Below are 40,590 nucleotides of genomic sequence, written 5' to 3'. Positions count from 1 at the left end.
GCTGCCGCTTGGGCCGCGCCCTGGGCCGCTTCCGCCCGAGCGATGGCCGCCTCGGCCTCGGCCTGCGCGGCCCGGGCGGCGGCGATCGCGGCCTCCGCCCGGGCCTTCAGCTCGGATACCTGGTTTACGGGTTCGCTGGGGGTCATGGCCTGAATCCTAGCCCCGAGACGAGCGGCGCGGTCAGGTCATTTCGGGCCGAACCGTGCAGGAGCGGTCAGGTTCCCTCCGGCGCGGCGGGCGGCGCCGTCGCATCCGTCTCCGGCCGCACGAAGACGTAGTCGTTGGCGGCGTCCAGTTCGGGGCGGAGACCCTGGGCCAGGGCATCCGTGAAGAGCGCGCGGGACCGATCGCGAAGCCGGGCGGCCGCGGCCGGGTCGTCGGCCCGGAGCCGTTCGTAGTCGACGTCGAGCGGGAGCCGCAGGCGAGCCTCCCAACCCGGCCTCGGCGTGCCGGCGAGGGCTCCCCGCACCCGGGCCGACTCGAGCAGCCAGCGCACCTCGAAGCGGTCGCTCCGGTCGCTGCCGGTGATGACGTCGTCGAGGCGCCCGTAGAAGTCCGGCAGGAAACGCACCACCTCCGCGCCCAGCTTGACCAGGTTGAAGTGCGCGTTGCGGCGGATCAGGGGGTCGAAGGTCCAGCGCATCTCGACGATGCCGTGTTCGAGGCAGACCGCCCGCTGGAGCAGTTTGAGGGCGTAGCCGACGCCGCCGCTGCGCCGCCACGGCACCACGGCCGCCATGTGAGAGTGCAGGTGGATGCCGTCGGACCAGCCCAGGAAGCCCAGCGTCGCACCGACCGGTTTGGCACCTTCGCTGGCGACCAGCACGGTGTTCCCGGCGTAGTCGAGGGCGAGCAGCATCGAGCGGTCGGGGCTGCGACCGACGCCCCAGGTGCGCTCGAACAGCCCGATCACAGGGGTCATGTCGCCGGGTTCCGCCATCCGCACGGACACCCCTGCGGCCTCGGCGGCGGCATCCGCCAGCCGGTAGGCCTCAGCGACAATCTCGGGCTCAACGCTCATGCAACGAGTAGACCACATTCGCCCCCCGGGCATAACTCCTGCAATACGGGCGAATTCCCGCCGAACCGGCCTGTAGGGGGCTTTTTGGCACAATCTGCAGGAGTTATGCACGGGCCGAGCGGATGCCCAAGGCCGGGCTAGTGGCCGCGGCCCGAGACCACGTCGGCGATGCTCGCGATCGGCGAGGTGGTCTGCCGCCGGGTCAGCTCGGCGCGGTCGGCGAACGAGTAGGCCCGGTAGAGGGCGTGTACGGCGAGCCAGCGAAGCGGCTCCGGCTCCCAGTTGCGCACCCGGTGGTTCACCCAGGGCAGCCCGGTCAGACCGGTGTCACGCTCGAGGATCAGGTCGGTCAGGGTGCGCCCGGCCAGGTTCGTCGTGGCCACCCCGGTGCCCACGTAGCCGCCGGCCCAGGCCAGCCCGGTGACCGGGTCGAGCCCGACGGTCGCCGCCCAGTCACGCGGAACGCCCAGCACGCCTGACCAGGCATGGTCGATCGCGACGCCGGCCGTCGCCGGGAAGAACCGGGCCAGGATTCCGCGCAGCGCCGCGACCGTGCTCGCCGGGGTGTGCCCGTCGGAGTCGGTCTGCGAGCCGAAGCGGTAGGGCACGCCCCGGCCGCCGATCGCGATCCGGTCGTCTGCCGTGCGCTGCGCGTACATGTACGCGTGCGCCATGTCGCCGAGGGTCTCGCGGCCGTTCCAGCCGATGCTCTCCCACACGGCTTCGCCGAGCGGCGCGGTCGCGATCAGCGACGAGTTCATCGGCAGCCAGGCCCGGTGCAGGCCCTTCAGCCCGGCCGTGAAGCCCTCCGTGGCGCGCACGACGAACTCCGCCTCCACCGCGCCATGCTCGGTCATCGCCCGGTGCGGCGTGATCTCGCTGACGCGGGTGTTCTCGTAGATCTCCACGCCGAGCGCCAGGACCACCCGGGCGAGCCCGGCCGTGAGCCTGGCCGGGTGGATGCGCGCGCAGTGCGGGTGCCACATCGCCCCGGTGGCGCCGGCCACGTCGATGCGGGTGCGCGCCGCCGCCGGGGAGAGGAGTTCGACATCCGTCATGTCCCACCGCTGCTCGGCCCGGGCGGATGCCTCGAGCCGCCGCTGCTGCGGCTGGTCGTAGGCCACGGTGAACTCGCCGCCCTTGACGATGTCGGCGTCGATGCCCTCGGCCGCGGCGACCCGGATCACCTCGTCGACGGTCTCGTTCATGCTCGTCTGGAACCGGGCGGCGGCCTCTCGCCCATGGCTGGCGACGTACTGCTCGCGCCCGCCGGTGATCGAGTTGGTCAGCCAGCCGCCGTTCCGCCCGGACGCGCCGTAGCCGGCGAAGCGCTGCTCGAGGATGACGACGCGGAGCGCCGGGGCGGCCTTCTTCAGGTAGTAGGCGGTCCACAGCCCGGTGTACCCGGCGCCGACGATGCACACGTCGGCCGTGATCGGCCCGGGCAGCGGCGGGCGCGGGGCCGGCCGGCCGATCTGGTTCCACCAGAAGGAGACTTCACCGTTGATCACGGGCGCGACGCCAGCCGGTCTTCCATCCCCCACGCCTCGCCGTAGCCGCCCTCCTCGATCGGCGCGGCCATCAGGTCGAGGAACGGCTTGGCGTCGAAGGCCTCCGGGCCGAGCACGCCGATGCCGCCCCAGGTGCCCGCGGCGAGAAGTTCCAGCGCGATGACCGGGTTCAGCGCGGTCTGCCAGACCACGCACTGGGCGTCGTACTCCCGCATCGTCCACTCGTTGTCGCTCACGTGATAGAGGTAGACCTCGCGCGGCCTGCCATCCGGCCCCGTGCCGGTGATCCACACCCCGGCGCAGGTCTTGCCGGTCATCCGCGGCCCGATCGTGGCCGGGTCGGGCAGGCAGGCGGCGACGACGTCGCGCGGGGCGACCATCACCGGGTCGGCCGCGCTCCGCACGCGCACCGGTTCGACGCTGTCCAGGCCGAGCAGGTGAAGGGTCCTCAGCACGCCGATGAACTCCTCGCCGAGACCGTACTTGAACGTGACCCGCTTCGCGTCGAGCCAGCGCGGCATCAGAAGCACCTCCTCGTGCTCAACGTTGACGCACTCGACCGGGCCGATGCCCTCCGGGAAGTCGAACATCTCCGGCTCGCTGAACGGTTCGGTGGTGAACCAGCCCCTGTCCTTCTCGAAGATCACCGGCGGGTTCAGGCACTCCTCGATCGTGGTCCAGATGCTGAAGGAGGGCGCAAAGATCTCGTTGCCCGCCTCGTCACGCACCACCAGGTTGGCGCCGTCGCGGGTGCCGAGCTCGTCGATCTCGCGGAACAGATGGTCGGACGCGTAGCGGGCGAAGACATCCGACAGGCCCGGCTCGACGCCCATGCCCACGAGGGCGAGGCGACCGGCGGTCTCCCAGTCGGGGCCCTGGGCGAACTGGTCGTCACCGAGCTTGACGCCCGTCTCCGTGTACGGTTCGGTGGGGTGAGGCTCGGACAGGCTCGCGGCCATGTCCAGGTAGTCGCAGCCGGCGGCGAGCGCCCCGGCGAAGATGGTCGGCACGAACTTGGGTTCCACCGCGTTCATCACGTGGGTGGCCCGGTGTTCCCTCGCCACGGCCGCGACCCGGTCCGGGTCGCCCGCGTCGATCTGTGCCGCCGTGAACCGGCTCGCGACGCCGGGTCCATGCTTGGCCGCGACGGTGGCGACGGTGCGTTCCGCCCGGGCGAGGTCGTAGTCGCAGACGATGACGTGCTCGAAGAACGTGCGTCGGGCGATGATCTTCGCGAACGCGTCCCCGACGCCGCCCGCCCCGACAAGGAGGATTCTCATGGCACGACGCTACCCTGCGGCATCCGCCCCTGTCTGCCCCGCGGGCCGTCGAATTCGACGGAGATTCTGGGCAAAAGTGATGTTTTGGGGCGTTTCAGGCGTCATTTCCGGCAATTCTCCGTCGAATTCGACGGGGTGACGGATGCCGCGCTGCGAGGTGCCGTTCGCCGTCGAGTTTCGCGGCGACCGGCGCCCAGAGCAGCACGGACACCCCCACGCCGAGGAGCAGCCCGCCGATGGTGTCGGTGAGCCAGTGGGCGCCGAGGTAGGTGCGGCTGACCATCATCACCCCGGTGTAGAACGCTCCGGCCAGCCAGGCCCAGACCCGCGGGAAGAGGATGGCCAGGCAGACGGCCATGGTCGCGGCGTTGGCAACATGACCGGACGGGAATGAACCGAAGTCGCTGGTGACCAGCATGTCCTCCGGCCTGGCGCGCCCGAACAGGTTCTTCAGCACCTGCACGAGAGCGCTGCTCACGATCGTCGCCGCGAGGAAGTACCCGGCCGCCCATGGTCGCCGGAGCAGGAGGAACGCGGCGAGGATGAGCACGGGGATGACGATCACGCCGGCGATCCCGGCGCCGAGGAAGTTCATCGCGAGCGACAGGTACTCCCAGACGGGAGCGCGGTGCTCGATGATCTCGTCCATCCACGCGGCGTCGATCCGCAGCGGCTTACCGTTGTCCCGGTAGACGATCAGGGCTCCGAGCCCGAATGCCAGCGCCAGCGCTGCCAGCGCGCTCACGAGCGGCCAGCGCCGGGCGATGCGGCGTGCGGCGGGGGCGGCGGCGGTCTCCGGGGATCTCTCGCTGGTCATCCGTCAATGCTAGAACGTGTCGCGGGCAGATCGGCTCCGCCGGCTTGCCCCCCAAGGTCTGCACGCCGGACCGGAGATTTTCGCAACACGCCGTCTTCGCGGGCGGGACACCCCGCACTGTGCGAAAAACTCCATCGCGAACGTTCGCGCCGGCCGGCACTCCGGGCGGCCGGGCGGGGCCGGGCGGGGCCGGGCGGCCTCAGCGTTCCAGGGCGGGCACGGAGCGCGGGCGCACGACCGTCCACAGTACGACGATCGCGACGAGGGCGGTGGTTCCCATCACCGCGCCCATCGGGATGGAGTTGCCCACGCCGAGCACGCCGACGATCGGCGAGATCAGGCCGGCGACGCCGAAGTTCGCCGCGCCGAGCAGCGATGCGGCGGTGCCCGCCTCGTGCCCGTGCGCGCTCAGGGCGATCACCTGCACGCTCGGCAGGGTGAACCCGCAGGCGGCGATGAAGAACCAGAGCGGCACCAGGGTGCCCCAGAGCCCGGCGCCGGCCAGGTCGAGCAGCACGATGGCCGCCGACGTGATGACCAGCACCACCGTCGACACCGCCACGATCCACTGCGGGCCGACGTTGAACCGGTGCATCAGCCGGGAGCTCAGCTGCACCCCGGTGACGATGCCGAGCGAGTTGACGGCGAAGAGGATGCCGTACTGCTGCGCGCTGAAGCCGTAGACCTCCTGGAAGAGGAACGACGACGCCGAGAGGTAGGAGAACAGCCCGGTGAACGTCATGGCGCCGATGATCGCGACGCCGACGAAGATCCGGTCGCTGAGCACGGCCCGGTAGCGCTGGGCGAGCGTGCTGTGCCCGGCCGTGTGCCGTTCGGCCGCGGGCAAGGTCTCGACGATCCAGAACGCGACGGCGAGGATGACGACGGTGCCGTACGCGGCGAGCACCCAGAAGATCCCGCGCCAGCTCATCACGAGCAGCAGCTGGGAACCGATGACCGGGGCGAGCACGGGCGCGAGGCCGCTGATCAAGGCGAGGCGGGACAGCATCCGCACCAGCGGCTTGCCGCCGAACAGGTCGCGCACCATGGCGAGGGCGACGACGGCGCCGGCCGCGGCGCCGAAGCCCTGGAGCAGGCGGAAGACGCCGAGCCAGACGATGTCCTGGGAGAGCGCGGCGCCGACACTGGCCAGGATGTGGAACCCGGTCGCGAGCATCAGCGGCAGCCGGCGGCCGACCTTGTCGCTCCACGGGCCGACGATGAGCTGGCCGAAGCCGAAGCCGATCATCGTGCCGGTGAGGGTGAGCTGGATGGCCGCGGCCGAGACCCCGAGCTCGTTCTGCAGGGTCGGGAAGGCCGGCAGGTACAGGTCGATCGTGAACGGGCCGAGCGCGGTGAGCGCGCCGAGCACGAGGACGTAGACGAGGCGCTGGCGCCGGGTGAGGGCATCCCCGGGGTGCGGGGCGGTCGACCGGAGCTGGGCCTGGGTGATCACGGGAATGACGGCGGTAGTCACGTGGTGGAGTTCCTCGGTGTCGATGGGGAGTGTCTGGTGGGGCGTCGGCCGGGCGGGGCTGACAGGGGCTGGAGACGGCGTTCGCGCACCGAGTCACGGGCGACGCTACCGGCAGCGGAACACGGAGCCGCTGTCTGGAACAAGCGGGCCCGGGCCGTTCCTATTCCCCCGGCCGGGATCCGCGCCGAAGATTGCGCGAATCGGCCGGATCGCGCACCGTGCCGCCAGGCCGGACACGCGGCCTAACCAGGTCAGGAGGTCGGCACGCCGCTCGGGTCGTCGAGCAGCCCCTCGAAGGCGAGCTCGGCCGCGCCGATCATGAGCAGGTTGGAGCCCAGCTCGGCCGCGCTGACCCGCACGCTGCCGAACGAGGACACGAGCGTCATCGACGCCACGGCGGCGCGCAACCGGTCGGGGTCGACGGCGAACAGCGCGGCCAAGAACCCGCCGAGCACGACCAGCTGCGGGTTGAGGATGTTGATGGCGCCGGCCAGGGCCACCGCGAGGAAGTCCAGCTGACGGTTGACCTCGTCCCTGACCTGGGGAGAGTCGGAGGCGAGCAGGGCCTGTTCCAGTTCGTCGGCATCCGCGCTCTCGAGCCCGAGCACCCCGAGCAGTTCCTCCCGGGTCACCTCGGCCTCGAGGGTGCCCGTGATCCCGGCGGAGTCGGTGCGGGAGCCGCCGCTCACCCGGGTGTGGCCGAACTCGCCCGCGTACCCGGCGATGCCGCCGACGGGGTTGCCGCCGACGATCATTCCGCCGCCGATGCCGCTCGCTCCGCCGTTGAGGTAGATCAGGTCGGTGATGCCCTTGCCCGCCCCGAAATACTGTTCGGCGAGCGCGCCGAGGCTGGCGTCGTTGGCGGCGAAGACTGGGAACCCGGTGAGCTGTTCGAGCATCTCCTTGAGCGGTTCGTCGGTCCAGCCGAGGTGCGGGGCGAAGCGCACCAGGCCGTCGTGGGCGCGCACGAGGCCGGGCACGGCGACGCCGATCCCGACCACCCGGAACCGGGACTCCGGCTCCCCGCGCATCCCCTCGATCACCGCGCCGGCGATGTTCACGGCCTCGCTCGCGCTGGGCGAGCGTTCGGTCGCGTAGCGGATGCGCCGGTGCACTGTGCCGTCGAGGCCGACGATCCCGATCGTGACGGCGTCGATCTCGGGGTTCACGGCCAGCGCGACGACCTGCTCGGCGCAGAACACCACCGGGCTGGGCCGGCCGACCTGGTTGGTGGAATCCGGGTCGCGTTCGCCGGCGAGGCCGAGCTGGCCGAGCTCGCCGACGAGGGCCGCGATCGTGGACCGGTTCAGGCCGGTCAGCCGGGTCAGCTGCGCGCGGGAGGTCGGCCCGTTGCGGTGGACGATGCGAAGGATCGCCGACAGGTTGTGCCGGCGCACATCGTCATGGTTGCTGCCCTGCACCGTGTCTTCCAATCCACTCGTCGGCCCTCAGGCTATCGTTCCTCCCCTAGCCCTCCGGGATGATGCCGGTCGACACGAGGCTCCGGTACCAGAGCGCGCTGTCCTTGGGGATGCGCGCCTCGGTGTCATAGTCGATGTAGACGATGCCGAACCTCTTGGAGTAGCCGTAGGCCCATTCGAAGTTGTCCATGAACGACCAGACCTGGTAGCCGCGCAGGTCGACGCCGCGCTGGATCGCCCGGTGGGCGGCCGTGAAGTGCCGGCGCAGGTAGTCGGTGCGCTCCAGGTCGTGCACCGCCGGGCCGGCCGGTTCCTGCACGACGACGTCGGCGAAGGCCGCGCCGTTCTCGGTGATCATCAGCGGCTGGTCGGGGAACTCGTCGTGCAGCTTGACCAGCAGCTCCTCGAGGCCGGCGGGCTCGATGTTCCAGCCCATCTCGGTGTAGGGACCGGGCTGGGCGAGGAACTCGACCCGCTCGGCGCCGGGCCACGGCGAGGCGCCGACGTCCATGTGCCCGTCGGAGTGCTGGAACGGCGACACGCCGTCCCAGAGCCGCACGAGCGTCGTGGAGTAGTAGTTGACGCCGAGCACGTCGAGCGGCTGGTGGATGATCTCGGTGTCACCGGGCCGCACGAACGACCAGTCGGTGATGCCCGCGGTGTCGGCGAGGACATCAGCCGGGTATTCACCGGTCAGGAGCGGCCCGAGGAAGACCCGGTTGCCGAGGCCGTCGATCTGCCTCACCGCTTCGGGCCCGGTCTCGCCCTCGCCGCGGATGACGTGCAGGTTGAGCGTGATCGAGAAGTCGGGGTCGTTCGTGACGACCTTCTTGAGCTCCGTGATGGCCAGGCCGTGAGCGAGGATGAGGTGGTGCACCGCGGCGAGCGCCGCCGCGTCGTCGGTGCGGCCCGGCGCGTGCGCGCCGGAGGCGTAGCCGAGGTAGGCGGAGCACCACGGCTCGTTGAGGGTGGTCCAGGTGTCGATCCGGTCGCCGAGCGCCTCGCCCATGATGCGGGCGTAGTCGGCGAAGGCGTACGCGGTGTCCCGGTTGGTCCAGCCGCCCTCGTCCTCCAGCGCCTGTGGCAGGTCCCAGTGGTAGAGAGTCGCGATCGGGCGGATGCCGCGGGCCAGCAGCCCGTCGACGAGGCGCCCGTAGAACGCGAGACCCTTCTCGTTGGCGGGGCCGCGGCCGGTCGGCTGGATGCGCGACCAGGCGATCGAGAACCGGTACGCGTGCAGTCCGAGGGACTCCATCAGGTCGAGGTCTTCCTCGAGGTGGTGGTAGTGGTCGCTGGCCTGGTCACCGGTGTCGCCGTTCTCGACCCTGCCCGGCGTGTGGCTGAAGGTGTCCCAGATCGACGGACCCCGGCCGTCCTCGTCGAACGCCCCCTCGATCTGGTACGCGGCGGTGGCCGAACCGAAGATGAAGCCCTCCGGGAATTCGAGCCCGGAGTCGCGGTAGTCGGGGTTGCCCTGGCGGGAAACGGTCATGAGAGGGTTGCCTTTCCGTGGGCGGATTCCGTGGTGTCGCCTCCCGCGCGCCGAGCGCGGAATGCCGCGGTCGAGTCGCTGTGCACGGTGACACCGTCGCCGCTATCCACAATCGTAAAGGTCACGACGATGGTGCCGAGCGGATTCGACACCTGCACGGTGCGAGTCGGCGCTCCGCCCGGGTAGACGGTGAGCAGAACGTTCTCGGTGAAGTCGTAGTCCGGGACATCGTCCCTGGCCCCGGTCGCGAGCACGGCACCCTCCCGCACCCAGAGCGGAATGCTCGAGAACGCATGGGTCTCCCGGCGCCAGGCCGGGCCGGCCTGGGTCTCGCCGGTCAAATAGTTCGTCCAGATTCCGGCCGGCAGGTAGTAGGACACGTCGCCGGCCTCGCTGAACACCGGGGCGACGAGCAGATCGTGGCCGAGCAGGTACTGGCGGTCGAGGTAGTCCACCGCGGGGTCGCCGGCGAATTCGAGCTGCATCGGCCGCATGAACGGGATGCCGGTGCGGTGCGCCTCCAGGCCGACCTCGTAGAGGTACGGCATCAGCGAGAGCTTGAGTTTCGTGAACCGGCGGGTGACGTCGACGGCGCTCTCCCCCGGCGCCTCGGTGCCGTCGTCGAAGAGCCACGGCACCCGGTAGCTGGTGGAGCCGTGCAGCCGGGAGTGGCTGGACATGAGCCCGAAGGCGAGCCAGCGCTTGAGCACGGCCGCGTTGGGCATGCCCTCGAAGCCGCCGATGTCATGGCTCCAGAACCCGAAGCCGGAGAGGGCGAGGGAGAGCCCGCCGCGCAGGGTCTCGGCCATCGACTCGTAGCTGGAGGAGTTGTCCCCGCCCCAGTGCACAGGCTGCTTCTGGCCGCCGACGGTGGCCGAGCGGGCGAAGAGCACGGCGTCGCCCGTGCCGCGCTGCTCCTGCAGCACCTCGAACACGGCGGCGTTGTAGAGCTGGGTGTACCAGTTGTGCATCCGCTCGGGGCTTGAACCGTCGTGCCAGACCACGTCCAGCGGGATCCGCTCGCCGAAGTCGGTCTTGATCGCGTCGACGCCCTGGGCGAGCAGGCGGCGCAGCTTGCCCTGGAACCAGGTCACGGCATCCGGGTTGGTGAAGTCGACCAGGCCCATGCCGGCCTGCCAGAAGTCCCACTGCCAGACGTCGCCGTTGGCCTTCTTCACCAGGTAGCCCGCGGCCTTGGCCTCGGCGAAGATCGGGGCGCGCTGGGCGATGTACGGGTTGATCCACGCGCTCACGTGCAGGTTCCTGCCGTGCAGGCGGGCGAGCATTCCCTCGGGGTCGGGGAAGACGCGGGGGTCCCATTCGAAGTCGGTCCAGTTGAATTCGCGCATCCAGAAGCAGTCGAAGTGGAAGACGGAGAGCGGCAGGTCCCGTTCGGCTATGCCGTCGATGAAGGAGTTCACCGTGGCCTCGTCGTACTTCGTGGTGAACGAGGTCGACAGCCAGAGGCCGTACGACCAGGCCGGCACCTGGGCGGGGCGCCCGGTGAGCGCGGTGTAGCGGCTGAGGATCTCCTTGGGCGTCGGCCCGTAGATCACGAGGTATTCGAGGTGCTCGCCGGCGACCGAGAACTGCACCTGTTCGACCGATTCGCTGCCCACCTCGAACGAGACGTGCTCCGGGTGATTGACGAGCACGCCGTAGCCCCGGTTGGTGAGGTAGAACGGGATGTTCTTGTAGGACTGTTCGCTCGACGTGCCGCCGTCGGCGTTCCAGATATCGACGGTCTGGCCGTTCTTCACGAGCGGGCCGAACCGTTCGCCGAGCCCGTAGACGAGTTCGCCGACGCCCAGTCCGAGGCGGGCGTGCGTGTAGGCGGATGCCGGGGCGAGCCCGGTCGCTGTGACGCCGGAGACCCCGGTGGGTTCCGCGGCGATGGGGGCCCCGGCCGCGAGCGAGATGTGGCCGATCGACTTCGGGCCGCTCTGGGTGAGGGTCCTGCCGTCGGCCTCGAACCGGAGGTTCCAGGGGCTGCCGCGATCGATCCGGGCGGTCAGGGGGCCGCTGGTCACCGATCCGCCCGTCTCGTCGACGGAGACGATGCCGCTGCCGCGGGTCTGGCCGTCAAGCTCGAACCCGGGCTCGATGTGCCCGCCGGTGTCCTTGGCCACCCGCACCCGGATGATGCCGGGCAGCGGTGACGAGAGCGTCACCGAGAGCAGCGCCCGGTTGAGCACGTCGCCACGGTGGGCGATGACCCTGGTCGGCGCATCGATTCGCAGCGCGTCGCCGTCGGCGCCGGCATCCGTCACGGTTTCGAGGTCGTACGCCTCCTGGGCGTAGAGGGGGGTCACGCCGGGGCGGACATGCCAGAATCCATCGGTGAATTTCATGATTACTTGACTGCTCCCGCGGTGATGCCACGCGTCAGCGTGCGTTGGAAAATCAGGAAGAAAATGAGCGTCGGCAGCAGGCCAAGCAGTGCCGAAGCGCTCGTGGTGGTGACGTCCATCAGCCGGTCGCCCTGCAGCACGCTGATCGCCACCGGAACGGTCTGGTTCGCGTTGCTGACCAGGAAGGTCAGCGGGATGAGGAACTCGTTCCAGGTCCAAATGAAGAAGAAGATCAGAAGCACCGAGAGCGTCGGCCGGCTGATCGGGTAGACGACCCGCCAGAGGATCTGCCAGCGGCTCGCCCCGTCGAGCGACGCGGCCTCGAGCAGTTCCTTGGGGAAGGTGCCGTAGACCGAGGCGAGCAGGTAGGTGCCGAACGCGCTCTGGATGACCGTGAAGATGATGATCACGGCCCAGACGTTGTCGTACAGGCCGACCTGCTTGAACATGTAGTACAGCGGGTAGAGCAGGGCCTCCTGCGGCACCATGTTGGCCAGCAGCACGAGCACGACGATCCAGGTGCGTCCGCGCACCCGGCCGATGCCGATCGCGAAGGCGTTGAACATCGAGATGCCCACGGCGGCGACCGCCACGACGGTGGAGATCAGGATGCTGTTCCAGAGCTTCTCCGGGAAGTTCACCCTGGTCCAGAAGTTGACGATGCCGTCGAAGTAGAGGTTGGTCGGCAGGGTGAGCGGGCCTGAGCTGTTGTAGTCGGCGGGCGACTTGAACGAGTTGATCAGGATCATCAGGAACGGGACGGCGATGAAGAAGCCGATCAGGATCGCGACGACCAGGATGACCCAGTCGCCGGCCGACTTACGGGTGTGCACCGTCGGCAGTTTCGGGGGGCGGGGAGCCGCGGCGCGGACCGGGCGGAGTTTCTCGGTCAGGGTGGACATTTCTAGCGCTCCTCGTCCCGGCGCTCGAGCCGGGTCTGGAAAGTGATGAACACGATCGCGACGATCGCGACCACGACGGTGAGTGCCGTCGCGATCGTGGCGCCGTAGCCGACCTGCTGGTTCTGGAAGAACTCGCTGTACGAGTAGTAGCTGGGCACGATCGTGGACGTTCCGGGGCCGCCGCGGGTGAGCGCGTAGATCGGGCCGAACACCTTGAGGGCGGCGATCGTGCAGGTGAGGGTGACGACGAAGATCTCGGGCCGGATGATGCCGACCGTGATGGCCTGGAACCGCTGGAACCAGTTGGCCCCGTCGAGTTCGGCGGCTTCGTACAGCTCGGGGTCGACGCGTTGCAGCGCAGCCATGAAGATGACGATCGGGTAGCCGAGCTGCACCCAGACCATGATCACCATGATGCTCGCGAGGGCCGTGTCGGGGCTGCCGAGCCAGTTGTGCTGCAGCGACTCGAGGCCGACAGCGCCGAGCACCTGGTTGAGCGCGCCGTTCTCGGGGCGGAGGATCCAGCCGATCACGATCGCCGCGATGACCACGGGGAGGATCTGCGGCAGGTAGTAGGTGGCGCGGAGGAAGCTGGCGATCCTGCTGCCGAACTTCTTGCCGACCAGGTCGAAGAGCATGGCCGCGAGCACGAGGCCGAGCAGCGTCGGCACGATCACCATCGCGACGATCATCGCCACCGAGTTGCCGAACGAGGTCCAGAAGACGTCGTCACCGAACAGCTTCGTCCAGTTCTCGAAGTTGTTCCAGACCGGCGGGCGGATGCCGCGGTAGGAGGTGAAGGTCAGGTACAGGTTCCAGCCCAGCGGGATGAGAACGATGATGGTGAGCAGGAGCAGGCCCGGAAGAAGGTAGATCCAGAAGCCACGGCCGGTCGCCCCGGGGATGAGGCTGGTGATCGGGGCGGCGCCCGCGGGCGCCTTCCGCGAGGCGGTCTTCGTGCCGGCAAACGGGGCTGGTGTGGCCATCGTCGTGCCTTTCTTGAGTTCGGTGGTCGGGCTTCGCGCCCGGTGGTCGAGCTCCGCGCCCGGTGGTCGAGCGTGTCGAGACCCCACGAGGGCCTCGAGCCGCTCCGAGTTGCGGAGAAAACACCTTCACCCTCGAGTCAAGGGTGTTTTCTCCGCAACTCAGCGGCCGGAAGGACTACTTCTTGATGTCCTTGATGCCGTCTTCGTATTGGCCGCCGAGCTGGGTCAGCACGTCCTTGGACGACTTGGTGCCGTTGATGAGCTCCTGCAGGCCGGCGTTGAGCTGGTCGTAGAAGGTCGGGGTGGGCCAGTCGGGGTAGAACGCGATGCCGTCTTCACCGGTGAGGGTGTTGAAGTTGTCGATCAGTTCCTTGCTCTTCGGGTCGGTGATGTCTGCCGCGTTCGCCGCGACGGGCACTCCGCCGTTGTTGCCGATGAGGGCCTGGATCTCCGGTCGCATGGTGATGTCGATGAACTTCGCCGCGAGGTCCTTGTTCTTGGCGTTCTCCGGGACGACCCACATGTTGCCGGCGGAGCCGGGCGACATCTTCGCGCCGGGGTAGAGGAAGGTGCCCCAGTCGAAGCCCTTGACCTCGGTCGTGAAGCGGTTGTACCACCAGCTGCCGGAGAAGAAGATCGGGTTGGTGCCGGCGATGAAGGCGGTGCCGGCATCCTCTGCCTTGGTGCCGCTGGCGTCCTTGCTGATGTAGCCCTTGTCGGTCCAGTCCTTGATGGCCTCCGTGGCGTAGCTCAGTTCCTTGCCCTGCCAGTCGACCTTGCCCTTGTAGAGCTGGTAGTCGTCGACGAAGCTGCGGTCGGCCTTGGTGAGGGCGAGCTGGTACCAGAGCTGGCCCAGCGGGTACTCGGCGGCCGACTCGGCCAGCGGGGTGATCCCGGCATCGGCGAAGGTCTTGAGCGCCGCCTCGAATTCGGCCTGCGTGGTCGGGATCGCGATGTTGTACTTCGCGAACATGTCCTTGTTGTAATAGACCTCGACGAATTCGCCGTAGTTGGGCACGCCGTACCAGGAGCCGGAGCCCATGATGCCGTTCTCGTCATACTTCGCCGTGGTCTGCAGCGACGGTGCGAGTTTGTCGGCCCAGCCGTACTTCTTGACGGCGTCGTCGAGGTTGCTCAGCAGGCCCTGGCTGGCCAGGAGCCCGGCGGTCGCGTTGCCTTTGTTGTACTCGAGCACGTCGGGGGCCTTGTCCGAGTTGAGCACCTGGCTCGCGGTCGAGCGGATCTGCTCGAAGCTCTTGGCCTCGAACTTGACCTTCGCGCCGGTCTCCTTCTCGAAGGTCTTGATCGCCTGGTTCCAGGCGATGCCCATCGCGCTCGTGTCGCTCTCGAAGTCCCACAGGGTGAGGGTCTTGCTCGCGTCGTCCGCCGCGCCGCCGCCCCCGCCGCTTGCACAGCCCGACAACAGGGCCGCCGTTGCCGCCATCGCCACGACGGCGAGAGTGCGCTTTCCTAATCTCACGTTCTACCTCCTTGTAGTGGGCGACGCTGGCCGCCCCGAAACCCTGAGCGAAACGCAATCGAAACGCTTCGATAGTTGCAGTGCCTATCGCCTGCCGAAACGCTTCGACAGTGGGTCGCTTTGAAGCATAGAGGAGGGAGGGACTTCCACACAAGGGGTTTGTTGAGATTTACAACATATACGCGCAACGGGGCGGGGACGCCCGTGTGCCACCCTCGCCGGCACCGCGTCCGAGGGCTACCACGACCGTCAAACCGGGCGGGTCACGCCGCACTGCCCGGCACTCCAGCCGAGAAGGGTCCCGCTCATGTCGAACCCCCGAAATGAACCGAACCGGGCCCCGGTCCCACCTCCTCGAGGTCGTGGGATCACTGCCGTACCCCCGCAGACCGCCCTGGGCCGGTGGGCAATCGGCCTGTCCGTGATCGGGCTGGCCTCCTGGCTGATCCTGCCGGTGGTCACGACGATATTCCGCGAGACGTACCCCGTCACGGACACCTGGGTGATGCCGGCCATCGGAACCGTGCGCATCGACGCTGCGGCCGTGCTGAATGTTCTGTGCGTCTGGCTGTGGCGGGAGCGCTCAGTGCTCAACGTCATCGCCCTCGGGGTGACCGTTCCGCTGGCCCTGGTCTTCGTGGTCGGCGAAGGACTCGGCGACGCATAGCCGAGGTCGCCAATCCCCGGGGACAGGGGCGAGTCGACCCTCAGCGGCGGGGCGTGGGAGGCGCGATCGATCCGCGCTCGAGGAAGCGCGGCGGCACGAGCTCGACCCGGGGTGCGATCGGGACGGCGACCTGCTCGATCGCCAGCTCCACCGCCCGCGTGCAGGAGTCGGCCGCGACAAGCGGGATGGTGTCAAGGGCAGGCTCGAAGTGATCCGTCTCGAAGCTCGCGCACGCGGAAATGACCGACAGGTCCTGCGGCACGCGCAGACCGCGTTCGCGCAGGATGTCCATCACGGCCGCCTGCACCGTCTCCTCGCAGTGCAGCACGAGGGCGGTCATCCCCGGCAACGTCCGGTAGAGCTCGTCGAGGGCCGCTCGCACGCTCGGACCGTCGCGCTCGGGCATGGCGAACGCGGTCGCGACCCCCTCCGCCGCCGCGGCGCTGAAGAAGCCGTCCCGGAACCGGGGCGGAAAGTTGGAGCCGCGCGCATACACGCCGGGCGAGTGGCCGATGAGCCCGATCGACCGATGGCCGGCGTCGGTGAGTCGACTGATCGCCAGGGCTGCGGCGGCTTCGAAATCGAGGTCGACACAGACGAGACCCTCGGTGTCCCGCGGGATCCCGATGAAGACGGCCGGGGTGCCGAGTTCTCTGATCACCCCCACCCGGTCGTCTTCGGCCGCGACGTCGAGCACGATGATGCCGTCGACAAGCCGGCTGGAGGCGACTCTCCGCAGTCCGCTGGTGGCCTCATCCTGGGTGAGCAGCAGCACGTCGTAGTCGTGGGCGCGGGCGGCCTGCGCAACCGCGAGCACGAAGGCCATGTGCGCGGGCGCGTAGGTCTCCGCATGGAACGGCGCGGTCAGCGCGAAGATGTTGGTGCGCGTCCCGGCAAGCATGCGCGCTCCCGCGTTGGGCCGGTAGCCCAGCTGTTCCACGGCATTGTTGATGCGGAGCCGGGTCGACTCGGCGATGGAACGCTTGCCGGAGAGCGCGTACGACACCGTGCTGATCGACACGCCGGCCACCCGCGCCACGTCGTGAATGCTCGCCATGAACCCCTCGAATCCCTCGTGGCACAGTCTGCCGCATCAAGCCGTGCGCGGCATCCGGCCACGTCGTGCTCGTTACCGCGCGGGTGCGCCTGATTCCGACCGGTGCTGCCCGACGCGCTCGGCCTGGCCTGCCTGCCCCGTGCGCTCGGTCTGGTCTGCCTGCTCGGCCTCGGCGAGGGTGCGGACGACTCGTGCCGGGTTGCCGACGGCGATGACCCCCGGCGGCACATCCCTGGTGACGACGGAGCCGGCGCCGATGACGCTGCCGGCGCCGATCGTGACACCGGGGCAGACGACGACGTTCCCGCCGAGCCAGACGTCATCCCCGATCCGGATCGGCAGCACCCGCTCGTAGCCGGCCCGGCGTTCGCCGACGTCGAGCGCGTGGATCGGCGTGTACAGGCGTGCGCTCGGCCCGACGAGCACGTTCTTCCCGATCGTGATCTCCCCGCCGCCAAGGGCGAGGAAGTCGGCGTTGATGAAGGTGCCGGCCCCCACGTGCAGGCGAGAGCCGTAGTCCAGGTAGAGCGGCGGCCGGAAGTCGACGCCCTCGCCGGCCGTGCCGAGCATCCCGGTGAACAGTTTCTGGGCGGCATCCCTGTCCTCGTCGAAGAGGGCGGTGATCTGCCGGCAGGTGCGCTGGGTGCCGATGGTCAGCTCGGCGAGCTCGGGGCCGGAGCGGTACCGGTACCAGTCCCCCGCCACCATCTTGTCGAACTCCGAGCGACCGGGGTCCGGCGTCGGCCTATTTGTTTGAGACATGAACATATCCTATCGATGGCCGCCCGCCGAATCAGCGTCCGCCGCTGCGGCGCTTGTTGAAGATGTCGAAGGCGACCGCGAGCAGAAGCACAAGCCCCTTGATCGCCATCTGCCACGCCGCGTCGACCGAGAGGATCGAGAGGCCCATGTTGAGGACGCCCATCACCAGGCCGCCGACGATGGCCCCGACGACCGTGCCGATGCCTCCCTGCACCGCGGCACCGCCGATGAAGACGGCCGCGATGGCATCCAATTCGTAGTTCTGGCCGGCGGATGCCACGGCACCGCCCGCGCGGGCCGTGCTGACGACCCCTGCCAGGCCGGCGAGCACGCCCATGTTGACGAAGACGTAGAAGTTGACCCACTTCGTTTTCACGCCGCTCATCATGGCCGCGAACAGGTTGCCGCCGATGGCGTACACGTGCCGGCCGAACACTGTCTGGTTGAGCATGAACGTGTAGAGCAGGATCAGCACGGCAAGGATGATCAGGATGATCGGAGTGCCGCTGTAGCCCGACAGCAGCCAAGCCAGCCACATGATGGCGACGATCGCGATGCCGTTCTTCAGCCAGAGCTGGGTGAGCGTCTCGCGGGGCAACTCCAGCCGGCGGAGGGTCGCCCGGGTGCGCAGCTGCTGCAGCACGAGCGCCACGCAGGTGACCAGCCCGAGACCCAGGGTCAGCACGTCGCGTCCACCGAGTTCACCAAGGAAGCCCGGCAGCCAGCCGGCCCCGATCGCGGTGAACTGGTCGGGAAGCCCGCTGATGGTGCCGCCCGTCAGCAGGACGAGGGTGAGACCTCGGAAGATGAGCATGCCGGCCAGTGTCACGATGAAGGCGGGGATGCCCACGAACGCCACCCAGAAACCCTGCCAGGCCCCGACCAGCGCACCGACGAGCAGAGCGAGCAGCACGGACGCCCACCAGGGAAGACCCCACACGTTCGTGGCGATCGCCGAGACCGCACCGACCATGGCGACCACCGACCCGACCGACAGGTCGATATGGCCGGCGATGATCACCACCACCATGCCGACGGCGAGGATCAGCACGTAGGCGTTCTGCTGGATCAGATTGTTGACGTTGCCCGGCAGCAGCAGGCGCCCGTTGGTGAGCACCTGAAACAGCACGACGATGACGACCAGGGCGGCGAGGATTCCGTACTGGCGAAAGTTGATGGCCAGCCGCGGCTTGCGCTTGGCGGGAGTGGTGGTTGTCATTGCGGTTTAGTCCTTTCCCGCAGTCATGTAGTGCATGAGGGATTCCTGGGTGGCGTCGACGCCGGCGACTTCGCCGGTGATCCGGCCGTCGGAGATCGCATAGATGCGGTCGGAGATGCCGAGCAGCTCCGGCAGTTCAGAGGAGATGACGACGACGGCCTTGCCGGCGGCGGCGAGTTCGTTGATGATTCCGTAGATCTCGTACTTGGCGCCGACGTCGATTCCACGCGTCGGTTCGTCGAGGAAGAGGATGTCGGGGCCGGCGAAGATCCACTTCGACAGGACCACCTTCTGCTGGTTGCCGCCGGAGAGTTTGCCGGTGATGGCCGAGACGGTCGGCGCCTTGATGTTCATCCGGGTGCGGTAGCTCTCGGCGACCTTGTATTCCCGGTGGCGGTCGATCACCCCGTACTTCGCGAGGGTGGCCAGGGCCGCGGCCGAGACGTTGACGGTGATGTCGCCGATCAGGTTGAGGCCGTATTTCTTGCGGTCCTCGGTGGCATAGGCGATCCCATTCCGGATGGCCTCGTCGACGGTCCGCACGGAGATTTCCTCGCCGTTCTTGTAGACCCGACCGGAGATGTTGGTGCCGTAGGAGCGGCCGAACAGGCTCATTGCGAGTTCGGTGCGGCCGGCCCCCATCAGTCCGGCGAAGCCGACCACCTCGCCGGCCCGCACCGTGAAGGAGGCGTTGTCGACGACCTTGCGTGCCGTGTCGACCGGGTGGTAGACCGTCCAGTCCTCGACCCGGAGGATCTCCGCGCCGATCTTGGGTTCGCGCGGCGGGAACATGCTGTTCAGGTCGCGGCCCACCATTGAGCGGATGATCCGGGCCTGGGTGGCATCCGGGCCGTGCATGTCGATCGTCTCGATCGTCTTACCGTCACGAATCACCGTGACGGTGTCCGCGATCCGGCGGATCTCCTTGAGCTTGTGGGAAATGATGATGCAGGTGATGCCCTGCCCGCGGAGGTGTTCGATCAGGTCGAGCAGGTGATCGGAGTCTTCGTCGTTGAGCGCGGCGGTCGGTTCGTCGAGGATGAGCAGCTTGACCCGCTTGGAGAGGGCCTTGGCGATTTCGACGAGCTGCTGCTTGCCGACGCCGAGTTCGAGTACCTTGGTGGCCGGGTTCTCGTCGAGCCCGACCCTCGCGAGCAGGCTCGACGCCTCGAGGTTTGTCTTGTTCCAGTCGATGACGCCGCGCTTCGAGTTCTCGTTGCCGAGGAAGATGTTCTCCGCAATAGAGAGGTACGGGCTCAGGGCGAGTTCCTGGTGGATGATGACGATGCCGACGGCTTCGCTGTCGTTGATCGAGCGGAAGGTGGCTTCCTCGCCCTCGAATTCGATCCTGCCGTCGTAACTGCCGTGCGGGTAGACGCCGCTGAGCACCTTCATCAGCGTGGACTTCCCGGCCCCGTTCTCCCCGCAAATGCCGTGGACCTTGCCGCGTTCCACTTCGATCGAGACCTCGTCGAGGGCTTTGACCCCATTGAAGTCCTTCTCGATGCCGAGCATCCGAAGAATCGGACTATTCATGACTGGCGCTCCTGTCAGCGTGTTTCATCGGTGGTGCAACGTGCCGTAGTGGTGGCGGGACCGGCCGGCCCCGCCACCCGGGGAGTCGACCTAGAGGCCGACGTCCGAGGCCTTGATGAACCCGGAATCGATGAGCTTGGTCTGCACGTCGTCCTTGGTGACGACCTCGGGGGCGAGCAGGAACGACGGCACGACCTTCTTGCCGTTGTCATAGGTCTTGGTGTCGTTGACCTCGACCGTGTCGCCCGCCGCGATGGACTGGATCATGGTGAAGACCTGTTTGCCCAGGGTGCGGGTGTCCTTCCAGACGGTCATCGACTGGGCGCCATCGAGGATCGCCTTGACGTTGGCCTTGTCGGCGTCCTGCCCGGTGATCAGCGGGTAGTCAGCGCCGGGCTTGTAGCCCGCGGACTTGAGCGAGGCTTCGATCCCGACGGCCAGGCTGTCGTTGGGCGAGAGCACGACGTTGACCTTCGCGCCGTTGCCGTAGAAGGAGGAGAGACGGTTGTCCATCTCGGCCTGGGACTTGTCAGAAGCCCAGCCCTGGATGCCGAGCGTCGTCCACTCGTCGTTGGACTTGGGCGCCTTGCCGCTGGGCACGACGAGCTGGCCGCTCTCGACGTAGGGCAGCAGCACGTCCCAGGCGCCGGAGAAGAAGAACTTGGCGTTGTTGTCGTCGGGGCTGCCGGCAAAGGGCTCGAGGTTGAACGGGCCCTTGCCGTCGGCCAGGCCGAGCTGGGCTTCGATGAACTCGCCCTGCAGCTGCCCGACCTTGTAGTTGTCGAAGGTGGCGTAGTAGTCGACGTCCTTGGTGCCGTTGATCAACCGGTCATAGGCGATCACCGTGGCATCCTGCTTCTTGGCCTCGGCGAGCACGGGCGAGAGCACCTTGCCGTCGATGGATGCAACGACCAGGATCTTGGCACCACCGGCGACCTGGTTCTGGATCTGGCTGATCTGCTGGTCGGTTTTGTTGTCGGCGTACTGGAGGTCGACGGTGCAGCCGGCGTCTTCGAGCTGGGTCTTGAGCCCCTCACCGTCGTTGATCCAGCGCTCGAGGCTGCGGGTGGGCATCGAGATGCCGACGTTGCAGTCGGCGATGGCCGCGCCGGTGCTTCCGGTGGAGCCGGTGGTGGTGCCCGAACATGCCGCGAGCGAGAGCGCGACTGCTCCCGTGGCAACGATGGTGAACAGCCTCTTGGTTGTCGTCATGATCTGCTTTCTGCTCTGAATGCTGTGATCGCACGAGGAGGCAGAACTGCCGATCACCTCCTTGTAACGCTGGGTCGACATCCGGTCGAACCGTTTATGTTGACGGCTCCAACATATAGCACCTGTGAACCAGGAGACAACCACCAAACCCGGCGCCGCTCGGCATGGCCGGTCACTAGGGTGTCAAGCATGACCGCGTACTCGAATCCCGTCCTGCCAGGCATGCACCCCGACCCATCGGTGTGCCGGGTCGAGGACACCTTCTACCTCGTGACCTCCTCGTTCGAGTACTTCCCGGGCCTTCCGCTGCACTCGAGCACCGACTTGGTGACCTGGACACCGATCGGACACGCGATCGACCGGCCGGGCCAGCTCGACCTGGCCGGGGTCCCCGACTCGGGCGGCCTCTACGCCCCCACCCTCCGCCATCACGACGGTCGCTTCTACCTGGCCTGCACAAGCGTCGGCGGCGAGCGCGACGGCTCCTTCCTGGTCACCGCCACCGACCCTGCCGGCCCCTGGTCAGACCCGATCTGGATCGACGAGGCCAGGGGCATCGACCCGGACCTCTTCTTCGACGCCGGCACGGCCTGGTGGGCCGGCTGCAGGCTGGTCGAACCCGGCGCGTACCCCGATCAGACCGAGATCTGGCTGCGAGAACTCGACCTGGCCGCCGGCGCGCTCGTCGGGGAGGAACACATCCTCTGGAACGGCGCCCTGCACGGAGCGGTCTGGGCGGAGGGGCCGCACCTCTCCAGCGCGACGGCTGGTTCTACCTCGTCGCGGCCGAGGGCGGCACCGAGCAGCATCATGCCGTGTCGGTCGCCCGCTCGCGCCGCGTCACCGGCCCCTACGAGGGCAACCCCGGCAACCCGATCCTGACCCACCGCCACCTCGGCCGCACGGCCGCGGTGCAGAACGTCGGCCACGCCGACCTCGTCGACGGCCCCGACGGATCGTGGTGGGCGCTCGCCCTCGGGGTGCGGCCCCGGGCCGGCGGCCACCTGCTCGGCCGGGAGACCTTCCTGGCTCCGGTGGCCTGGGAGGACGACTGGCCGGTCGTGAACCCGGGGGCCGGGATGCTCAGCGCGGCCGGCAGCACGCCCTTCGACTCTCCGCCCGGCGCGGCTATGCCGACCTCGGCCGGGCTGCACGACGACTTCTCCGCAGCGGCTCCGGCCGGTCACTGGCTGAGCCTGCGCGGCCAGGCGAGTTTCGCGAAGACCGGACCAGGCGGATTGCGACTGACCCCGACCGGCCACGACCTGGGTTCTGCCGGCCAGGCCGCGTTCCTCGGCTACCGCTGGCGGCATCCGGATGCGAGCGCCGGCATCCGGGTAGTCCCGCCTGCCCCCGGGCTGACCGCGGGGCTGGCCCTGCGGCAGAGCGGGGCGTTCCAGCTCCGGCTCGAGTTGCGCACGGGGACCTCGGGCGCGCTCGTGACCGCGATCGAACGTGACGGCGGGGTCGATCGGGTCCTGGGCAGCGTGCGCCTCAACCCGGCCGAGGCTGCCGACCCGGCCGGCGTGCGTCTCGAGGCACGGTTGTCCGGGCGAGAGGTCGCGCTGGTCGCGACTGCCGGCGGCACCAGCTACCCGGTCGCCGAGACGGATGCCGGGGTGCTCACCACCGAATGGGCCGGCGGTTTCGTGGGCACGCTTGTCGGCCCGTTCGCCACCGGCGACGCCGCCCGGCCGGCCGTCGTCACGGCCTTCGACTACCGGCCGGCGACCGCCTGATCGACGCGCGCCGTGCTCTGGCGCGAGACCAGGCTCGTGGCCAGGTCCATCCGCTGCACCTCGAGACCGGGTTCGCGCCGGAGCCGGAGCGCGAGCCGCGCCGCCTCCTCCGCCATCTCGGTGAGCGGTTGGCGAACGGTCGTGAGCGGCGGGCCCACCCAGCGGGCCAGCGGCAGGTCGTCGTAGCCGACGACGGACAAGTCGGCGGGGATCGCGAGGCCGAGTGCTCTGGCCGCCTCGTAGACCCCCATCGCCTGCAGGTCGCTTCCGGCGAAGATGGCGGTGGGGCGGTCGGCACGCTCGAGCAGTTCGAGTGCGCGCAGCCTGGCACCCTCGGGGTGGAAGTCGCCCTCGAGCACGAGCGCCGGGTCGAAGGTGATCCCCGCGGCGTCGAGGGCGGCCCGATAGCCGCCGATCCGTGCGCTCGAGCACATCATGTCGAACGGGCCGCTGATCATGCCGATCCGGGTGTGCCCGAGGTCGATCAGGTGCCGGGTCGCCGCGAGCCCGCCCGACCAGTTGGCCGAGCCGATCGACGGCACGTCGGGGGCAGGGTCTCCCGCCGGATCGACGACGACGAAGGGGATGCCGCGGGTGGCGAGCTGCTGCTTGTGCCCGGCCGAGAGGTCGGAGAAGACGAGGATCACCCCGGCCGGGTTGCGGGCGATCACCCCGTCGATCCAATCGAGGTCGGGCGAATGCCGGTCCCCGCTCTCGGTCAGGATGATGCTCATCCCGTGTTCCCTGGCCACCCGCTCGACGCCGCGGATGATCTCGATCGCCCACACGCTCTCGAGCTCGTGGAAGACGAGCTCGAGCAGGGGCGCCGAGGCGGCTGCGTCGCCCCGGCGGCTGTAGCCGTGCTCCGCGAGGAGCGCCTCGACCCGGCTCCGGGTCGAGGCCGCGACGTCTCCCCGCCCATTGAGCACCTTGGACACGGTCGACAGCGACACCCCGGCGAGGACCGAGATCGCCGCGAGGGTGACGCGTTCGGGGTCCTCCGCGGTGGTCTTTCCCATCTGAGGTTCCTTTCTCGGGGCGTCGAATTCGAGTCTCGGTCGGTTTGTGGCTTGACGCAACATAACCGGCGACCTAGACTCCAACCATCCTAATCACTTTCGGCAAGATTGTCGAAACTTTCGAGAGGCGTTCAATGTCGAACAAGAGCACGTGGCTCATCCGGGCCATCGCCGGCACAGCAGTACTCGCGCTGGGAGTGACGCTCACCGCGTGCTCCACCGCGAGCGGAGCGGCGAGCAACCGCCCGGAGAACGTGATCCACGTCGCCGTCTATGGCGATGCGGGCAACACGGTCGAAGAGGCAATGGTCAAGAAGTTCAACGCGACGTCCGACGTCAAGGTCATCCTCGACCGCATCCCCGGCGCCAACTACCAGCAGAAGCTCCAGACGATCATCAGCACCGCGTCGGCCCCCGACATCTTCTTCAATTGGGGCGGCGGCAGCATCCAGCCGTTCGTGAAGGCCGACCTGCTCCTCCCGCTGACCGGAATGATCAAGGACGACCCCAAGCTCGAGTCGTCGTTCCTCCCCTCGGTCTTCAACGCCGCCGCGATCGACGGCGTGCCGTATGGCATTCCGATGCGCGGCACCCAGCCGGTCATCCTGTTCAACAACAAGCAGGTGCTCACCGACGCCGGTATCGAATCCCCGAAAACCTGGGACGACCTGCTGGCCTCCGTGAAGATTCTCAAAGACAAGGGAATCACCCCGATCGCCCTCGGTGGCGCCGACCAGTGGCCGACACTGATGTGGTACGAGTACATGTTTGACCGGGTGGCCGGCCCCGATCTGCTGACGAAGGCAATCGGCGGCGACTCGAGTGCGTGGGACAGCAAGGACAGCCGCGCCGCCCTCACCAAGCTCAAGGAACTCATCGACGCAGGAGCCTTCGGCTCCAACTTCGACTCGGTCAGCTTCGTCGACGGCGGTTCGCCCGCCCTGCTACGCACCGGCAAGGCTGCATTCGAGCTGATGGGCTCGTGGGAGTACTCCACCCAGCAGAGCGCCGACAAGGACTGGACCGCCGCCAACCTCGGTTACGCCACCTTCCCCACCGTCACGGGAGGAAAGGGTGACGCCGCGGACCTCGTCGGCAACACCAACAACTATTACTCCGTCATCAAAGCCACCCGGTACCCCGACACCGCCCGCGATTTCCTCAAGCTCATGTACTCCGATGAGTTCGTGCAGGCCCAGCTCGCGATCGGCAATCTGACGACGACGACCTCGACCGAGAAGTTCCTCGACCAGGCCGCCGACCCGACCTACGCCGCCTTCCAATTCACGATGGTGCAGGATGCACCTGCCTTCCAGCTCTCCTGGGACCAGGCCTACCCGCAGTCGGCCTCCGCCGACATGCACACCGCCGTCGCGCAGTTCTTCAGCGGCAAGCTGGACGTCGACGGCTTCATCGCCGCGATGCAGGCGCTCTAGGAACCTGACATGACGCGCTCCGACACCGGGCGCCCACGGCACCCGGGCGGCCCCAATGCGGGCCGCCCGGGCTTCGCCTGGGCGCTCCCCGCCACCCTGTTCTTCGCGCTCTTCGCCATCCTCCCGCTGATCGGCGTCGCGGTGATGTCCTTCACCAGCTGGAGCGGCCTCGGCAATCCCGCGTTCAACGGCCTCGACAACTGGGTCAAGCTCGCCGGCGACAAGGTCATGATGCAGAGCCTCTGGTTGAGCGCGCTATTGACCCTGCTCGGGGTCGCCATCCAGACGCCGTTGAGCATCCTGCTCGGCACGTGGGCGGCCGGCCACCAGAAGAACCGGGCCATCCTCTCGGCCATCTATTTCGTGCCGCTCCTGCTCTCCTCCGCCGCGGTCTCGGTGCTCTGGCGGGCCCTGCTCGACCCGAACTTCGGCCTCCCCGGGCAGTTCAGCAGCTTCTTCGGCGGCGACGGCAACGTGCTCGGCACCCAGGCCGGCGCGATTGCCGTGCTCACGTTCGTCGGGGCCTGGCAGTTCACTCCCCTGCACACGCTCCTCTACCAGGGCGCGGCCCGTTCAGTCCCGCCGGTGCTCTACCAGGCCGCCGATATCGACGGCGCGGGAACGGTCCGAAAGTTCTTCAGCATCACCCTGCCGCAGCTGCGCAACACCATCGTCACCTCCGTCATCCTCATGGTCGTCGGCGGTCTGACGACGTTCGACACGGTGCTCATCCTGACCAAGGGCGGCCCGGGAACCGACACGACGATCACCGCGTTCTACATGTATCGGAAGGCGTTCCAGTCGTTCGACTTCGGCGTCGCAAGCGCGATCGCGCTCGTCCTCGTCATTATCGCGACGACAATTTCCCTGGTCCTGGTCAGGGTCACCGGCTACGACAAGATGCACAGCGTGCAGGAGGGCATCTGATGAAGGCCAAACCGAACTACATCGCGGGGGCCGGCAGCGTCATCTGGCTCCTGATCGTGCTCGTGCCGATCTACGTCATGCTCACCGCGACGATCCAGAGCCAGCAGGGCTACGCCGCCAAGGGCCCATTGTCACTGCCGGGCAGCTTCACCCTGGAGAACTTCACTGCCCTGGTCAGCAGCGGTTTCCTCGCCTACGTGCTCAACACGGCGATCGTCACGGTGAGCGTCGTCGGAATCGTCGTCGTGCTCGTGCCGCCGCTGGCTTACGCGGTCGTGCGCAGCCGGAGCCGCGGCATCTCCCTCGTCTTCCGCACCTTCCTGCTCGGACTCGCGATCCCGGCCCAGGCTGTGATCGTGCCGATCTTCTACCTGATCACCGTCGCCGGCCTCTACGACAGCCTGATCGGAATCATCCTGCCGACCGCCGCGTTCTGCCTGCCGATCTGCACCCTCATCCTGAGCGGCAGCATGCGTGACATCACGCCGGAACTCTACGAGGCCATGGCCATGGACGGGGCGACGCCCATGCGCAGTTTCTTCCGGCTCGTGCTGCCGCTTTCCAAGGGCGGCATCTCGACCATCATCGTGTTCTCGGCGCTGCAGGCCTGGAACGGGTTCCTCTTCCCCCTGATCCTGACCCAGTCGGCGTCGACCAAGGTCATCACCCTCGGACTGTTCGATTTCCAGTCCCAGTACGGCATCAACATCCCCGGCCTGATGGCGGCCGTGTTGCTGTCGATGCTCCCCGTCCTGCTCGTCTATCTCTTCGCCAGGCGCGCCCTTGTCCAGGGCCTCATGGGCGTCGGAGGAAAGTAATGCCCACGACCGTCCCTGTGCCCGCGGATGCCGCAACTCCGGCCTGGCACGACACCACACTGTCCGCCGGCGAGCGCGTCGACGCCCTCCTCGCCGCGATGACCATCCGGGAGAAGATCGCCCAGCTCTACGGGGTGTGGGTCGGCGCCGCGAGTGACGGCGGCGGCGTCGCCCCCTACCAGCACGACATGGAAGAGGTCGTCGACCTCGACGAGTTGCTCCCGCACGGCCTCGGCCAGCTCACCCGGCCGTTCGGCTCCGGCCCCGTCGACGCCGCGATCGGGGTGGTCTCGCTCGTGCGCAGCCAGCGCCGGATCACCGCGGCCGGCCGCTTCGGCATCCCCGCCCTCGCCCACGAGGAATGCCTCGCCGGCTTCACGGCGTGGGGAGCGACCGCCTACCCGGTCCCCCTGGCCTGGGGTGCGACCTTCAACCCGGCCCTGGTGCGGGAGATGTCGGGCCGGATCGGCGCGAGCATGCGCTCCGTCGGCGTGCACCAGGGCCTCGCGCCCGTGCTCGACGTCGTGCGCGACGCCCGCTGGGGCCGCGTCGAGGAGACCATCGGAGAGGACCCGACGCTCGTCGGCACCATCGCGACCGCCTACGTGCGCGGACTCGAATCCGCCGGTATCGTCGCCACCCTCAAGCATTTTATCGGCTACTCGGCGTCGAAGGCCGGGCGCAATCTCGCCCCCGTGTCGATCGGAGCGCGCGAATTCAACGACGTGCTGGTCCCGCCCTTCGAGATGGCCATCCGCGACGGCGGCGTGCGCTCGGTCATGCACGCCTATACCGATGTGGACGGCGTGCCGACGGCCGCCGACCCGACCCTGCTCACGGAGCTTCTCCGTGACCGGTGGGGCTTCACCGGTACCGTCGTGGCCGATTACTTCGGGATCGCGTTCCTCAAGGCCCTGCACGGCGTCGCCGGCACCTGGGGAGACGCCGCAGCCCAGGCGCTGCGCGCCGGGGTCGACGTCGAGCTGCCCACGGTCAAGACCTTCGCCGAGCCGCTCCTCGCCGAGGTCGCCGCGGGGCGCCTGCCCCTGGACTACATCGATCGGGCGGCCCGCCGGGTGCTCCTGCAGAAACTCGACCTCGGCCTGCTCGAGTCCGGCTGGTCCCCGCTGCCCGCCGGTTGGACCGAGGCCGACCTCGCCGACATCGACGCGGTGCGCGGCCGGGTCGACCTCGACCAGGCGGCCGACCGCCTGACGGCGCGCCGGGTGGCCGAACAGTCCATCGTGCTGCTCAGCACCGACGGGACGCTGCCGCTGCCCGCGGTGCGACGGATCGCCGTCATCGGCCCTAATGCCCACGACGCCCTCAACCTCCTCGGATGCTATTCGTTCCCGGGCCACGTCGGTACGCTGCACCCGGAGACGCCGATCGGCATCGAGATCTGTACCGTGCTCGAGGCCGTCCGCGCCGAGTACCCGCTCGCGCGAGTGAGCTACGCGGCCGGAGTCACTGTCGACGGCACCGACGAGTCCGGGATCGCCGCGGCCTGTGCGGCCGCCGCGGACGCGGACCTTGTCATCGCGGTGCTCGGCGACCGGCCCGGTCTCTTCGGCCGCGGCACTTCCGGCGAGGGCTGCGACGCCGAGTCGCTTGACCTGCCCGGCCGCCAGTGGTCCCTGCTCGATGCCGTGCTCGCCGCCGGGACCCCGGTGGTGACCGTGCTCGTGGCCGGCCGACCCTACTTCCTGCACGACGCGCCGGAGCGCTCCGCCGCCGTGCTCCAATCCTTCTTCCCCGGCGAGGAGGGAGCCGGCGCGATCGCCGGTGTGGTCAGCGGGCGCGTCAACCCGTCCGGCCGGCTGCCGGTGAGCATCCCCAACCGGGCGGGAGGGCAGCCGGCCGGCTACCTCGCCTCACCGCTCGGCACGCTCAGTGAGGTGTCCAACCTCGATCCGACCGCCCGTTTCGCCTTCGGGCACGGTCTCGGCTATACGAGTTTCGACTGGACCGACCCGGCGGTCGGTGCAGCCGAGTTCGCCACGGATGCCGCCACCACTGTGGCGCTCACCGTCACCAACGCGGGTGACCGGCGCGGCGCCGACGTGGTGCAGCTCTACCTGCACGACCCCGTGGCATCCGTCGTGCGCCCGGTGAACCGGCTGGTCGGCTATCACCGGGTCGACCTCGAGCCCGGCGAGAGCGTGCGAATCACGTTTACCGTGCACGCCGACCTTGCCTCGTTCACCGGGCGCGACGGCGACCGCATCGTCGAGCCCGGGCTTCTCGAGCTTCGCCTCGGGCACTCGAGCTCCCGGATCGCCTACGCACAGCCGACTGCCCTGACCGGACAGACGCGCACGGTCGACCAGACCCGCTCGCTCGTGGCACCGGTGTCCGTGGCACCGCCCGTGGCACCGGTGTCCGTGGCACCGTCCGTGGCACCGGTGTCCGTGGCACCGCGTCCCTGACCGGGCTCTTGCTCGCCGATTCCCGCCCGGCAGTCGCGCCGGCGCGGATTCTGCACTAATATGTTCTTAGCTACAACAAATCACCAACGTCGCTGACAGACAAGGAACCTCATGGCCATCACGCCCACCCCCGCAGACAAATTCTCCTTTGGCCTCTGGACCATCGGCTACAACGGCGCCGACCCGTTCGGTGGGCCGACCCGTCCGCCGCTCGACGTCGTCGACGCCGTGGAGAACCTGGCGAAAATCGGGGCGTACGGCCTGACCTTCCATGACAACGATCTGTTCCCCTTCGGCTGCACCGAGGAGAAGCGCCGGTCGCAGATCGACCGCGTCAAGCAGGCCTGTGCAGACACCGGCCTGATCATCCCGATGATCACGACCAACCTGTTCAGCGAGCCGGTCTTCAAGGACGGCGGCTTCACCTCGAACGACCGCAGCGTCCGCCGCTTCGCCCTCCGCAAGGTGCTCCGCAACCTCGACCTCGCCGCCGAGCTCGGCGCGAAGACGTTCGTGATGTGGGGCGGACGCGAAGGCGCGGAGTACGACTCGGCCAAGGACATCCGCTCGGCCCTCTCCCGCTACCGCGAGGCCGTCAACCTGCTCGGCGACTACGTCACCGACAAGGGCTACGACATCCGCTTCGCGATCGAGCCCAAGCCGAACGAACCCCGCGGCGACATCCTGCTTCCGACCGTCGGCCACGCGATGGCGTTCATCACGACCCTCGAGCGCCCTGAAATTGTGGGCGTGAACCCCGAGGTCGGCCACGAGCAGATGGCAGGTCTCAACTTCGCCGCCGGCATCGCCCAGGCGCTGTACCAGGGCAAGCTGTTCCACATCGACCTCAACGGCCAGCGCGGCATCAAGTACGACCAGGACCTCGTCTTCGGCCACGGCGACCTGCACAACGCGTTCGCCCTCGTCGACCTGCTCGAGAACGGCGGCCCGAACGGCGGCCAGGCCTACGACGGCCCGCGCCACTTCGACTACAAGCCGAGCCGCACCGAGGACATCACCGGCGTCTGGGACTCCGCCAAGGCGAACATCCAGACCTACCTGCTGCTCAAGGAACGCGCCAAGGCCTTCCGTGCCGACCCCGAGGTGCAGCAGATGCTCGCCGCGGCCAAGGTGCCCGACCTCGCGCTGCCGACCCTCGGCGAAGGCGAGAGCTACGACGACCTGCTCGCCGACCGCGCCTCCTACGAGGACTTCGACACCGACGCGTACTTCGGCGGCAAGGGCTTCGGCTTCGTGCGGCTGCAGCAGCTGGCCCTCGAGCACCTGCTCGGCGCCCGCTAGCCGGCGTCCGCGCCCCCTGGTGCGGCATGTCACGCTCACCTGGGGGGCGCGACATTCCGCCGCGGGCGCCTGTCCCGGTCACCCGGGTCTCCCCGTTCGCAACTCCTGCAATTTCGAGGTCCTGGCACGGGGAGCCCCGGAATTCCGAGGCGGTCGAATCCCTCCCGCAGAAATTGCAGGAGTTATGCACCACACCCTCATTGAGAACGGCCCATCGAGCGGAGAATGAAGCCATGACACTGGTTGCCGGAGTCGACTCGTCGACGCAGAGTTGCAAGGTCGTCATCCGGGATGCCGCAACGGGCGCCCTCGTGCGGAGCGGGCGGGCGTCGCATCCGGACGGCACCGAGGTCGATCCGGAGCAGTGGTGGGACGCGCTGCACGCCGCCCTCGCCGACGCCGGCGGGCTCGCGGATGTCGCCGCCCTCTCGATCGCGGCGCAGCAGCACGGCATGGTCGCGCTGGACGGCGACGGCGAGGTCATCCGCCCGGCCCTGCTCTGGAACGACACCCGCAGCGCCCCGGCCGCGGCCGACCTCGTCGCCGAGGTGGGCGCCGGCGAGTACGCGCGCCGCACCGGCGTCGTGCCCGTGGCCTCATTCACCGCCACCAAGCTGCGCTGGCTCCGGGATGCCGAACCCGCCAACGCCGCGCGCGTCGCCGCCGTGGTGCTCCCGCACGACTGGCTCACCTGGCGGCTGCTCGGCTACGGCCCGGCCGGCCGGAGCCCGCTCGGCCCCGACCTCTCCGCCCTGACCACCGACCGGTCCGACGCGAGCGGCACCGGCTACTGGTCCCCCGTCACCGGCGACTACGACCGTGGACTATTCGAGCGCGCCCTCGGCCACGCCGCAGTCCTTCCCCGCGTACTCGGCCCCGGCGCCTCCGCCGGCACGACCGTGCACCTGCCCGCCCCGTCGATCGGAGAGTCCGGCGACACGCCGGCATCCGTGCCGCGACACGCCACCGTCGGCCAAGAATCTCCGTCTGAAGCACGCCCCGCCACAGGCGACATCCCGGCCGGGATCGTCGTCGGCGTCGGCGCGGGCGACAACGCCGGCGCCGCGCTCGGCCTCGGCGCATCCGACGGCGACGTGATCGTGTCGATCGGCACGAGCGGCACCGTGTTCGCGGTGACCGACCACCCGGCGACGGATGCCTCCGGCACGGTCGCGGGATTCGCCGACGCCAGCGGGCTCTTCCTGCCCCTCGTCGCCACGCTCAACGCCGCCCGGGTGCTCGACGCCGTGCGCGGGCTGCTCGGCGTCGACCATGACGAGCTCGGCCGGCTCGCCCTCGAGGCCGAGCCCGGTGCCGGCGGGCTTGTGCTCCAGCCTTATTTCGAGGGCGAGCGCACCCCGAACCTGCCCGACGCGACCGCCACCCTGTTCGGCCTGACCCTGGCCGGGGCGACCCGGCCGAACCTCGCCCGCGCGGCGGTCGAGGGGCTCCTCTGCGGGCTCGCCGACGGGCTCGACGCCGTGCGGGCCCAGGGCGTGGCGGTGTCCCGCATCCTGCTGATCGGCGGCGCGGCCCAGAACCCGGCCGTGCGCACGATCGCCGCCCAGCTGTTCGAGAACCCGGTCGTAGTGCCGGCCCCCGGCGAGTATGTCGCGGACGGCGCCGCCGTCCAGGCGGCCTGGGCGCTCGCCGATCACCGGCCGGACTGGCCGCTGTCCATCGCCGCCCAGCCGGCGCAGGACTTCCAGCCTGTCATCCAGGCACAGTACGCGGCGCACCGGGTCACCGGCTGACCGCCCGTTCCGCCCTCCGCCCGCGGCGGGTCACTCCAGCGCGCGGATGCTCCAGCTCTCCCGATGCGACTCCCCCGGCGCCAGGCGGATCAGGTCGGTCCCGGAATTGAAGGCATCCGGCGGGCACGTCATCGGTTCGACGGCCAGTCCCAGACGGTTGAGTCCCGGGGCAGGCAGATCGGCCGTGTGAATCTGCAGCCACCCGCACTCGGGGCCGAAACTCATCGCCACCCCACGGCCGGACACTTCCCTCAGCTCGACGGTTGCCAGGCCAGTGCCGAGCTCGGCACTGAGGCTTCCCCCGACCAGTCCATCGCGGCCGGACCCCTTCCTCGCCGGCTCTCGCACGATCCCGGTGAAGGCATGGTCGATCTTCGTGGCGCCGATCGAGCGGGGCCTGCGAAAGTCGAACGAACCGTCGGCACCGTCGGCGACCTCGGCGAGACCAGCGGGCAGCAGCCGATCGGGCGTGACGCGCAGGTAGCTGTCGGCCGGCAGGGTGAGCAGCCAGCTGTCGAGCGGCGAGTCCCCCGCCCTGAGGTAGGGGTGCGGGCACACTCCATAGGGTGCCGTGCCCCTGCCGACGTTCGTGGCCTCGACGGTCGTCGTGAGCCCGTCGGGGCCGAGCTCATACCGGGCGACCAGATCCAGGTCGAACGGGTAGCCGGCGCTTGACGACAGCCGGAGCCCGAGGACGACCTCTGCCGTGGTTCGTTCGAGTAGCCGCCAGTCCCGGTCGAAGACGAGCCCGTGCAGGGCGCACTCCCGGCCCGGTTCGTTGACCGGCAGCTGCCGGTCGACACCGTCGACCGGGTAACAACCCGAGGCGATCCGGTTGGGCCAGGGCGCCGCGGAAGTTCGGCATCGGCTCGTCGGCGGGGAAGCCGACGATCAGGTCCCGCCCGTCGTGCTGAAGCAATCGCAGGCCGGCCCCGGTCCCGGTCACCACGGCCCGGTACCCGTGCCACTCGAACTCGTACTGGATGCCGTTCGCCGAGACCCCGGCCACGACCGTCACTCCGTCCGCAGCGCCAGCGCCGTCCACGACACCGGCGGCAGGGTCAGAGTGACCACGCCTGTGCCGACGGCGGCGGATGCGTTCGCTGCCAGCCCTACGCGGTCGCGCGCGTCAAGCGTGTTCGCGGCGTAGACATCCGCGTCGGTCAGCGTCTGGACGTCGACGATCCCGACCGAGCCGAGAGCGGCGATGTCGATCGTGATCAGGGCGTCCTCGGTCTGCGAACGATTCACCAGGAAGACGGATGTCGCCCCGCTCGTCGCATCGTGCGTCGCCACCGCGTCGACCAGCGGCACGGTCCCGTACACGGCGGTGTCGTAACTGTCCGCCTCGAGCTTCACCTCGAGCGTGACCCCGGTGGCCAGCCGCGAAGTGAGCGCGAACGGGAAGAACGTGCTCTGCCGCCAGGCCGGGCCGTTCGGCTCGGTCATGATCGGCGCGATGACGTTGACCAACTGCGCCAACGACGCGCTCGTCACCCGGTCCGCATGCTTGAGCAGCGAAATCAGCAGGCTGCCGAACACCACGGCATCCGCCACCGTGTACGCGTCCTCGAGCAGGCGCGGCGCGACCGGCCAGTTGTCGATGCCGGTGATCTTGTCGACACCCTCGAACCTGTCGATGTACCAGACGTTCCACTCGTCGAAGGAGATGTTGATGGTCTTGTCGCTGCCGTTGACGGCCTTCACGTGGTCGGCCGTGGCGACCACCGATTCGATGAACCGGTCCATGTTCACGCCGGAGGCCAGGAACGATCCGAGGTCGCCGTCCTTCTCTTCGTAATAGGCGTGGCAGGAAATATAGTCCACGTCGTCGTAGGTGTGGCCGAGCACGACGCGCTCCCACTCGCCGAAGGTCGGCATCTGTGCGCTCGACGACCCGCAGACAACCAGCTCGATCGACGGGTCGAGCTGGCGCATTCCCTTCGCGGTGCGCGAGGCGATCTTGCCGTAGTCATCGGCCGAGCGGTGGCCGAGCTGCCACGGCCCGTCCATCTCGTTGCCCAGGCACCACATCTTGATGCCGAAGGCATCCCGTTTTCCGTTCTTGATCCGCTGCTCGGCGAGGGCGGTGCCATTGCCGAGGTTGGCGTACTCGAGCAAGTCCAGGGCCTCGGCCACACCCCGGGTGCCGAGGTTGACAGCGAGCATGAGTTCACTGCCGACCTTTTCGAGCCATGACGAGAACTCGTGCAGGCCGATCTGGTTGGTCTCGGTGGAATGCCAGGCCAGGTCCAGCCGCGTGGGGCGCTCGGCCCGCGGCCCGACGCTGTCCTCCCAGCGGAAGCCGGAGACGAAATTGCCGCCGGGATACCGGATCGCAGAGACGCCAAGCTCCTTGACAAGGTCGATGACGTCTTCGCGGAAGCCCTCCGGGTCGGCCGTGGGGTGTCCTGGCTCGTAGATGCCGTCGTAGACACACCGGCCGAGGTGTTCGACGAACGATCCGAAGAGGCGACGGTTGATGGCTCCGACCTGGAAGTGAGGGTCGAGGGTCAGGCGAGCGGTAGACATGGGGTTTCTTTCATCGTGCGGGTCAGGTGGAAAAGTATGAGAAACGGATGCCCGGGGCCGGGATCGGCGACTACTTGAGCGCGCCGAGGGACAGGCCGCCCTGCCAGTACTTCTGCAGGGAGAGGAAGGCGATGATGAGCGGCAGCACCGAGACGAAAGCGCCCGTGACGATCAGGTTCCAGACCTGCTCGCCGCCGGCCCCGGCGTTCGAGAGCGCCTGCCAATTGTTCAATCCCACGGTCACAGGCAGCAGGTTCGGGTCGCTGAGCACGGCCAACGGCAGGAAGAAGTTGTTCCAGGTGCCGACCACGGAGAGCAGCAGCACGGTGACGATCGCCGGCCGCAGGAGAGGCAACGCCACCTGGAAGAAGGTTCGCAACTCACCGGCTCCGTCGACTCGGGCAGCGTCGAGCAGTTCGTCTGGAATCGCGTCCTGGGTGTACACCCGCATCAGGTAGACGCCGAAGGGGCTCAGGAGCGAGGGCAGGATGACCGCCCAGATCGTGTTGACGAGGCCGATGTTGCTCAACAGCACGAAGGTCGGGATGACAAGTGCGGTCATAGGCACCATCACGGCGCCGAGCAGCAACGAGAAGAACGCGTTGCGGCCCCGAAACCGGTATTTGGCGAACCCGTAGCCGGCCAGCACCGCAAGTACTGTGGCGCCGACGCCGCCGGTGATCGCGTAGAAGAACGAATTTCCCAGCCAGCGCCAGTAGATCCCGCCCTGGTGTTCGAACAGCCCGGCGATGTTGCTGAACAGGTTGAAGTCCTTGTCGAACCAGAGCGGGCCGCCGGTGCCGCTGAACAGCCCCGACGTGTCCTTGGTCGCGGCGACGGCCAGCCACCACAGCGGGGTGATGAAGTAGATCACCAGCACGAGCAGCAGCACGTGCGACCCGATCCGTCGGCCGCCGTCGCGGCCCGAGTTACGCCGTCGCACGATCACGGTGGGGCCGATGCCTTCCGGAACCGACGGGACATCCGTTCGGGGCGTGAGAATGGCCATTATTTGAGTCCGCTCTGCTTGCGGGTGACGAAGAGGAAGAGGTAGGAGCCGATGAAGACCACTATTCCGAGCGAGAACGAGATCGCCGAGGCGTAGTTGAACTGGCTGTAGGAGAACGCGAGCGAATATGCGTACATGTTCGGGGTGTACGAGACCGGGATGGCACCCTGGGCGACGGCGCGCAGCACCTGCGGTTCGGTGAAGAACTGCAGAGTGCCGATCAGGGAGAAGATCAGCACCATGACCATCGACGAGGAGATCATGGGCACCTTGACCCGGAGGGCGATCTGGCGACCGTTCGCGCCGTCCAGGCGCGCGGCCTCATAGATTGCCGGGTCGATGCCGCGGAGGGCGGCGTAGATGATGATCATGTAGTATCCGGCCCACTGCCAGGTCACGATGTTGACCAGGCTCGCGAAGATGCTCCCTTTCGCCAGGAAGTCGGGCGCTGCCAGCCCGATGAGGCCGAATATGTCGGTTGCGGGACCGAATCGGGGGCTGTACAGGAATCCCCACATCAGCGCGCCGATCACGACGGGGATGGCGTAGGGCACGAAGATCATCAGCCGGGAGAACTTCGACAGCGCGGTGGAGAGATTGTCGAGGACGAGCGCGGCAACGAGCGCGACGATCATCTGGGCGGGGATCATGATCAGAGCGAACTGGCCGACCCGGCCGAGGCCACCCAGGAAGATCGGGTCGCTGAACGCTTTGACGTAGTTCGCCAGCCCGGTGAACGTCGTGCCCGTGGCGAGGGTGTTCGTCTGCAGGCTCATCCAGAATGCATAGGCGAGCGGCGCGACGAGAAAAGTGAGGAAGACCACCCCGAACGGGGCCACGAAGAGCCAGCCCCACCTCTGGCGTTTACGGTCCATCCGGTCGATGCCGGTTCGTCGCGGCGCGCGTCTCGGAGGCGACAATGCCTTCTTCGCGTTTGCCGCGGTCGTGAGTGCCATGTTCGTGTCCTTTGCTGGGCTGCCGGGGCAGGAGCGTGCGGTGCTGCCGGCCGGTTGTGGTCGACCGACCGGCAGCGGGGACGGCTGGATCGCCGGATGACCTACTTGGCGACGGTGAAGCCCTGTTCCGTCGCGTACTTGACGAGGCTGGCCTGGAGGTCGTCGAGGGCCTTCGAACCGTCCTGCTCGCCCTGCACCATCGAGTAGAGCTCTTCGGTCAGCTGGTCGTACGCGTAGTTCTGGAACGGACTGAAGGTGGCGCCTGTGTAGCCGGCAGCCGCGTTCAGGAAGACTTCCTTATTGATCTGCTGCCCGCCGAAGAAGGGGTACTCGAGGTTGGTGAAGTAGTCCGAATCGAGCATGGGCGTGTAGGAGGGGAACAGGGCTCCCTTTTCCACGCCGATCTTCCAGGCTTCGTCGGTGCCGAAGATTCCGATGGCGACCTCGGCCGCGAGCTTCTTGTCCGTGGCCTGGCTGGTCACTGCGAAGGTCGAGCCACCCCAGTTGACCTGGACCGGGTTGGCGGCGTCCCACTGCGGCAGTGGAGCGACGCGCCAGACGGCATCCGCGTCGGCGTCGGACAGGCCCTGCAGGTAGCCGGGGCCCCAGGCCGCGGCGAGGTAGACGGCATAGGTGCCGTCGACGAGGCTCGTGTTGTAATCGGCGGTGAAGGCGTCGTCGGTGGTGACGAGGCCCTTCTGCACGAGGCCGTTCCAGTAGTTCAGCACGTCTTTCGACCCCTGGTCGTTGACGGCGATGCCGACGTCGGTCGGGCTGGTCGAGTCGTAAACGAACGGGACGGATCCGGCCTGGGCGAAGAGGGCCTGGTTGAATGCACGGCCGTTGGTCGGGAAGTTGACCAGAACCCCATCGGAGCCGGCCGTCTTCAAGGTCTGCGCGGCAGTCTCGAACTCGGCCCAGGTGGTGGGCACGGGGATCGAGTACTTGTCGAAGAGGTCCTTTCGATAGAGCATGCCCATCGGGCCGCCGTCGACGGGGATGGCGTACACGGACTCGCCACTGGAGGCATCCTTCCAGGACCCCTCGGTGTAGTTGGCCTTCACGTCATTGGCGCCGAACTCGGTGAGGTCGACGAGCGCCTTGCGAATGGTGAAGCTGGAGAGCACCTCAGACTCCAACATGACGACGTCGGGGGCACCTGATTTCGACTCGATCGCGGTGGAGAACTTGGTGTACTCGTCGTTGCCCTGGCCGGCGTTCGTCCAACAGACCTGCACGTCCTCGTGGGTCTTGTTGAACAGGTCGACGACCTCTTCGAAGGCGGGATACCAGGCCCAGACGGTGACCTGCGGTGCGGTCTTGTTGACGATCTTGTTGGTGCAGGACGCTTCCGTCTTGGTCGCGGTGCCGGCGGAGCATCCGGTGAGGGCGGCCGCGGCGACGGCAATGACGCCGATCGTGGCCAGGAGCTTGGTCTTCATGTCGTGTAGTTTCCTCTCACGGTGCGTGAACACCGTTGTTCAATGCTGTGGTCAGTGCCGGGGCGACTGAGTCATGCGGGAGATGGTGCGTGGGACGAACCAACGCGAGAGACGAGTCATCGTCGACGCGTTTACAACGTTGTAGGTAAACGTTGTAAATTCATCATGCGAGCCTGGCGACCCGCTGTCAAGTGAATTCGAAAGATTCGGCCGAACGAATCCCTGCGTGAGGATCAGGCGGCGGCGGGGGCCGTGGACTCGCGTTCGACGATCCGGAAGTCGGCCAGGATCTCCCGTGGCGGTAGCGCCAGGTCGGTCGACGCGATGCGCTCCAGAAGCACCCGCACGGCCGTCTCGGCGATCTCCTCCCGACCCGGGTCGATCGTGGTCAGGGTCGGCAGACTGTACTGTGCCTCATCCAGGTCATCGAAGCCGATGGCGGCGACATCCTTCGGGATGCGCAACCCGGCCTCCTGCAGCACCCGCATGGCACCCAGGGTGAGGGTGTCGTTGAGCCCGAAAACCGCGTCGAACTCCACTCCGGAGGCGAGCAACGCGCGCATCGCGTCGGCGCCGTTGGAGCGGTGCCACAGGGTCGTGTAACCGATCAGGGCAGGGTCGAACGGGATCCCCGCGGCCTCGAGCGCCTCGCGGTAACCGCGTAGGCGCAGGCCCGCCGACCCGATGACCTCGCCTTCATGGGCGCCGATGACGGCGATCCGACGCCGGCCGAGAGCGATCAGGTGCTCCGTGGCGGCCCGGGCGGCATCGACGTTTCGCATGGTGACGTGATCGGTCGGCCCGCCGAAGATCCGCTCGCCGAGGAGTACAAGCGGATAGCCCACCCGCAGGTATTCGGAATCATCACTGTCCATGCCCAGCGCGCTGAAGATCAGCCCGTCCGTGAGTTGGCGACGGGGGCTCGTGAGCAGCTCGATCTCGCGGGCGCGGTCGCCGCCGGTTTGTTCGATCAGCACAGTGACACCGTGGCGTTCGGCAGAGCGGATCACAGCATCCGCCAGTTCTGCGAAGTAGCTCAACGACAGCTCGGGAACGGCAAGTCCGATCACCCCGGTTCGCCCGGAGCGCAGGCTGCGGGCCGAGAGATTGGGCCGGTAGTCAAGCTCTGCGATCGCGTCGAGCACCCGCTGCTTGGTCGTCGGGCGGATGTGCGGGTAGTCGTTGATCACGTTGGAGACGGTCTTGATCGACACCCCGGCGATCCGGGCGACGTCGTGAAGCGTTGCCGCCATGAAGTCCCCGTTCATTCACTGACGGATGGTCGGCATCCGTTCTCATCGCATGTTACAACGTTGTACCGCCTTCATCGGGCCGGTACGAAGCGGCGAGGCGCGCGCCGGCCCGCTCCAGCCACGCGGCCGCGTCGCGGGTCGCACCCTCCCGGCCGCCGGCGAGGTCGGTGAGGGACACCGCGATCGTGAAAGCGGTGGTGGGCGCCTCAATCAGCCCGGCCACGAGCATCGCCTGCGCCCCGGCGTCGGCGGCGAGCGCGGCCAGGTAGCCCGGCACCTTCCCCGCCGCCGATTGCGAGTCGAACCGGCCTTCTCCGGTCACGACGACGGATGCCCCCCTCACCGCCGCCGGAACCCCCAGCGCCCCCGCCACGGCATCGGCCCCCGGGGCGAGAGTCGCTCCCCAGACCAGCAGCCCGAAGCCCGTGCCGCCCGCGGCCCCTGCGCCCAGCATCTCCGCGGCACCCGCACCCGCAGCGGCACCCGCACCCGCACCCACACCCACACCCGGAGCGGCACCGTCACTCGCCCTCGCACCGGCAGTCCCAACCCCCGTCCCAACCCCGGCCCCGGCCCGCGCGTCCCCGACGACCGCCGCCCACCGGGCCAGCCCCGTCTCCAGCTCCGCCACCTGCTCCGGGCTCGCGCCCTTCTGCGGGCCGAACACGGCGGCCGCGCCCCGCTCGCCGAGCAGCGGACTGGTCACGTCCGTGAGCACGAGCGCCCCTCCCGGCGGCAGCGGGCGCAGGCCGGTCCGCTCCACGGCGGCCAGCCGGGCGAGGC

The 40,590-nt window shown here is 68.4% G+C and carries 32 protein-coding genes and 1 pseudogene; 9 read left to right on the top strand and 24 right to left on the bottom strand.

Going from position 1 to position 40,590, the window contains the following annotated elements:
• Window positions 1–214 precede the first annotated feature (214 nt).
• The 11 genes from E3T48_RS05545 to E3T48_RS05495 form a co-directional block, all read right to left on the bottom strand.
• Entirely contained in the window at window positions 215–1,021 is an 807-nt protein-coding gene (locus E3T48_RS05545) for a GNAT family N-acetyltransferase (RefSeq protein WP_134522827.1), read from the bottom strand.
• Window positions 1,022–1,158: 137 nt separating this feature from the next.
• Entirely contained in the window at window positions 1,159–2,532 is a 1,374-nt protein-coding gene (locus E3T48_RS05540; RefSeq protein ID WP_134522826.1) for an NAD(P)/FAD-dependent oxidoreductase, read from the bottom strand.
• Complete coding sequence (locus E3T48_RS05535) at window positions 2,529–3,812, bottom strand: saccharopine dehydrogenase family protein (RefSeq protein WP_134522825.1); 1,284 nt, start codon at window positions 3,810–3,812, stop codon at window positions 2,529–2,531. The genes E3T48_RS05540 and E3T48_RS05535 overlap by 4 nt, the downstream gene beginning before the upstream one ends.
• Window positions 3,813–3,906: 94 nt before the next feature.
• Window positions 3,907–4,629, bottom strand: a complete 723-nt coding sequence (locus E3T48_RS05530) for a phosphatase PAP2 family protein (protein ID WP_134522824.1) — start codon at window positions 4,627–4,629, stop codon at window positions 3,907–3,909.
• 199 nt (window positions 4,630–4,828) lie between these two features.
• On the bottom strand, window positions 4,829–6,106 hold the full coding sequence (locus E3T48_RS05525; RefSeq protein WP_241986673.1) for a multidrug effflux MFS transporter: 1,278 nt from the start codon (window positions 6,104–6,106) through the stop codon (window positions 4,829–4,831).
• 251 nt (window positions 6,107–6,357) lie between these two features.
• Entirely contained in the window at window positions 6,358–7,527 is a 1,170-nt protein-coding gene (locus E3T48_RS05520) for an ROK family transcriptional regulator (protein WP_241986672.1), read from the bottom strand.
• 46 nt (window positions 7,528–7,573) lie between these two features.
• A complete protein-coding gene (locus E3T48_RS05515) occupies window positions 7,574–9,019 on the bottom strand; it encodes a GH1 family beta-glucosidase (protein ID WP_134522822.1) in 1,446 nt (481 codons plus the stop codon).
• Window positions 9,016–11,370, bottom strand: a complete 2,355-nt coding sequence (yicI, locus tag E3T48_RS05510; RefSeq protein ID WP_134522821.1) for an alpha-xylosidase — start codon at window positions 11,368–11,370, stop codon at window positions 9,016–9,018. Before yicI ends, E3T48_RS05515 begins: the two co-directional genes overlap by 4 nt.
• Before the next feature lie 2 nt (window positions 11,371–11,372).
• Window positions 11,373–12,272 carry a carbohydrate ABC transporter permease gene (locus tag E3T48_RS05505; RefSeq protein ID WP_134522820.1) on the bottom strand — a complete coding sequence of 300 codons (900 nt, stop codon included), beginning with the start codon at window positions 12,270–12,272 and terminating at the stop codon, window positions 11,373–11,375.
• A gap of 2 nt (window positions 12,273–12,274) precedes the next feature.
• On the bottom strand, window positions 12,275–13,258 hold the full coding sequence (locus tag E3T48_RS05500) for a carbohydrate ABC transporter permease (RefSeq protein WP_134522819.1): 984 nt from the start codon (window positions 13,256–13,258) through the stop codon (window positions 12,275–12,277).
• Window positions 13,259–13,433: 175 nt separating this feature from the next.
• The gene (locus E3T48_RS05495; protein WP_134522829.1) at window positions 13,434–14,702 is read right to left on the bottom strand and encodes an ABC transporter substrate-binding protein; all 1,269 of its coding nucleotides are present in this window, start codon (window positions 14,700–14,702) and stop codon (window positions 13,434–13,436) included.
• A 457-nt stretch (window positions 14,703–15,159) separates the two neighbouring features.
• On the opposite strand from E3T48_RS05495, the gene E3T48_RS05490 reads away from it, so the two are divergent.
• On the top strand, window positions 15,160–15,405 hold the full coding sequence (locus E3T48_RS05490; RefSeq protein ID WP_134522818.1) for a hypothetical protein: 246 nt from the start codon (window positions 15,160–15,162) through the stop codon (window positions 15,403–15,405).
• Between the two features lie 40 nt (window positions 15,406–15,445).
• Here the strand turns inward: E3T48_RS05490 and E3T48_RS05485 are convergent, their stop codons facing one another.
• The 5 genes from E3T48_RS05485 to chvE form a co-directional block, all read right to left on the bottom strand.
• Window positions 15,446–16,462, bottom strand: coding sequence for a LacI family DNA-binding transcriptional regulator (locus E3T48_RS05485; RefSeq protein ID WP_134522817.1), 1,017 nt, complete (start codon window positions 16,460–16,462; stop codon window positions 15,446–15,448).
• Window positions 16,463–16,534: 72 nt separating this feature from the next.
• Window positions 16,535–17,224 carry a sugar O-acetyltransferase gene (locus E3T48_RS05480; RefSeq protein ID WP_134522816.1) on the bottom strand — a complete coding sequence of 230 codons (690 nt, stop codon included), beginning with the start codon at window positions 17,222–17,224 and terminating at the stop codon, window positions 16,535–16,537.
• A 31-nt stretch (window positions 17,225–17,255) separates the two neighbouring features.
• Complete coding sequence (mmsB, locus tag E3T48_RS05475) at window positions 17,256–18,443, bottom strand: multiple monosaccharide ABC transporter permease (RefSeq protein WP_134522815.1); 1,188 nt, start codon at window positions 18,441–18,443, stop codon at window positions 17,256–17,258.
• Between the two features lie 6 nt (window positions 18,444–18,449).
• Entirely contained in the window at window positions 18,450–19,979 is a 1,530-nt protein-coding gene (mmsA, locus tag E3T48_RS05470) for a multiple monosaccharide ABC transporter ATP-binding protein (RefSeq protein ID WP_134522814.1), read from the bottom strand.
• A 90-nt stretch (window positions 19,980–20,069) separates the two neighbouring features.
• Window positions 20,070–21,191, bottom strand: coding sequence for a multiple monosaccharide ABC transporter substrate-binding protein (gene chvE / locus E3T48_RS05465; RefSeq protein ID WP_134522813.1), 1,122 nt, complete (start codon window positions 21,189–21,191; stop codon window positions 20,070–20,072).
• A 96-nt stretch (window positions 21,192–21,287) separates the two neighbouring features.
• Between chvE and E3T48_RS17180 the strand changes: the two are divergent.
• A pseudogene (locus E3T48_RS17180) lies at window positions 21,288–22,189 on the top strand (glycoside hydrolase family 43 protein); the annotation flags it as partial.
• Between the two features lie 81 nt (window positions 22,190–22,270).
• Entirely contained in the window at window positions 22,271–22,930 is a 660-nt protein-coding gene (locus tag E3T48_RS17170; RefSeq protein ID WP_338145223.1) for a beta-xylosidase family glycoside hydrolase, read from the top strand.
• Here E3T48_RS17170 and E3T48_RS05455 read toward each other — a convergent pair.
• The gene (locus tag E3T48_RS05455) at window positions 22,909–23,949 is read right to left on the bottom strand and encodes a LacI family DNA-binding transcriptional regulator (protein ID WP_134522812.1); all 1,041 of its coding nucleotides are present in this window, start codon (window positions 23,947–23,949) and stop codon (window positions 22,909–22,911) included. The genes E3T48_RS17170 and E3T48_RS05455 overlap by 22 nt on opposite strands.
• Window positions 23,950–24,083: 134 nt before the next feature.
• Here E3T48_RS05455 and E3T48_RS05450 point away from each other — a divergent pair, with 134 nt between their 5' ends.
• The 6 genes from E3T48_RS05450 (at window position 24,084) to E3T48_RS05425 (ending at window position 32,615) form a co-directional block, all read left to right on the top strand.
• Window positions 24,084–25,385 carry an ABC transporter substrate-binding protein gene (locus tag E3T48_RS05450; RefSeq protein WP_134522811.1) on the top strand — a complete coding sequence of 434 codons (1,302 nt, stop codon included), beginning with the start codon at window positions 24,084–24,086 and terminating at the stop codon, window positions 25,383–25,385.
• Window positions 25,386–25,394: 9 nt separating this feature from the next.
• Entirely contained in the window at window positions 25,395–26,312 is a 918-nt protein-coding gene (locus E3T48_RS05445) for a carbohydrate ABC transporter permease (protein WP_134522810.1), read from the top strand.
• Window positions 26,312–27,130: a carbohydrate ABC transporter permease gene (locus E3T48_RS05440; RefSeq protein ID WP_134522809.1), complete on the top strand. Its 819-nt coding sequence runs from the start codon at window positions 26,312–26,314 to the stop codon at window positions 27,128–27,130. The genes E3T48_RS05445 and E3T48_RS05440 overlap by 1 nt, the downstream gene beginning before the upstream one ends.
• Entirely contained in the window at window positions 27,130–29,559 is a 2,430-nt protein-coding gene (locus E3T48_RS05435) for a beta-xylosidase/alpha-l-arabinosidase (RefSeq protein ID WP_134522808.1), read from the top strand. Before E3T48_RS05440 ends, E3T48_RS05435 begins: the two co-directional genes overlap by 1 nt.
• A 111-nt stretch (window positions 29,560–29,670) precedes the next feature.
• The gene (gene xylA, locus E3T48_RS05430; RefSeq protein ID WP_134522807.1) at window positions 29,671–30,861 is read left to right on the top strand and encodes a xylose isomerase; all 1,191 of its coding nucleotides are present in this window, start codon (window positions 29,671–29,673) and stop codon (window positions 30,859–30,861) included.
• A gap of 233 nt (window positions 30,862–31,094) precedes the next feature.
• Window positions 31,095–32,615: a xylulokinase gene (locus E3T48_RS05425; RefSeq protein WP_134522806.1), complete on the top strand. Its 1,521-nt coding sequence runs from the start codon at window positions 31,095–31,097 to the stop codon at window positions 32,613–32,615.
• Between the two features lie 30 nt (window positions 32,616–32,645).
• On the opposite strand, the gene E3T48_RS05420 is transcribed toward E3T48_RS05425, so the two are convergent.
• The 7 genes from E3T48_RS05420 to E3T48_RS05390 form a co-directional block, all read right to left on the bottom strand.
• Window positions 32,646–33,404, bottom strand: a complete 759-nt coding sequence (locus E3T48_RS05420) for an aldose epimerase family protein (RefSeq protein WP_338145222.1) — start codon at window positions 33,402–33,404, stop codon at window positions 32,646–32,648.
• Between the two features lie 225 nt (window positions 33,405–33,629).
• Window positions 33,630–35,147, bottom strand: coding sequence for an arabinosylfuranosidase ArfA (arfA, locus tag E3T48_RS05415; protein ID WP_134522805.1), 1,518 nt, complete (start codon window positions 35,145–35,147; stop codon window positions 33,630–33,632).
• A gap of 70 nt (window positions 35,148–35,217) precedes the next feature.
• Entirely contained in the window at window positions 35,218–36,156 is a 939-nt protein-coding gene (locus tag E3T48_RS05410) for a carbohydrate ABC transporter permease (protein ID WP_134522804.1), read from the bottom strand.
• Window positions 36,156–37,112 carry a carbohydrate ABC transporter permease gene (locus tag E3T48_RS05405; protein WP_231382741.1) on the bottom strand — a complete coding sequence of 319 codons (957 nt, stop codon included), beginning with the start codon at window positions 37,110–37,112 and terminating at the stop codon, window positions 36,156–36,158. The genes E3T48_RS05410 and E3T48_RS05405 overlap by 1 nt, the downstream gene beginning before the upstream one ends.
• Window positions 37,113–37,213: 101 nt before the next feature.
• Window positions 37,214–38,554 carry an ABC transporter substrate-binding protein gene (locus E3T48_RS05400; RefSeq protein ID WP_134522803.1) on the bottom strand — a complete coding sequence of 447 codons (1,341 nt, stop codon included), beginning with the start codon at window positions 38,552–38,554 and terminating at the stop codon, window positions 37,214–37,216.
• Between the two features lie 233 nt (window positions 38,555–38,787).
• Window positions 38,788–39,807 carry a LacI family DNA-binding transcriptional regulator gene (locus E3T48_RS05395; protein WP_134522828.1) on the bottom strand — a complete coding sequence of 340 codons (1,020 nt, stop codon included), beginning with the start codon at window positions 39,805–39,807 and terminating at the stop codon, window positions 38,788–38,790.
• 52 nt (window positions 39,808–39,859) lie between these two features.
• On the bottom strand, window positions 39,860–40,590 hold a 731-nt coding region (locus E3T48_RS05390), incomplete at its 5' end, for a glycerate kinase (protein WP_166789646.1).

Origin of the sequence: Cryobacterium fucosi, assembly GCF_004403515.1 — a bacterium.
Classification (GTDB): Bacteria; Actinomycetota; Actinomycetes; order Actinomycetales; family Microbacteriaceae; genus Cryobacterium; species Cryobacterium fucosi.
This window is presented reverse-complemented; position numbering and strand designations above follow the sequence as displayed.

Excerpts from the sequence above, each read along its gene's own strand:
- E3T48_RS05545 (WP_134522827.1), bottom strand. The coding sequence starts at position 1,021 with ATGAGCGTTGAGCCCGAGATTGTCGCTGAGGCCTACCGGCTGGCGGAT.
- E3T48_RS05535 (WP_134522825.1), bottom strand. The coding sequence starts at position 3,812 with ATGAGAATCCTCCTTGTCGGGGCGGGCGGCGTCGGGGACGCGTTCGCG.
- E3T48_RS05530 (WP_134522824.1), bottom strand. The coding sequence starts at position 4,629 with ATGACCAGCGAGAGATCCCCGGAGACCGCCGCCGCCCCCGCCGCACGC.
- E3T48_RS05515 (WP_134522822.1), bottom strand. The coding sequence starts at position 9,019 with ATGACCGTTTCCCGCCAGGGCAACCCCGACTACCGCGACTCCGGGCTC.
- yicI (WP_134522821.1), bottom strand. The coding sequence starts at position 11,370 with ATGAAATTCACCGATGGATTCTGGCATGTCCGCCCCGGCGTGACCCCC.
- E3T48_RS05505 (WP_134522820.1), bottom strand. The coding sequence starts at position 12,272 with ATGTCCACCCTGACCGAGAAACTCCGCCCGGTCCGCGCCGCGGCTCCC.
- E3T48_RS05500 (WP_134522819.1), bottom strand. The coding sequence starts at position 13,258 with ATGGCCACACCAGCCCCGTTTGCCGGCACGAAGACCGCCTCGCGGAAG.
- E3T48_RS05495 (WP_134522829.1), bottom strand. The coding sequence starts at position 14,702 with ATGGCGGCAACGGCGGCCCTGTTGTCGGGCTGTGCAAGCGGCGGGGGC.
- E3T48_RS05485 (WP_134522817.1), bottom strand. The coding sequence starts at position 16,462 with ATGGCGAGCATTCACGACGTGGCGCGGGTGGCCGGCGTGTCGATCAGC.
- E3T48_RS05480 (WP_134522816.1), bottom strand. The coding sequence starts at position 17,224 with ATGTCTCAAACAAATAGGCCGACGCCGGACCCCGGTCGCTCGGAGTTC.
- mmsB (WP_134522815.1), bottom strand. The coding sequence starts at position 18,443 with ATGACAACCACCACTCCCGCCAAGCGCAAGCCGCGGCTGGCCATCAAC.
- mmsA (WP_134522814.1), bottom strand. The coding sequence starts at position 19,979 with ATGAATAGTCCGATTCTTCGGATGCTCGGCATCGAGAAGGACTTCAAT.
- chvE (WP_134522813.1), bottom strand. The coding sequence starts at position 21,191 with ATGACGACAACCAAGAGGCTGTTCACCATCGTTGCCACGGGAGCAGTC.
- E3T48_RS17170 (WP_338145223.1), top strand. The coding sequence starts at position 22,271 with ATGCTCAGCGCGGCCGGCAGCACGCCCTTCGACTCTCCGCCCGGCGCG.
- E3T48_RS05455 (WP_134522812.1), bottom strand. The coding sequence starts at position 23,949 with ATGGGAAAGACCACCGCGGAGGACCCCGAACGCGTCACCCTCGCGGCG.
- E3T48_RS05450 (WP_134522811.1), top strand. The coding sequence starts at position 24,084 with ATGTCGAACAAGAGCACGTGGCTCATCCGGGCCATCGCCGGCACAGCA.
- E3T48_RS05445 (WP_134522810.1), top strand. The coding sequence starts at position 25,395 with ATGACGCGCTCCGACACCGGGCGCCCACGGCACCCGGGCGGCCCCAAT.
- E3T48_RS05440 (WP_134522809.1), top strand. The coding sequence starts at position 26,312 with ATGAAGGCCAAACCGAACTACATCGCGGGGGCCGGCAGCGTCATCTGG.
- E3T48_RS05435 (WP_134522808.1), top strand. The coding sequence starts at position 27,130 with ATGCCCACGACCGTCCCTGTGCCCGCGGATGCCGCAACTCCGGCCTGG.
- xylA (WP_134522807.1), top strand. The coding sequence starts at position 29,671 with ATGGCCATCACGCCCACCCCCGCAGACAAATTCTCCTTTGGCCTCTGG.
- E3T48_RS05425 (WP_134522806.1), top strand. The coding sequence starts at position 31,095 with ATGACACTGGTTGCCGGAGTCGACTCGTCGACGCAGAGTTGCAAGGTC.
- arfA (WP_134522805.1), bottom strand. The coding sequence starts at position 35,147 with ATGTCTACCGCTCGCCTGACCCTCGACCCTCACTTCCAGGTCGGAGCC.
- E3T48_RS05410 (WP_134522804.1), bottom strand. The coding sequence starts at position 36,156 with ATGGCCATTCTCACGCCCCGAACGGATGTCCCGTCGGTTCCGGAAGGC.
- E3T48_RS05405 (WP_231382741.1), bottom strand. The coding sequence starts at position 37,112 with ATGGCACTCACGACCGCGGCAAACGCGAAGAAGGCATTGTCGCCTCCG.
- E3T48_RS05400 (WP_134522803.1), bottom strand. The coding sequence starts at position 38,554 with ATGAAGACCAAGCTCCTGGCCACGATCGGCGTCATTGCCGTCGCCGCG.
- E3T48_RS05395 (WP_134522828.1), bottom strand. The coding sequence starts at position 39,807 with ATGGCGGCAACGCTTCACGACGTCGCCCGGATCGCCGGGGTGTCGATC.